Here is a 55,294-nt window from a genome sequence, read left to right as displayed (position 1 = left end):
AGGATTGCGTCGATGCCGATGACGATCATCGCGAAGCTCGTCTGGAGCGTGGACCAGCCGCGCAGCTCCTGGAGATAGAGCACCACCAGGAACTGGAAGGCGAAGAAGCCGGCGGAGAAGAGCAGCCCGACGAGGTTGGCGCGGACCAACGAACCGCGGCGGAGGATGCCGAGGCGGACGAGCGGGGTGGCGGCGCGGCGCTCGACGGCGGCGAAGACGGCGAGGAGGGCAAGGCCGGCGGCCAGCGTGGCGACGGTCCGGCCGAGGCCCGCGTGCGAGGCGCGCTCGACCCCCAGGACGAGCAGCATGATGGCCGTGGTGACGGTGATCGCGCCCGCCAGGTCGACGCCCTGCCCGGCCCGGTTCTCCCGCGGCGACTTCGGCAGGAGCGCGAGCGCGGCGACCAGGATGACGGCGGACAGCGCGACCGGGGCGAAGAACACCCAGCGCCAGTCGGCCGCGGTGAGCAGCCCGCCGACGACCAGGCCGATGGAGAACCCGCCGGCCGCGGTGCCGGAGTAGATGAGCAGGGCCCGGTCGCGCTGCGGCCCCTCCGCGAAGCTCGTGGTGATGATGGACAGGCCGGCCGGGGTCATGAAGGCGGCCGCGACGCCGGTGACGAACCGCGCGGCGAGCAGCATCCAGCCCTCGGTGGCGAAGCCGCCCAGGCCGGAGAAGACCAGGAAGACGAACAGCCAGAAGACGAACATCCGGCGGCGCCCGAAGAGGTCGGCCGCGCGGCCGCCGAGCAGCATGAAGCCGCCGTAGCCCAGGACGTACGCGCTCATGACCCACTGCAGCTCGCCGGTGGACATGCCGAGGTCCGCGCGGATCGACGGCAGGGCCACGTTGAGCATGGCCACGTCGATGCCCTCCAGGAAGATCGCCCCGCACAGGACGAACAACACGCCCCAGTTTCTCGCGCTCATCTGCATCTCTCGATCCCTCGGTTCCTCGGTGACGTGGGTGGATGGGGGCGGCTGACGGGGTTGTCGCCCGCCCCCTCACCCTCGGTCGGCCGGAGAGGGGGAACAACAGCGAAGATCGCAATGTTCGTTCAGACAGGCTTACTGATCCGGGGAGTTCAGGGCGTTCAGGGCGTTCAGGGTGTTCACGGCGTTCAAGGGAGCGGAGGGTGTCCATGGAGCGCGACGAACTGGAGTGCTTCCTGATCCTCGCCGAGGAGTTGCACTTCGGCCGCACGGCCGAGCGCATGCGGCTGTCCCGGGCCCGGGTGAGCCAGCTTGTGCAGCGGCTCGAACGCCGCGTCGGCGCACCGCTGTTCGTCCGTACGAGCCGCCGGGTCGCCCTCACCGGCCTCGGCCGGCAGCTCCGCGAGGACCTCGAACCCCACCATCGCGCGATCGACGCGGCCCTCGCCAGGGCTGCCGCTGCCGCGCGCGGTGTCAGCGGGGTACTGCACATCGGATTCTCCGGCCCGCCGGCCGGGGAGATCGTGCTGCGGGCGGCCGAGGCGCTGCGCGCGAGCCACCCGGAGCTCGACGTCGAGATCTGTGAGGTGCCGCTGTCCGATCCGTACGGGCCGCTGCGCAAGGGCGAGTTCGACGTCCAGCTCACCGAGCTCCCGGTGCGCGAGGAGGACCTGGGCGCGGGTCCCGCGCTGTTCACGGAGGAGCGGGTGCTGGCCATCGCCTCCGGGCATCCGCTCGCTGCCCGACGCCGCGTCTCGCTCGAAGACCTGGCCGAGGTGGTGCTGCTGACGATCGCCGGTGACATCCCCGATTACCGGCTGGAGTACCACGTCCCCGCGCACACCCCGGGCGGCCGCCCCATCGCGCGCGGTCCGGGCGTCACCAACATGCAGGAGGCACTGATGCTCGTCGCCGCCGGAAAGGGCGCGTTCCTCACCGCCGCACACACCGCCACCTACTCCGCCCGCCCCGGCGTCCGCTACCTCCCCTTCGACGACGCCGCCCCGGTCGGCTACGGGCTGGTCTGGCGCGCCGGCGACAGCACCGGCGCAGTACGCGCCTTCGCGCGGACCGCGCTGGAGGCGGTGGCGCGGGCCGACGAGCAGACGGGGGCCCCGGCCCCCGCATCCCCCGCATCTCCCATATCCCACACATCCCCTGCATCTCCCATATCCCCCACGTCCCGCGCCAGGAGGCAGGCGGTGGCCGGGACCGCGGTCTGAAACCCCGCCTTCCGACGACGTTCAGGGGTGCATCCGGGCCCCCTTGAGCACTTTGTCCACCGCGTTGCGCGGCCCATACACAGCGAGACCCACCAGATCCAGTTGGTCCCTCGGCGTGGCGGCTACCGCCGCACGGTTGTCCTGGTCGTTGCCGGTGGCGAAGAGATCGGAGGTGAACACCGACCGGGGGAGCGAGCGGGACAGGGCGCGACCGTGCGCGGCGGTCAGCGTCTCCTTCGCCCCCTCGAAGACGAGGACAGGCTGGCGGAACATCGGCAGGTAGGGGGTGCCGTCGGCGTCGGCGTACGGTTCGCCGATCACCTCGGGCAGCTCCGAGCCGAGGCCGCTGACCAGGAATGCGGTCACGTTCAGCCGCTGCCAGGGCTCCAGATCGTCGCGCAGCAGTACGGCGATCTTGGTGTCGAAACGTACGGGCGTGTTCTCGGTCGTCATGCATCGAGGCTGCCGGTCGGGCAACGGCACTGTCTTGTACGTTCTTTGCATGGTGGCCCGGCAGGAGGTTTCCGCGTGGCGCCCGCGGATCGCGGGTGTTGTGGAGGTCTTCCACGCCCACTTCACCGAGCATGCGTACCCGATGCACGTCCACGAGGCATGGACCCTGCTGATCGTCGACGACGGCGCGGTGCGCTATGACCTGAACCGCCACGAGCGCGGCACCCCGCACGACACGGTGTCCCTGCTCCCGCCGCAGGTGCCGCACAACGGCTCACCCGCCACCCCGCAGGGCTTCCGTAAGCGGGTGCTCTACCTGGACCTGAGCCAACTCGACGAGAGCTTCATCGGTCCGGCGGTGGATGGCCCCGACCTGGTCGACCCTCTCCTGCGCCGACGCGTCGGGCAGCTGCACACGGCCCTCGCGAGCCGGGGCGACGAACTGGAGGCGGAGAGCCGTCTCGCCCTGATCGGAGAACGGTTGCGCGGCCACTTGCGGCCCCGGCTCGCCGCCGGCCCGCCGGCGCCCGACCGCAGGGTAGCCGGCAGCATGCGGGAGCTCCTCGACGAACGGCTGCTCCATGGGGTGTCCCTGGCCGAGGCCGCGAAGCTGGTACATGCCCACCCCACGCACCTGGTGCGGGCGTTCAGCAGCGCCTTCGGCATCGCCCCGCACCAGTACCTGATGGCCCGCCGGGTCGACCGCGCCCGACGGCTGTTCCTCGACGGGCAGTCACCCGGCGAGGTGGCGGCCGCGACCGGCTTCTACGACCAGTCGCATCTGACCCGGCACTTCAAACGGCTCGTGGGCATCACCCCCGGACGTTACGCCCGTATGGCCACCGCCCTCGGGCGGTGAGCGCCCAGCCGATGAGGTCGAGGTCTGGCGAGTCCTGTCATGGCCCACGACGCGGGCTTGGTCGGCCCCGGGGCGTAGAGCCTGTAGCACCATGGCATCGAGGATCCACCTACAGCCGAGGAGGGGCATGACGGACGTGAATCCGCTGGTCTGGATCGCCGACGTGTACGAGACCCACTGCCTTGTCCTGGCCAAGGCCCTGACCGGCCGTGAGCTCATGTCGCGCCTGGGGGCCGGCACCGCCGAGATGTTCGTGCCGCGGGACGAGGACGAGGCGAACGCGTTCCTGTGGGCGGGCATGGCGGACTACTGGACCTGGGGTGCGGCGCGAGCCGGAGAGGCCGACGGCTGGGCCTTCTCGCTGGAGCCGGCCAGCCTCTGGGGCAGCGGCTCGGCCCGACTGGAGTGCGCCTCCCGGGGGACGGAGGTGATCTGCTGCTTCACGGCGGGTGGAGCGGAAAGCGTCGAATACTGGCAGGACGGCGCGCTGATCACCGGCTTCGACACTGCGGCTCCGCAGGAGCGAGCGGCACGGGGCGGGGCGAATCCGGACCGGCTTGTGGAGCAGATGCGGCGGGTCGGCCTCCTCGACGCGGACGGCTCCGCTCGGCGGCACGGGGGCTGGCGCTGCTGCACGAGGTGACGGGCGTGGTCGTGTCGCAGGAGCAGACCACGCTGGCGTTGACGGGCAGGCTCCCGGCGGACGGCCTGACTCCGGAGCCATCACGGGTGGACGGGTTCCGGGGGCCGGATCCGGGCACTCCCGTGACCGATCCGGGCACTCCCGTGATCGAGGGGGGAGCGGTTGGCGGCCCGGTGGGTGGGCGTTCCGCCCCGCGGCCGGCCGGGAGGGCGAAGACGACCGGTGGGCTGGGCGCGTCCACGGGGCAGTGAGCCCGACGTGCTCTGCCGGCCCCGGGACGTCCCGGGGCCGGCAGAGCACGGTGCGGTCAGCGGACGGCGAGCCAGAACTTCTCGTCGTCGAGGACCCGCTGGTTCTGGTAGAAGGCCGACAGGGATCCACCCACCGACCCGTTCTCCTTGTTGGGGACGTGGCCGATCGTGCAACGCCGTCCGGTGACGTCGTTCAACGGAGTGACGTTCCACCGCCCGTTCTGCGGCGTGTCGGGGCGGATCTGGGCGCAGTCCTTGCCCCTGAGGCCGAACTGGCCACCGCTCTGGTTCGTCGCGGCGAACGGGAACTCGTCGCAGCTGTCCTCGGGGACCGTCGGATCCGCCTTCCACGCCGAGTCGCAGACCTTGCCGCGATTGGAGTTGATGACCGACTCGTCCATCTCGCGGGTCAGCGGGCTGCCCTTGCCCTCCCAGCCCCAGTGGTCGGTGAGGTGCTGCATGGAAAAGGCGACGTTGACGTGCCCGCGGTTCTTCAGCGGCAGCGTCAGCGTGGGGGCGAACGACGGGAAGACGCAGCCGACACTCGCACCGCTGGCGATCTTGTCGCAGCGGATGGTCATCTTCCCCGGCGGCTCGAAGGTGGCCGGGTGCAGCAGGATCTGGCCGGATCCCGTGATGGTCACCGTGGTCTTCGTCGTGAACCCCTGGGTGTTCTGCCCGGCCTTCCACTTGTGGGTGGTGCCGCCGTGGAGGGTCTTGCCCACGGAGATCTTCTGAGCGCCGCCCCAGGCGGTGCCGGCTCCACAGGCCCCGCCACCGACGCACTCGGTCTTCCACACCGCGCGCAGCCCCTTGGCCGCGCCCCACGCCGAGTCCAGCTTCAGCGAGTCATCGGTCTTCCATTCGCCGCTCTTGGCCGCGAGCGTGATCTCCTGCTTGGCGGTGAAGGTCGCCCCGCCGATCTTCTTCTTCGTCCTGGTGTCGAACACGGTGTACGTGAGCTGAACCGAGCCGCAGGCGTCGAAGCGGGTGAAGTACCACTGCCCCATCGTGACGCTGCACTTCGGCGCGGCGCTGAGCGCTTCCCCCGCCGGCTTCGACGGAGCCGACCGCGCCGCCGTCTTCACCGCGGCGGGCTTCTGCTGCTCAAGGCAGGTGACCTTCCCCATGCCCGCCGCGGCGTAGCCCTCCAGCTTCGGCCGCACCGTGTCGCAGGTGCGCTCGTTCCTGAGCTCGACGGGGCCGGCTGCCTTGGGCTTCGGGATCTCGCCGGTCGGACCGACGCGCAGTCCTGTCGCCGTCCCCGTCCCAGGTGCCGACGCCGTTGCGGAGGCGGGAGCCAGCAAGGCGGTGGTCAGGGCCAGTCCCGCCCCGGCTGCGGCCAGGGATATTCGTCTGCTGATGTGCATGCGTGTCCTCGGTTGGGCGTCGTGCATCGGCGCGTCAGGGCGCCTCAACCGGCTCGGCGGGGCAGCCCGACGTCACCCACCTCACCCGCCACCGATTTGATTGACACCCCACCTGAGCTGCACTAATCAATTCGTCCTGCGTCCTCTTGCCGTTCCGGACGCCGTTTGCGGGCCTGGTTGCCTGGTCCTTAGGCTGGCGAAGCATTCAGGGGAGAAGAGCGGGGAGGGAGCGGCGCGTGGGCCGTCCGGAGAAGGCCATCGATCCGCTGGACGGTCCGGTGCAGCGCTTCGCGTACGCGTTGCGCAAGCTCCGCGACGAGGCCGGTAGACCGGCCTACCGGGCGATGGCGCGGCGGGCGGGGTACTCGGCGGCGACGCTGTCGCAGGCGGCGGCGGGCGAGCGCCTGCCGAGCCTGCCGGTGCTGCTGGCCTACGTGCGCGCCTGCCAGGGCGATACGGAGGAGTGGCGGCACCGCTGGGAGCAGGCTGACGAGGAGATCACGGCGCAGCCGCGCCCCGACGATGAGGACGGCGAGCCACCGTATCGGGGACTGGCGCGCTTCGAGCCGGGGGACGCGAAGCTGTTCTTCGGCCGCGATGCGATGACGGGGCGGCTGGAGGAGACGGCCCGTCGGCATCGCGTCAGCGCCGTGGTGGGTGCGTCGGGCAGCGGCAAGTCCTCTTTGCTGCGTGCCGGTCTCGTACCCCGGCTGCGGCGCCCCGATCAGGAGGCGGGGCGGATACCGGCTGCGGTGCGGTTGCTCACCCCCGGCGCACATCCGATGAGGCACGCCGCTCGGCTGACGCCGGCCGACGGCCCGGCAGACACCTGGCTGCTGGTGGACCAGTTCGAGGAGTTGTTCACCCTCTGCGCCGATCCCGACGAGCGCGAGGCATTCCTGGACCGGTTGCTCGCCGCCCGGGACGACGGCAGTCGGCTACGGGTGGTTCTTGCCGTACGTGCCGACTTCTTCGGCCGATGTGCCGATCACCACGCCCTGTCCGCCGCACTCGGCGACGCAACGCTCCTGGTCGGTCCCATGGGCTCGGACGAACTGCGGGCGGCCGTCGTGCGACCGGCCGGAGCCTGCGGGCTCACCGTTGAACGCGAGCTGACCGCCCGGGTCCTTGAGGAGGTCGCGGACGAGCCCGGCGCGCTGCCGCTGATGTCCCACGCCCTGATGGAGACCTGGCGCCGCCGGCGAGGACGCACCCTGACCGTGCAGGCGTACGAGGCGGCGGGCGGCCTGCGCGGCGCCATCGCCCGCACCGCCGAGGGCGCCTACCACCAGCTCACCCCTGCTCAGGCCGCCCTCGCCCGCCGTATCCTGTTGCGCCTGATCGCCCCCGGCAACGGCACCGAAGACACCCACCGCCCCACACTGCACGCGGAGTTCGGCACCACCGACGGCGCTGCCGAGGCCGACATCGAGGCCGTCATCGACCGCCTGGCCCGCAGCCGCCTGCTCACCCTCGACGACGGACACGTCTTCCTCGCCCATGAGGCACTGATCACCGCCTGGCCGCGGCTGCTCGGATGGATCAACGAGGAACGCGACCTCATCCGCCTGCACCGCCGGCTCACCCACGATGCCACCTCCTGGGACGACCTGGACCGCGACCCCGGTGCCCTCTACCGCGGCACCCGACTCACCCAGGCCGACGAAGCCTTCACCGGTCGGGAGCACAGCGTGCTCAACGCGCTGGAAGCGGCCTTTCTCCAGGCGGGGCGCGCCGCCCGCGACGCCGAACACGCGCAAGCGGTCCGGGCCAAGCGTCGTTCGCGCCGCGCCGCGGTGGGCTTGGCCGTGCTCTGCGCGCTGGTGTTGGTGGCAGGCACCGTCGCGTGGGAGCAGAAGCTCCACAGCGATCAGCAGCACGCCCAGGCCGAAGCGCGACGCCTCGCCACCGTCGCCGCAAGCCTCCGCACCACCGACCCCGTACTCGCCATGCGGCTGAGCCTCGCTGCCTGGAACCTCGCCCACACCCCCGAAACCCGCGGAGCGCTCCTCGCCGCGGCCCTCTCGCAGCGCGAGCTGGACGCCATGCCGCTGCCCGACGACATCGACGGCGACCCTCGAAGGATGCAGCTCAGCGGCGACGGGCACACACTCCTGTACTCGGAAGAGGACCGGATACGCCGCTGGGACGTCCGAACGCACCGTGAACTCGCTCCCCTGAGAGCCGTGAAATCCGATCCGTGGGAAAGCGCCTTGCTCGACGTCACCGCTGACGGGCGGACCGCACTGATCGACGGCCCGGAGGTCGCCCACGTCTATGAGACCGCCGACGGCAGGACGCGGATGCGAGAGTTCCCTTCGACCTTGGGGGAAGGGAAGTTCAGTCGCGACGGGCGAACCCTGCTGACGCTGGATGACCGCTCCGTACAGGTGTGGGACTGGCGGCGCCAGCGTCTCCTGTTCAGGGGAGCACGACCGGAAACCCTCGAAAGCGGACCGGACGTCGAATACACGGCGGTCAGTCCGGACGGCCGGTATGCAGCACTCTGTTCGGGCGGGCTCCCCCTGATGGTCTGGAACACCACAGGAAGCCGGGCGACCACCTTGCCCCTGTCCCCGGCTCGGAAGAACGCCGGGTGTCCCGCGGAGCCCTTGCAGTTCACTCCGGACGGTCGAGGTCTGCTGAGGGTGGATGCGGACCACGGGGCCGAGGTATGGGACCTGGAATCAGGCCGCACGCGGTGGTCGGTCAAACACTCCGGACTGACACAGGTGCGGCTGAGCGGCGACGGCGGACTCCTGGCCGGGCAGGACGGTGACGACATCCTGCTGTGGCACACCAGCCGGCCCCAGGCCCCCATCCTGCGCTACCCGATCCCCAACGAAGAGGTGTCGCAACTACAGATCGACACCGACCACCACGTGATCCGGTACGTGGGTGGCGGAGCAGTGCGCAGCGTCTCCTACTCGCCCGACGGAACCTGGCGCGCTGCTCCCGCAGAGGCGGCGCGGTTCAGTCCCGACGGACGGAAGCTGGCGATTGCGCTCGGTGCGCGGAACAGGAAGCGGTTTCAGCTGCTGAACGCCGACAGCGGCACTCTGTCGGCAGAGTTGCCGGCCCTGCCCTGCCTGCCGACAGCCGAAGAGAAGGATCGTTCCTGCCGCTCCACGTTTCCGGAGTTGGCCTTTCGGCCTGATGGCCAACGCTTGGCTTACGACGCCTTCGCCCCATTGAGCGAGGGAAATCCTGTGTACGTGTGGGATCTTCGGAAACGCGATCGAGTCCAGGTGCCCCGCGCATTTCAACACAACATGGGAAGACCTCTCTTCTCCGCGGATGGTGAGTTCTTGATGGCTGCGGGCATGGACCAAGACCATGTCAGGATCTGGGGTATACGCCGACACACCGTCCGAACTCTGCGGAACGTCGGCGACCCCGTGGCTGCGCACCCCGACGGCCGTTCGCTCGTCGTCTCCACGGACAACGACAAGACCATCGGCCGACTGGTCGACCTGCGCACCCGTCGGGTCATCCGCCAAGCCCTCACCGGCGAATCCACCACAGCAGTCGCCTTCAGCTCCGACGGGCGCCTCCTGGCCGCCGGGGATGCGGCAGGCCGAGTCACTCTCTGGGACGGGAGAGGCCGCCACCGCATGGCCCAACTTGCCGTCACCGAGGGGAGAACCTCCAAGGGCGGCACAGAAGCGGTAAGCGCCCTCGCCTTCTCTCCCGACGGGAGAACCCTCGCCACCGCGGGAGACAAGGGCACCGTGCGTCTGTGGGACACCACCTCCAACCAGCCGCTCGGCCAAGCCCTCCCCACCGCCCCCGACGACCCGGTTCTCGCCCTCTCGTTCGCCCCCGACGGCAGCACCCTGCGCGTCGCAGGTCGGCACACCCCCGTCCAGAGTTTCACCACGGCCCCGGAACCCGCCGCCCGCACCCTCTGCCGACGCGCCGCAGGCGGCCTCACCCCCGACGAGTGGCGCTCCTACCTGCCGGACGTCCCCTACCGCACCACTTGCTGAAGGCCGGAAGCCGGCTGTCGGCTCATTCCAGGACGGCGAGGTGGTCGGCGGCGCCCCCGTGCCACTCGATCAGGAAGAGGGTCGCGTCGTCACTGGTGCTCCCGCCCCGTTCCTCCTTCAGCGTGTGGGAGAGCGCGCGCACCACTGCCCGCACCCCCCTTTCTTTCTGCCCGATGCGGTTGACCCAGTGGATGAGCTGTTCCTCGCCGAACTGCTCTTGGCCGGCTTCGTGCTCCTCGATGAGGCCGTCGGTGAAGCACAGGACCCGATCGCCACGATGGAGTGTCAGCTCGCTGACCCGGGGTTCCTCACCTCCGAAGCCGACCGGCAAGGTGGTCGGGCTCTCCAGTCGCCGGAGGACCTGGTGGTTGCGGATCAGCATCGGTGGGGGGTGGCCCGCGTTGACCCACTGCAGGTGGCCCGTTGCGATGTTCAGGCGCATCATCTGCGCGGTCACGAAGTGTTCGGGGCCGAACTGCTCGGCGATGGCCCGATCCATGAACGCGTAGATCTCGGACAGACCGATGCCGGCCCGCCTGGAGTGCCGGTAGGCGCCGATGGCGACCGTGGCCATCGTGGCGGCGTCGAGGCCGTGGCCCATGGCATCAACCACGGCCATGTGCAGGATGTCGTCGTTGAGCGCGTAGTCGAAGCTGTCCCCCGCGACGCTGTAGGCGGGCTCCAGGATCCCGGCCACTGAGACCTGCGGCACGGACATCGCCAGCGGCGGTAGCAAGGACCACTGGATCTCCGCAGCCACGCTCATGGGTTCACGGCGCCGGGCGAGGAAGAACTGGTCGGTATAGCTGTGCTTGGTGACCAGCATGTCGGCGATCAAACCGGCGAGCCTGCGCAGCAGGCGCCGGTCGTCGTCATCGACGGTATCCAGAGTGAGGGCCAGCACACCCACCTGGTCACTGCCGTCCAGCAACGGTAGATACATGCGGAGACCGTCTGCCTGCGGTACTTCGACAGTGGTCGCCTCCAGGAAGGCCCTGCCGGCAGGGGAATCGGCGATCGGCTCGGGCTCGCCGACGACCAGCCGTCTGCCCGGCAGCGGCACCAGCAGCAGCTGTGCGTAGTCCTGCAAGAGGATCGAGATGTCCCGGCCACCGACCCTGGCCACCTCTTCCGCGATCAGCGGAGCGACCAGCTGAGGCGGCATCTCGTGTGCCCGGTCCAGCAGGACCCCCAGCAGTCGCTCACCGAACCCCTCCGACCGGTCCACCGTGTCCCTGCCCGGCTGCCGATCACCCTCCGTCATAGCCGTGCCCTTTCACTTCACCGGCCTGGTTTCGCCTGACCCCCGAGCCGGTGGTCTCCCGAGAGTGGGTCACTGGGCAGCTTCGTGTGGGGCTTCGGTGTTGCTCGGCCGCCACACTCTCGCCAGGACCCCGCTGGTTCCCTGCCGTCCGCCGACGGTGCGCAACGGCCCCGGCGTATACACACCGGGGCCGCCCTTCCGGGCCGGTTGCACGTGAGAGTGCACCGGTCCACTGACCATGTTATGCCTGTGTCGCATATCCGGCAGAATGCTCTTTTGGGCATTTCTGCCCCTGATTGGCAAGGGCCGTGCCGCGTCAGCCGCGTCCCTCCTCCTCGGCCTCCATAAGCCGAATTCCCTGGTGTGTCAGAGTGACCATCGCGGGTGTGTTGCCGGTTGCCCAGTCGACCGCGATCAGGCCCTCACCCACCAGATACGTGCAGGCTGCAGCCAGGTCCTCTTCGTGGATACCGAGGTCATCGCGCAGTCGGGCCCCGGCGACGCCCAGTAGGCGGTTGCCTTCGGTGGCCTCGTACAGGGCCTGAAGGACCTGGGTGCGGTACGTCTTGCGTTCGCGCAGTGTTGCCATCGCTGCCGCCCTCTCATGCTTGGTATCGGCGCGGGAAGTGGAACCGGGGCGGCGGGCGCCCCTGCCCAGCCGTCCGGTGCGGCGCCGCGCACCGTTGCGGTCGGTGCCTCAGACCTCGTCCGGCTGCGTTCGGTCGTCGTCCGACGACTTGCTGGACAGCAGCCAGGAGCGGGCGGGCTCGGCGGCGTGGGCGGTGTCAACGGTGAGGTGGAGACGGGTTCCGCCGTCGTGGCCTACGGGGTAGCTGCGTTGCTCTGTGGAGGCGAAGCAGCGCCGGAGAACCTCCGCGACCTGGCGTGCCGTCTCCGGGGACGCGGCGACGATGCGAACTTCGGCGTGTCCGGCCGAGGGCACTGGTTCCGCTGGTTTCATGGTGTCCTCATTCAGTCAGGTGGCGTGGGAAGCACCCCGGTGACGTGCCGGTGGGCGCGCCGCCTCGGCGTCGCACCCACCGCCCCCGGCCAGAGAAGCGTCGGTGTCATCCGCGGTCCCCGTCGTGGTGTCCTGCGGCCCCGCCCTCGGTGTCCCACTCCGATTCCCGGCCCCGGTCCTCGGCCGCGTCGCGGATCGCGTCCTCGTCGTCCATCAGCCTGCTGGCGGTGAGGAGGCTGCCGGGGATGGTTGCGGCGGACATCAGCCGGGCGGCGGAGGCCGCGCCGGTTTCCGGTGGGATCACCAGGAGGTCCCAGCGTCCTGCGTTGTAGGAGAGCAGTATCAGCTTGTGCGGGTCCTGCTCATCCGTGAACCAGCCCACGTGCACCGTGTGCCCGGTGACGGGCACCTTCGGGGGGATCACCGGCCAGTGGGTCGGGTTCACCGTGACGTGGGTGATCCGGCCCCAGCACCTGTCCAGCCTGTCTGTCAGAGCGGGCAGCTCGCGGAAGAGGTCCCGGGACCGGGGCCACCAGGCGCCGTCCAGAAGCCCTGGAGGCGCGCCCGCGGGCGTCAGAGCCAAGCGGGCCGGTGGCGAGGAGACGCGCTCATCGATCATCGTGCGTTCGGTAGTCATGGTCATGGCGCGAACCCGCCTCCGGGCCGGTCTTCGACTGCCCGGTGTTGTTGCTCGCCGGGAACGGCACCGGCACAGGGAGCCGGTGTGCGACGTACTCCCGGTGTCTTCACACTACTCCGGCCCACGGCCCGTATGCCTCCGCGACCAGCGCTTTCGCAGGAATGCGAGCCGCGCTGAGCCTCGCGGACGAGCCTGCGGGCCGGCATGCGGAGTACGGTGAAGCCCTGGAACCCTTCACTGTGGCGACCACGGCGGGTCCGCCACGGGCCATCCAGTGAAGATGCCGGTCCCCGTCGAGGGGAGCTCACCATGGCCGACTCCGACACCCCGCGTCCCCCCAGGCTCCTGCCGGACGGGATCCACGAGGCAGTGAAGCCCGGGACAGCACTTGTGAGGCTGGAGACGACACGGCTGCGCGAGGGAATCCTCGATGGCGCGTGGTGGCCGCGATCCCGTGACATCGCCGCCGAACTACCGAATCTGATCACCGCGTTGAGCCGGCATCTCGGCCCGATCACCCGCGTGGGACTGGACGCGAGTGCCTGGGAGGAACTGCCGACGCGACTGATCATCGACGACCGGGTCGTCCACCTCGACTCCTTCCCGGTCGGTGACGACACCGTCCTCATCACCCGAGGCGACACGGATCATTTCTCCCTGCTGGTCGTGCCTCCGCAGGCGACGCTCGACGCGGCACGCGCCGCGATGGCCCAGGCCGTACGAGCCGACAACATCACCCCAGCCGAGCAGATCCTCATCGACACCGGGACCCATCCCGCACACCCGAGTCCCGCGGAACGCACACAGACAGACGAGCGACGCGGCGATTCGACCTGACGCTCCGCCCATGGCCCCCCCCTTTCGGCCGGTCACGAGCGCTCGCACACGGCCCTCCCGACCGTCCCTCGCGCCGGTGGTCGCCCGGCGCTCAGTCCTCACCCGCGGCGCCGGGCGCGGGTCCGCCGCCCGTGCCGCGCTTGTAGACGTCGGGGATGCCGTCGGCGTCCTCGTCGCGGTTCTCCGCCTCCCACAGCCCGCGGTAGATGCGGTTACGGCGTTTGACCAGCAGCGCGGCCATTGCCGCGGCGAGCAGTGAGCCGAGCAGGACGGCGGCCTTGACGCGCCCGGTATCGGCCGGGTCGGGGAAGGCCACCTCACCGATCAGCAGGGCGACGGTGAAGCCGATACCGGCCAGCACTGCGAGGGCGAAGACATCGGCCCAGGCCAGGTCGGGGTTGAGCCGGGCCCGGGTGAACCGGGCGGCGAGGTAGGTTCCGGCGAAGATCCCCACCGTCTTGCCGACGACCAGGCCCAGTACCACGCCCAGCGGCTCCGGGCGGGTGAACACCGCGCCCAGCACGGGGGCCGAGACGCTCACTCCGGCGGCGAACAGGGCGAACAGCGGCACGGCGACACCGGCGGACACCGGTCGCAGCAGGTACTCGGTGCGCTCCCCGGGCGAGGCGTCCTCCCCCGCGTCCTGGTCACGGGCACAGCGCAGGAGCAGGCCCATCGCCACCCCGGACACGGTGGCGTGCACCCCGCCGTTGTACGTCAGGGCCCAGATGGCCACGCCCAGCGGCGCGTACCACCACCAGCCGCGCACCCGGAACCGCTGCAACAGGGAGAACACCACCAGCCCGGCGAGGGCACCCCCGAGGGCGGCCGGCTTCAGACCGCTGGAGAAGAACACCGCCACGACCAGGATCGCGCCCAGGTCGTCGACGACCGCCAGGGTCAGCAGGAAGGCCCGCAGAGCGGTGGGCATGTGGGTGCTGAGCACGGCCAGCACCGCCAGCGCAAAGGCGATGTCGGTGGCCATCGGCACCGCCCACCCCCCGGCACGCCCGCCGCCGACCGTGACCGTGGCCAGGTAGATCGCCGCGGGCACCGCCATGCCGCACACCGCGGCGACCACCGGCAGCACCGCCGTGGCCGGGGTGCTCAGCCCGCCGACCACCAGTTCGCGCTTGAGCTCGATCCCGGCGACCAGGAAGAAGACGGTGAGCAGCCCGTCGGCACTCCAGTGCTCCACCGACAGATCCAGCCCGAGCGCGGGAACGCCGAAGTGGAGATCGCGCAGTGCCTCGTAGCTTCCGTTCCACGGGGTGTTCGCCCACACCAGCGCCACCGCGGCGGCGCCCAGCAGCACCAGCCCGCCGACCGTCTCCGTCCGCAGGGCCCGGGCCACCTGCACGCGCTCCGGCCAGGGCAGCAGCCCGAGGAAGACCGAACGCTCACGCGGAGCAGCACACATGGGAGGCACCTCCGGGGCATTGCCGGGCGGGCACAAGGGCCCCTTCGACACCGACCGGACTTCCCGCACCCCGCGTCTCTCGACGCGTTCCTCCCACGCTATCCGCCGCAGCCTTCCACGCCCGTGCCCCTGCTGACCAAGCCGCCCGGCGCGTCAGCCAACCGCGACGAGAACCGCCGCCAGGCAACGACGCGGGCCCGGTCGAACAGGTCGACGCGCGGGACACGATGGGCACATGGCGTCACTATCCCGGGGCCGCATCTCATCCTCGCCTTTTCAGTGCCCGTGCCATGCGTGGGATCTCCTCGTGGACCAGACGGCCGACCACCGCACCGCCGAAGACGACGACCCCGACGCCGACCAGCCAGGACTGGAGGACCAGCACGGTACCGAAGGGCCCGTAGGAGACCGCGTTGGATGCGATCAACGGCGAGAAGACGACCTGGGAGAAGACCCTGAGACCGAGCAGTCCGATCACGGTGGCCACCGCGCCGGGCAACAGAGCGCGCCAGGCGACCCGCCCGCCGAGCAGCAGGCGCTGCGACCACCAGAAGAACACGACGGCGCTCAGCGCGGCGGCGAAAGCGCCCGCCGGGGACTCCCGCCGCAGTGTGGTGGTCGCGGAGACGAAGAGGTAGCCGGTGAGGACGCCGAGCCACACCACATGCCGCCACCTGGCCCACCAGCGAGCCGGCGGCAGATCCCAGACCTTCTCGTAGCCGGTCTGCACCGCCGCACTGAAGGACAGACCGAAGACGGCGAGGGCGGCAATGCCGAACACGGTCGTGGTCCGCAGTGCCTGGCTGGGGCGGATGAACAGCCGCTCGACCTCTTCCCTGGCAGCCGTCGAGACTCCGAGTCCTTCCCCCAGCCACTGCGCGAACCCCCGCCCATGCTCCGGATCGCCCGAGGACACAATGATCAGGAGCGGCACCAGCGTGAGGAGCCCCAGCGCCGCGAAGCCCAGGGACCGCTGCCACAGTTCGAGATCGATGCTCCGCCGCCATCCGCGGCCCACTGGTGAATGGCTGATCGCGTCGCGTAGTCGTCCGATCAGAGATGGACGGCCTGCTGCGCTGGAAGGCTTCATCGGCATGCCCGTCGACTACCACGGTCGCTGCCACCGCGCGAACGCGCGACGCGCAGATTCCCGGATAACCTGGAAGGGGCAAGCACTGCCGGTCTCGGCGGGCTGTGACTACCCGTGTTGACGGCTCGCACCGGCTGGGTGAACGGCTCAGGAGGGCACGCCATGATCCAGGCAGCCGATATCCGTGAGTGGCGCAACCACAACGTCGTCGACCCGAGGGGCCACAAGATCGGGGTGCTCGAAGCGATCTATGTGGACACCACCACCGACGAACCGGCCGTGGCCACGGTCCGGACCGGACTCCCCACCCGTCACCGCCTGGCCTTCGTCCCCCTGGACGACGCGATCCTCGGGCCGGACTACCTCAAGGTCTCCTACGCCAGGGCGCTGGTGAAGAAGGCGCCCTCGGTCGGCATGGACGACATCCTGCCCGCCGAGGCAGAGGAAGCGGTCTTCCGGCACTACGACATGACCTACCAGCCGGGAGCGGGCGGCGAACGGCAACTCGCACGTCGCTGACCGCCGCCCGCGCCCAGTCCCAAGGAGGCGTTCGCATCATGGCTCTCTTCCTGTTCCTCGCACTGGTGGCCGTCGTGCTGGGGATCATCGGCGCGGTGGCAGAAGGTCTGGGCTACCTGCTGATCATCGGCATCGTGCTGCTGGTGGTCGACGTGGTCTTCATCGCCGTGCGCTGGTCCCGACGGACGGGGCGGCGCCCCATCCGGTGATACGGGCCGCTTCGGGGCACCCGGGGCCTCAAGCGCCAAGCGCCGCCGCAGTACGTGCTGATCCACTCATCCGGCACAGGGAGGCAGCGCGGCCAGCCGGGGCCGTCGTCTGCGTCCCCGGTTGCCCGTGGCTGACCGCCTCTACTGGTCCGGTAGCGGGTCGAGCGGAGTCGGCAGACGGTCACCGTCGTCCTTGGGCTCCGCCGATAATTAACGGCATGATCGACCGTCAGCTGCGTGTGGTACTGGCCGAGGACTCCGTCATTCTTCGGGAGGGGATGGTGGAGCTGCTGGGTGCCCGGGGGTGTGAGGTGGTGGCTACTGCGGGGACGGCCGGGGAGCTCTTGGCAGCGGTCGAGGAGCAGGGGCCGGATGTGGCGGTGGTGGACGTTCGGATGCCGCCCACGCACACGGACGAGGGCATCCGGGCCTCGGTCGAGATCCGGCGGCGCCGGCCGGAGGTGGGCGTCCTGGTGTTCTCGCAGCATGTCGAGACGGCTTGGGTGGAGCGGTTGATGGCGGCCGGTGCGGCGGGGGTCGGGTATCTGTTGAAGGAGCGCGTCGCCCGGACGTCGGAGTTCGTGGAGGCGCTGCACCGGGTCGCCGAGGGCGGTACGGCGCTCGATCCCGAGGTGGTGACGCGGCTGATGCGGCGCGGGCAGCGGAGCCGGATCGACGCGCTGACGCCGCGGGAGCGCGAGGTGGTGGAGCTGATGGCGCAGGGGCACTCCAACCGGTCGATCGCGGCGCGGTTGGTGGTGTCCGAGCGCGCCGTGGAGAAGTACGTGGCGGCGGTCTTCAGCAAGTTCGACCTGCCGGCGTCGGACGCCGACAACCGCCGCGTCAAGGCGGTGCTCGCCTACCTGTCCGAGGCGGGCGCAGGCGGCTGAGCCGCGCTCAGAGCCGCGTGGGGAGTTCGGCGGTGATGGTGGTGGGTCCGCCGGTCGGGCTGGTGATCCGCAGGGTGCCGTCGACGGCTGCCAGCCGTTCGCTCAGGCCGGACAGTCCGCTGCCGGCGCCGAGGACGGCGCCGCCGCGTCCGTCGTCGTGCACGGTGAGCCGTACCCGGCCCGCTGCCGAGGTGACCTCGAGCGCGGCCGCGCTGGCGGCGCTGTGCTTGGCGATGTTGGTGAGCAGTTCGGCGACGCAGAAGTAGACGGCCCGTTCGATCGCCGGTTCGGGACGTTCCTGGAGGTCCAGGCTGATGGCGACGGGGACGGGGGAGGCGGCGGTGAGGGGCGGTAGGGCTTCGCCGAGGCCGGAGTCGAGGGCGACAGGGTGGATGCCCTGGGTGAGTCGGCGCAGTTCGGCGATGGTGTCGTCGGTCTGGCCACGGGCCCGGCCGACGAGGGTGCGCAACCGCGCGAGGTCCGGGCGGTCGTCGTCCGCGAGGGCGTCGTCGGCCAGGGACAGCGTGATGGCGATGGCGACGAGCTGGGCCTGGGTGCCGTCGTGCAGGTCGCGCTCGAGCCGGCGGAGGTGGTCGGTGTTCTCGGCGAGCAGAGTGCTGCGGGCGGATTCGAGTTGGCGCAGTCGTCGCTGGGTGCGGGCGGGGCCCAGTAGGAGCCGGGCCAGGCCCCGGTTCAGCGAGCTCAGCGCGCGGATCGCGCTGGGTACGGTGGCGAGCAGGGCGAGGCCGAGGAGGACGGCTGCCGGGTCGGGCCATCCGAGGGGGTGTTCGCCCGGTTCGAGTAGTCGGGCCCAGAGCGGGTAGCCGATCAGCCAGCCGCAGGCGAGCGGCAGGGCGACCGCCGTGGCGAAGCCGAGTACGCCGAGCGGCAGCCGCAGCAGCAGGTAGAGCAGGGTCCGCCAGGCCACCGGATCGGTCAGCACGGCGCGTCCTCGGGCGATCACGCCGTCCACAGGAGGAAGCGGCTCGGGCGCCGTGATGTGCTCCGCGAGCAGTCGGTGGACGAGCCACCGGTGGAGGTCGCCCAGCCGCCGTGCGCCCCGCAGGGCCGCGACCACGAACGGCAGCCCCAGCACGGTGAGGGAGAGCAGCCCACCGGCGTACAGCACCGCCAGCGCGTACCCGCCGCCAAGCACGGTCAGGGGGAGACCGACGATGTCGAAGGCGAGGTCGCCCCCGCGGACGGCGAAACGCCGCAGGCCGCCGCGCTCGCCGACGCGGTCGGCCGTGCTGTCGCGCTCAGCCACGCTGCCCGCCCACCCTTTCCGTCGCGGGCCCGGAGGCCGCCCGGGCGCCGGTGCCGAGGATGCCCGGCACGGTGAGCGCGGCCGCGCCGACGACGATCCAGCCGCAGGTGGCCGCCGGGACGGACGGTACCGCCGAGCCGGTCAGCGCCACGCTGAACGACGAGGAGGCAGCCGCGGCCACGAGCCCACCGAGCACCACGCCCACCGCGGTGGTCAGCACGGCCTCGATACCCAGCATGCTCAACAGCCGGCGGCGTGTCGCGCCCACCAGGGTGAGCAGCGCGAATTCACGGCGTCGGTCGGCGGTCAGGGCGACCAGGGTGTTGACCGTCGAGACGGCGGCGAAGCAGACCAGCAAGGCCAGTTCGACCTGCCGCAACCAGGTGTCGGTGTCCGATGTCACGGTGGTCAGTCCGGGGTCGGCCGCCCGGCCGAGCGCGTTCTCGGCGGTGCTCGTCATGATCGACATGGTGCCCGACAGCCCGACCAGCAGCGCCACTGGCACCACGGCGGCCGAAAGCCGGTGCGCGTACCCGCGCAGGTTGGCGTCGGCGAGCCAGCCCGAGCATCCGGCCACGGCGCGTACGGGTGCGCCCAGGACGGCGACCATGCCGCGGGCCGCGAGGGGGCCGAGCAGGGCGACGGCGATCAGTAGGACCAGTGAGGCCAGCAGGGCCGCTTGGCCCGCCTTGTCCCCCTCGTCCGGAGGCCGGGTGGCGGCGAGGCGGCAGAGCAGGCCGCCGCCCACAAGTGCGGCCGCGCCGACGAGCACCCGCATGAGGCCGCCGCGGCCGTGCTCGGTCGAGCTCGCCGCCATGGCGGCGGCCGGCGCGATCCGCGCGATGCGGCGCGCGGCAACCGCTGCCGCCGCCGTACCCACGACCAGGGCCGCCGCCGTGGCCACCAGCATCGGTACGGGCGTCGCAGGCACGCGCACCGCGGGCGAGGCCATGCCGCGGCGCGTCAGCTCGGTGAGGAAGCGCCGGGCGGCCACCGCGCCGGCCACCGACCCCGGAACGGCCACCAGCACGACGACGGCCACGACCTGGTGGCGCACCAGCCGCCGGACCTGCCGGGGCGTGGCGGCGATGGTCCGCAGCAGCGCCAGCTCCCGGTGCTGCTGCCGGACGGCGAAGCCCAGTGCGTTGACCACCACGAAGAAGGCCACCAGCACGGCGATTTCGCCGAACGCGGCCGCGATCACCGTCAGCCCGGGCCCCGTCGGAGCGGTGCGCGCACGGGCGGGGGCATCGAGTTGCGCGGCCAGCAGCGAGCCGAACAGCGTCATTGTGGCAACGGCCAGGAAGAGCGCGGCCGCCAGGCCGAGGAAGGTGGCGGGACGCTGCCGCATCTGTCCGAGCGCGAGACGCGTCACGGCCGGCTCACCCGCCCAGCCGGCTGAGCCGGTCGGTGATGCTCTGCGGCCCGGGCCGGTCGAGGTCGTCGACCACCCGGCCGTCGGCCAGCAGGACCACCCGGTCCGCATACGCCGCGGCCACCGGGTCGTGGGTGACCATCACGCAGGTCTGCCCCTCCCGGTCCACGCCGGCGCGCAGCAGCGCCAGGATCTCGTGGCCGGTGGTGCGGTCCAGGGCGCCGGTGGGCTCGTCCGCGAACAGCACCGCGGGACGGGACACCAGGGCTCGGGCGATCGCCACCCGCTGCTGCTGGCCGCCGGACAGCTGCCCGGGCCGGTGCCGCTCGCGGCCGGTCAGGCCGACCCGGGCGAGCGCGTCCAGCACCTCGGCCCGGCCCACTCGCTCACCGGCGAGGCGGCCGGGCAGTTCGACGTTCTCGGCGACCGTCATCGCCGGCATCAGGTTGAACGCCTGGAACACGAACCCGACCTGGCTCCGGCGCAGTTGCGCGAGCCGCCGCTCGGGCAGTCGCGACACCTCCGTACCGCCCCACCAGACCGCACCGCGCGTGGGCCGGTCCATCCCTGCGAGGCAGTGCAGCAGCGTGGTCTTTCCCGAGCCCGAGGGGCCCATCACCGCGGTGAACGTCCCTGGCCCGAACGCCAGATTCACCCCTCGCAGCGCGTGTACGGCGGCGGCGCCCCGACCGTACTCGCGGTGCAGTTCCTCCGCCCGAGCGGCGGGTTCCGTCATCAACAAGGTCATGACGTCATCCTCGGCAGCGCGGGCCCGCCGATCGATCGTGCTCCCACCCGAATCGGGGGTTCGGATAACCGAACCCCGGCCGCGCCCACAGAAACGGCCCTGCATGCAGCAACGGCCCGGGAGCGGCGACGACGCGTGCTCCCGGGCCGGGTTGCTCCCGGGCCGCCGCCGGGTGATGCTCCTTGCCTGCGCCTTGTGATCTGCAGCCACGTGGCCTGTTGTCGGCGGCGGCAGGAGACGTGCCCAGCAAGAAAATGCGTGGAACCACGTGCCCAGCCATGCCAGGCTGAGCGGCGTCGAAGGGGTGTAGCTCAGAGGCCAGAGCGCCGGTCTCCAAAACCGGATGTCGCAGGTTCGACTCCTGTCACCCCTGCCATGTGTCACCGGCAACGGTACGGACTGATGCGCGGGTGGCCCCGTGCGCAAGTGGTGCGGGAGCCCAGAAGAGGTCTAGACAATCAACAAGGCCCAGGTCGCTGACCTGGGCCTTCACCATGGAGCGGGTGACGAGAATCGAACTCGCGCTCTGAGCTTGGGAATCACAGGGGCTTTCGATGCGTCGCCGCAGGTCAGCGGCCCGTTGTGCAGCAAGCTGCGGCCCGCCGAGGCTGTCGTCTGCACTCCTGGTTGCCCGTGGCTGACCGCCTCTACTGGTGCGGCAGTGGTGCGAGGCGGGCCAATGCCGCCGTGACCCGCCGCCCCGCCAGAGGGATCGCCGTGCGCCCCATCGCCCCAGCTACCTCGGTGGCACCGTTCGTGTGGCATTGTCTGAACCGCACTTTCTACTGCACTCCTTCCCGCCTCCCTCGTGGCATTGGCGTCACGTTGCGCCTCGCACACAATCCCTGTTGTTCGCGGTTTAAGAGAGCTGCAGACGCCCCTCACGTTCACTTTCGTCTGAAACGCGTACTAGTCGAGGAGGCACATCGTGGTGCGGCATTCGATACATCTGCACAGGCGCGCTGTCCTGGGAATGCGGGCCGGTGCGGGTGTGGCGGCGCTGGTCGGCGGACTGCTTCCACCGATGGTGGTCGCTGACAGCGCGGCTGCGCAGGGCACGCAGCAGCACTTCGAGTTCGAGGACCCTGGCCAACACAGCTTCCCGGTTCCTGGCGACCCTGATGAGACCCCCGTGGTGCTTCTGACCATCCGCCTCTGGGGTGCAGGGGCTGGCGGGGGCGGCGGCGCGGGCGGCGCCGGTGGCGGCGGTGGCGGCGGCGGTGGCGGCGGCAGCGCCGCTACAACGGTGGGCGGCGGAGGAGGGGGCGGCGGCGGTGGCGGTGGCGTCGGAGCCGGGGGCGGTGGCGGCGGCTCCGGCGGCTTCGTGGAATGTACCGATGTGCCCGCTCGCCCCGGCACCATATTGACCGTCGTGGTAGGGGCAGGCGGGGACGCCGGCAACGAAGGGGCCGGCGGTGGCGCCGGCCCCGGCGGGGCGGCGGCGCGGTCTCCTCCCCCGGAGCCAGCGGCAGTTCCGGCACTGGAGGCGGCCAGGGCGGCCTCGGTGAAGATGGTGAGGACAGCGAGGTGTCCCTCGCCTTGGTCGACTTGGCCTCTGCTCAAGGCGGCAGCGCCGGTGGGTCGGCGGGCGGCGGGGCAGGTGGCGGGGGCGGCAGAGGCGGCTCTTCCGGCCTGCTCGGCGGTGGTGCCGGTGGTGCTGGCGGCGGTGGTGGTGCTGGCGGTACCAGCGGGGCCGGCGGTGACGGTGGCCAAGTATCAGTTGAATGTGTCGGCATCCTCACCGGCACGATCGGTGGAGACGACGGTAGCGCCGGTGGCGGAGGCGGCTCCGGTACGACCGGCAGTGCGGGGTCAAACCAATCGGGCGGTTCGGGCGGGTCCGGCGGAGGCGGTGGCGCCGGCGGCAGCAGTGGCGGCTCCGGCGGGGGCGGTGGCACTGCCATCGTCGTCGACGGCGACGCCTTCGGCGCTGGCGCCAGTGGTGGCGACGGGGGCTCCGGCGGCTCCGGCGGCAGTGGTGGCGCCGGCGGCCCAGGCGGGCTCTTCGGTGGTGCCGGCCCCGGCTCTGCCGGGTCTGCCGGTGGTTCCGGGGGAAGCGGCGAGGACGGTGGGGCTGGCGGCGACGGGGCTGTCATCATCGACGTGGAGCCAATTCCCGAACCTTGAAACCGGGGCGTCCGCAGAACCCACCGCCACTGGGTCACCAGCGAATGCGTGGTGAAAAGGCAGCAGATGTACGGGTGTTGAACCGTCTCAGGTTCGGCCGGAGCCCCGACCGAATCCGAAACGTGCTGGTGCTGCGACCGGGAGCGTTTGCCGGGTTCGTGGTCAAGCCGTTGTATCCGGTGCACTGTTGGGTGTCACCGCGTGCCCGGCCGGATGTTCGCGTTCAAGCGGAAGAAGTTTGCGGGGTCGTACGTGTTCTTGAGGGACACCAGCCGCTCGTAGTTCCCGCCGTAGGCCGCCCGCACGCGCTCCTCGCCCTCTTCTCCCAGGTTGTTCGCATACTCGGCTTCCAGGGAGAAGGGGCTCATGATGTCCCACCACCGCTGGACCCACTGCCTCTGTGTCTGGAGTTCCCCGGGGCCGGTCCAGATGGACGCGGCGAAGTTGTCGTACTGCGCGTTCCGGGGCGGAAGGCCGTGGCGGATGGGTCGACGCGGCTGACGGCACCACCGTATTGCTGGAAGACGATGAGGGACCTGGGGGACGGGACGCGGGCGAAGTGGTCCACCGTGGCCTCCACGGCGTCGTCGGCGATCCGCTCCAGGAAATGGGACTTCCAGTAGTAGCGGAGGCCGGTGGGGAAGAAGGCGTCGGCCGCGGCCTGTAGTTCCGTGTACGCGACCGGGCCGATCTCGTCGACCAGCGGCGGGCCGAACCGCCGGAGTGGCTGCAGTACGCGCTCGCCTTCCTCCACCGACCCGACGTAACACACGGAGATGGCGAGCATCGGGTCGCCATCGGGCGAAGTCAGGAAGATCGCGTCGGCCGACAGCTCGTCGGGAGCCGACAGGGAGTACTCGCCGTAGAACCTCAAGGCGGCCTTCGCCTTCCCCAGGGGGTGGACGACGACGCCTCCGAGCACTTCGGGGCCCACGCGGTGGAGCTGGAACTCGAAGGAGGTCGTGACCCCGAAGTTGGCTCCGGCGCCCCGCAGACCCCAGAAGAGGTCGGCGTTGTCGGACCCGTCTGCCCTCACCATCCGGCCGTCGGCGGTGACGACCTCCGCGGCCCGCAGATTGTCGCAGGCCAGGCCGTACCTCCGGGCCAGCCGGCCGACGCCGCCGCCCAGAGTGAGCCCGGCGACGCCCGTGTGCGTCACGACGCCCGCCGTCGTGGCCAGGCCCGATGCCTGCGTGGCTCGGTCCAGTTCCTTGAGGGTCGCACCTCCCTCGACTCGGGCGGTGCAGCGCTCCGGATCGACCGCGACACCTCGCATGGGCGAGAGGTCGATCATCAGGCCGCCAGTGCACACCGCTTTGCCCGCGATGTTGTGCCCGCCTCCTCGTACGGACACCAGCAGGTCGTGCTCGCGTGCGAAGGTGACCGCCTGAACGACGTCGGCTGCTCCGGAGCAGCGGGCGATCAGTGCGGGCCGGTGGTCGATCAGGCCGTTCCAGACTGCGCGCGCCTGGTCGTATGCCTGATCATCCGGGCGGAGCAGCTCGCCGCGCAGCTCCGCACCCAAGCGCTCGGCAGCCGATTCGTCCAGGAGTACCAGGTCGCCGGTTCGCGATTTCACCTGCAGGGACGCCATCGCGCCTCCCCGGAGTCTCTCGGGGCTCTGTGTCGGATGCTACGCCGCCGCCCGTCCGACCGCAGTGTGGAGCTGTGGGCCTGGTCCCGCCGCAACAAACAAGGCCCAGGTCGCTGACCTGGGCCTTCGCTATGGAGCGGGTGACGAGAATCGAACTCGCGCTCTGAGCTTGGGAATCACCCAGCACTTGAGCGCTCAGACGGCCTCTGGCCTGCGGAAAAGACCACCAGCTGCAGGGCTCACAACCATCTTCCCGTGCCTGCTGTTGACCGCTGTTCACCGTCCCTACTGGCACGTTGTGGCACGGCTCGTGTCTGTCTTCGGTCGCCGGGAACCTCAGCCTGGTCTTGTGAACGCGGCGCAGCGGCAACGATCGAGACGGAACATGGAGCCGCTCGTGCTCGCCAGGTGGTCCGGCCGCGCAGGTGGCCCAGTCAGCTCGCATGGAATTGGCCCCTGTGATGGGGCAATTGCGCAGTACCGTAGGCGCAATGACAACACGATCTACGTCGGCCGACCAGCCCACGTCCGTAGCCTTGGCCGAGGCGCCGATGCGTCAGGCCCGTAACTCCGCCGCCTTGTGGACCGCGACCGGCCGATGCCGGGGGCATGAGGTCATCCGGCGCCGCGGATTCGTCGCGGTCGACGGCGACGTGCGCGCCGGCCTGCGGATCCTGATCCAAGAGCCGGTCCTCGACCCGCGCGAACTGACCGAGTTGAGCGAGCTGGTACGCCGAGCCGCAGGCCCGGTGAACGCCGAGGATCCGTTCAGCTCGACCGACCTGAGCCACCTGGGCATGCGCAGCTGGCAGATGCCGGTCATGCTGCGCCCGCCCGGGCCCGTCGGCGAACCGATGCTGGACGTGATCCGGGTACGGCGGCCCGAGGACCTCCAGGCGGCCGAGCGGATCGTGATCGAGGGCTTCGAGCTGGCCGGATTCAAGCCCTACCGCCCCGGCGAGCTGTTCCCGACGGCGCTGATCGAGCAGCCGGGCGTGGACGTGTTCGTCGCCACGCACGACGGCGTGCCCGCGGGAGCCGGCGTCAGCGTCGTGGACGACGGCGTCGGCGGCCATCACTGGGTCGGCACTTCGTCGGCTTTCCGGTCGCGTGGCGTGGGGCGGGCCGTCATGCTCGGCTCCCTCGCCCACCTGGCGGACCTGCCGGTCACGCTCACCGCTTCGAAGCTGGGCAGGCCGCTGTACGAGTCGCTGGGTTACACCGCCGCGGCGCCCTCGACCTGGTGGGCCTCTCAGTGACGCCACCGCGGTAAAGCCCGCCGGTTTCGAAACGACGGGCCAACGACGAAGCCCCAGGTCGCTGACCTGGGGCTTCGTCATGGAGCGGGTGACGAGAATCGAACTCGCGCTCTGAGCTTGGGAATCAACGGTGTCTGCGGGGTCAAGATGCCATTTGACCTGCGAAAACATCGCTGTGGTGTGCTATCGGTGGTGCTTCTTGGCACCTCTCTTGACCGGTGTTTACCGCTCTGGAGGGCACGGATAGGGCACGAGTGCGGATGCATCGGCCCCCCCTGGATCCTTCCGCACGGGAGGAGGCTGGCCGTTGTAGGCAGTCGGGATGCTGCTGAGCAGGGGGTTGCTGGTGCAAGCGTGCCAAGAGCGGCAGCGTCTTGTTCACACGTTCTCTCCGGTCTTCTTCGGCCAGCCGGGCTGCGACGTCGCCTCGGGCCTACGCTTGATGGGGGGAGGCCGAAGGGCGAGAAGGAGCCTCTGGTGAGCAGGGAGTACCCCTACGGCGCCAAGCAGAAGACCGAGGCGTTGATCAAGGCGCTTGAAGAGCTGACCGGGAGAGATCCTGAACAAGAGGTCCAAGGTATCGCGCTGCCTGTGCTGGATGCCGTGATCGAGGCCGTTCGCGCCGCACTACCGGATGACCCAGTGATTGCCGCCGTTCGAGGCGTCATCTCGGCGGAGCAGATTGCATCCGGCGAACCCGTGAGAGCAGCAGATGCCCTGCTGGTCGCGAGGCAGCTTGATGCGGCGATTGGGCCACGTCCGCCCCTCGTTGCCTGGGCATAGGCCGCTCGCCGCTCCGACGGCACGGTCTGACTTCGGAGTGTCACTCCGACTGGCGTTCCGGGCCTCCGAAGTCCGGACTCGTGTAGTCGGGGCTGGTGAAGCTCGGGCGAGGGGCCGGAGCGCGACCGGGGCTGTCGTCGGGGGTGGTGAAGCCTGGGCGGTTGTAGCCGAGGTGCGGTAGGCGGCTGGTGGGAGCGGACGAGGTGTTCCAGCGCGGAGGAGCCGAGGCGGGGTCGACGAGGGCTTCCCGCAGGAAGGGCTTGATGCCGCGTTCCAACACTGCTTCCCGCCAGGCATCTCTGGCCCGTGCCACTTCCTCTCTCAGTGCGTGGTTGTCCGCGGCCTCCCCGGGGGCTGGCCGGGGCTACGCACAGCGGTGACCAGCAGGAGGACCGCGCAGACGACGATCGTGACCATAGCCACGGCTCCGGCGAGCCACCCGGCGTTGATCAAGGCTCGGGCGAGAGCCGGCTCGGCTTCGAACGTCTTGAGGATGAGTCCAATGAGGAAGAAGAGCGCGGCGGCGGTTCCGGAGAGGGTGGGGGCGAGCACGGCGAAGACGGCGAGTCCACCGGCTCCGGCGGCCTCGGTCGTCTCCGCAGCCGGTGTCTTGCTCCTGGCCGTGCGCGTGCGAGCGGGCATGCGGACGGCCGCGGGCTGCTCGGACGGTCGCGGTGATCGCAACCCGGCCGCTCTCGCCGCCGTCGGCACCTCGGGGCGTACGTGCAGGCCGAGCAGCGCTGCCCGCAGGCGGCGGCTATAGGACATCCCGGCCCAGCGGCGCGAAGCGATTCCGTCGCTGATGCGGCGGCCGCCCGGTTGCCCGGCGCCCAGGACAGCTGCGCCCAACCGATGGCCCAGACCTCCTGGGGCGTGGTGGCGGGTGGCCGCTGCGCGGCTGCCGGAGCGGTGGAAGGCAGACGAGGCAGGGGCGGCGGTCACCGAGCCCATCGACGAGTACGCGGACGCCGAACCACGGAGTTCTTCGCGGACCCGTACGTAGTGCTGGTACTCGGCCGCCGCGGCCGCCGTGATGACGGCGGTGGCATTCAGCGCAAGGGTGCGCAGTTGCTCCGGGCTGAGCAGTTGGCCCTCGGCGGCCAGTTCCGGGCGGTGGGCGGCGCGCAATGCCTCGTCCAGCATCTGCTCGTACTCCCGGCGGTCTTCGCTCAGCAGGTGCTGTGGAGAACTGATCACAGCCCCTCCTCCCCGATCGCCGGCCCATGCCGCCATCGTGGCGCGCCTCGACTGTCGAAGCCAGATCCCCTTCCGTCGGCCGGGTCCGGGGGCAGGGAGCGTCCCCGGGGCTCGTGGGATCCGGGGGCTGGGTTCGGTCCGCCGGGAGCTCGCCGGGTGCGGGCTCCGGCGTGCGAACGTCCGCGACCCCTGCAGGTGGCGTGGACGCAGGCATCGCCCTCCTGGTGGACGGCGGCCACTCGGCAAGGGCGGCGGGAGGCACCAGGTCCGCGGGGGACTGCGAGCGCGCGGGCGGGGACTCCGTTCGGGGCGGAGGAGCAGACGGCGCTACGGCGTCTGCGGCGCCCGGGGCCTCTACCGCACCGGAGCCGTCCGCGCCCCCCACGCCCACGGCCCTGGCATCCGGAGGCGCGCCGGCCTCCGCGGCCGCAGCCTCCACCGCACCAGCCGACTGCCGGTCGCCCGTCATCACCTCGTTCACCGTCTGAATGCGGCCGAGTTGGGTGAGCAGCATAGGTGCCGATATGCCGACGACGAGGGCGGCGTACTCACCGCTGATCTGTCCCGTGGTGCCGAACAGCACCGCGGCCCCGGCGCCCATAGCGCTGTGCACGACGGCCGCGACGATGTCGACGGCGGGGTCGAAGTACGCCTGGAACCGGAGGGCTTCCCCCTGTACCGTTCCTGCCGCGCTCAGCCGATGGGCGCGGCGATCGGCCTGCCAGGACACGAACCGGGTGTACAGGTCCAGGGCCCCACGCAGCAGACCACCCGCCGCCCCCAACAGGATCAACGTCGGGACGTCCACGGTCTCCCCCGGGTGACGGCGCTGACGCCTGGCTGTGAGCTTCCGGACACCGGACGAGCGTAGAGCCCCACGCAAGCCGTAGGGAAGGGCCCGAGCCGGCATGCGATGCGGTCAACCACCCGTCCTCTCCGCATCCTTGTGAGGAGGGGAGAGCGCGGGTTCCTCCCGCGTTCAGCCTTCGAAGCCCGTCGCTGCAGTCGCCCCCTCTGGCTGATCAGCCCTTGGCGATGGGCCAGCGCGCCGATCGGCTTCGGATGCCGACGGCGATTCTTGCGGCCAGGAAGACGAGACCGATCCGGTCGGCTGGGGCCTGGCAGCGGCGCATGCCGCCCGGGTGCGAAGCGCACCTTCGCCTGGCTCCATGGCTTCAGACGGCCTCCACGTCCGCGGGGAACGCCGCACATGCTCAGCCACCCGAAGATCCCATCTCTTAGGCCGCACGCCGGTGGACTCGCTACAACTCGTCCAGTCCTGTCAGGACCTGCCTGAGCAGCACGGGGCTGACCTCTAGCCCATGGGGCCGTGATGCGCTGTCTCGGGCGCCGGAAGCTGCTGATGGCTGGGTGGGGACCTCCGCCCAGACGACCTTCCCGCCACGTGTCTGCGAGGGGTAGTAGCCCCAGCGGCTGGCCATGATTTCGGTTAGGAGCAATCCCCGCCCGCCCGTGGCGCTGCTGTTTGCCTTTCTGCGCATTGGTGGGCGGGGGGCGCCATCGGTAACGAAGACGAACACGCTGGAACTGGTCAGGTGGAGCCTGAAGGAGATCGTTCCGGTGCCAGAGGGCGTATGCGAGGGGATGGCTGTCGTTGCCCCGGGCCTGGCATGCCGGATGGCGTTGGTTGTGAGCTCGGAGACGAGGAGCCGCACCGTCTCGATGGTGTCGCTCGTCAGCCTCCATCGCTGCAGCACGTCGACTGTGTGCCGTCGTGCCCACGAGACCGCGTTCGGCGTAATGGCGAGAGTGAGATCGCTGAAGGGCTGGTGTCCCTGGCTCACGGGACCGGCGCTGCGGTGTGTTGCCCGGTGCTTCGGTCCGTTACGAGGCGACCGTCCAGCTCGCCCTGATAGGCAGTCTCTGTAAACCCCGTCGGACACCGTCTCGCCGTCCATCATCTGCGGGTGCCCTGACCTGGTCGCCGACGTGGGCAGCATGATGTGCAGCATGGATCAGGGGGATGCAGCCGTCTGGGCTGCTGCGCTGGGGATCGCCGGAACGCTGACGGGGGCTCTTGGGGGTGCGCTCGTCCAAGGCTGGGCAATCCGGCGGCAGGTACGGGATCAAGAAGCCGTTGATGTCAGGCATCGGTTGCGGGAAGAGCGACAAGCTGCATTCGCGGCCGTTCTCGACCAGTGCGGCGAAGTCGAGGCTACCTTCGGCCCGATCGTCGCCGCTCGCGCTCGGCCGGACTGGGACGAGGATGCCGACCACCAGGAACTGTGGGCTCCCACCAACGCCGCCCTGGACGCACTTCAGCGATCTGTCACGACGGTGACTATCACCGGCCCGGACCGCATGGCCGACTTGGCCTCCACCATCCACGAAGAGGCCCTGGCAAAGGCAAACACAATGCGCCTTCCCGCAGCGGATTTCGCTCAGCGTCTACGCATGTTCGTTGAGCGCAGTCAGGCCCTGGAAACGGCACAGCACGGCTTCATCCGGGAAGCCAGGGCTGAGCTCGACGCGCCGGTGCGGTAGCGCGGCGCATGAGCGAAGCCCAACAACGCTTTGATCAACATTTCAAACGCTGCCTAGCTCCGACACCAGCCCCAAAGTAGCTGTGCGTGAGCGCCGACGCTGATGCGGCGCAGGACCTGCTGTCCATGCTCCGCGCTGGTCCCGGCGCGCGGATGCTCGCCTGGACCAGCGCGGGCGGGGTGGTCACTCCCGGAACAACTGCACCGTGGTGAGCATGATGTCCTGGTTCGGGCGGTCGCGGGTGGTGGCCACGTTGGCGATACAGGCGACGACGTCCTGGCCGCGCACGATCCGGCCGAAGACGGAGTGTTTCCCGTTCAGATGCGGGGTCGGTCCGTCGGTGATGAACCACTGGGATCCGTTGCTGTTCGGCCCGCTGTTGGCCATCGACAAGACGCCTGATCCGTCGTGACGAAGCTCGGGGTGAAACTCGTCGGTGAACTTGTAACCCGGCCCACCGGTGCCCCACCGCAGGGCCTGGTCGGTATGGCGGGAGAGGGGATCACCGCACTGGATCATGAAACCAGGGATGACGCGGTGGAACCGTACCCCGTCGTAGAGGGGCGTGCCCTTCATGGAGGCCCCGGTGGCAGGGTCTTTCCAGTCGATCCTGCCGGTGGCCAGCCCGACGAAGTTCTTCACGGTCTTCGGAGCGCGCTCTTCTTCGAGACGTACCACGATCTCGCCGAGCGAGGTGCTCAGGCGGGCGAAGAGCGCGCCGCTGCCTGGGACATCGATCTCTGGAAAGTCCACAGGGGTTCCCTTCCCTTCGTGAGGTGTCCATCGAAGTATGGCGAGGCCAGCGGCGCGGGGAGGGACAACATGCAGGTTGAGCCGCGAAACAGCGTTCGCCTGCTCGTGTTGGTGACGACCATGGCCGGCCTGCTGTTGTCCCGTCGCATCGAAGGTTGAGCAGTCTCACTGAACGTTGAGCGCCGGTGAGGCTCGTCCACGGCACCCAAAGTTATGGTGTGCATACGGAATGTGATACTGCGTGGGCGACCAGGAAGGACGAGGCAATGGCTGATGCGGCGTCGACGGGAAATGTCTACTTCGTTAGAGCTAGCGAGGAGGTCAAGACACTGTCGTACACGCCCAGCAACGAGAACATGCTTGAGCTCTATGGCCTGTTCAAGCAGGGCATTCTCGGCGACAACGAGACGGACGCGCCGGGAGTGTTCAGCCTCACCGCCAAAGCGAAGTGGAACGCGTGGAAGGAGAAGGCGGGCATGTCACAGGTGGAAGCACAGGCGCAGTACATCGCACTCGTCGAGAAGCTCAAGGCTGCCCAATAGCGTTGCCTAGCGCTCAACGTTCAGTGAGACTGCTCAACCTTCGATGCGACGGGACAGCAGGACGCGTAGAGCTGCACGGATCAATGTGCATGAACAAGGGCCACCGACGGAATTGACTGACCTGCAGGAACGTGGCTTCCGCCAGGCGTCGATCCCGCGCAGCTGTGTCCGCGATCCCGGGTGATGACCGCTAACGGGAGCCAGCTGCGGTGCGAGCGCAGGCAGAGCCGTGATGCCCGGCCGACCGTCGACCGCGTTTCGTCACCTGGGCAGGCCCATTCCGTCGGTGGCACCCTTCTCCCACGTGGGCACGAGACGGCTTCGACACCTCACCGCGAGCGGGAATCGGATCGCCACGACCGGAGTTGGTGAGGGAAGTTAGCCGTTTCAGGAGGGGTCATGCGAGCGATTCAGGTTTCCGAAGTGGGCGGTCCCGAGGTGCTGCGACTGGTCGACATTGATCAACCGATGCCGGGCCCGGGCCAGGCGGTCGTGGAGGTCGCCGCGTCCGGCGTCAACTTCCTCGACGTATACCACCGCCAGGGCCGGTACACCCTCCCGCTGCCCTTCACCCCGGGCACTGAGGGCGCGGGCACGGTCCTCGAGGTTGGACCCGGCGTCACCCACGTCGCTGTGGGAGACCGGGTCGGCTGGGTGGAGATTCCCGGCACCTATGCAGAGCAGGCCGTCGTGGACTCCTCCCGGCTCGTGCCCCTGCCCGACGGCGTCGACTTCGAGGCCGCCGCCGCCGTGCTGCTGCAGGGCATGACGGCGCACTACCTCGTCAAGGACGCCTACCCGGTCCAGCCAGGCGACACGGTGCTCGTGCACGCTGCTGCCGGCGGCATGGGGCTTGTGCTGACCCAGCTCATCACCCATCTCGGCGGCAGAGTGATCGGCACAACCTCGACACCGGAGAAGGCCCAGCTGGCGCGGCGCGCCGGGGCCGCCGAGGTGATCCTCTACTCTGCAGTGGACGATCTCGCGGCCGAGGTGAAGCGGCTCCATGGCGGCCAGGGCCTGCCTGTCGTCTTCGACGGCGTCGGCAGGGACACCTTCGATGCGAGCCTCGCCAGCCTGCGAACCCGCGGCCACCTGGTGCTCTTCGGCGCCGCGAGTGGTGCAGTGCCGCCCTTCGACCCCATCCGGCTCGCCCAGGGCGGTTCGCTGACCCTGATCCGGCCAAGCCTCGGGCACTTCATCGCCGATCGGTCCGAGCTGCTCCGGCGCGCCGCCGACGTGCTTGAATTGGTGCGCACCAAGGCGCTTGAGACCACCGTGACGGCCCGCTACCCGCTCGCCGAGGTCGCCCAAGCTCACCGCGATCTGGAGGCTCGGCGTACCACCGGCAAGCTACTCGTCATCCCCTAGGGCAACCGACGGAATTGACTGACCTGCAGGAACGTGGCTTCCGCCAGGCGTCGATCCCGCGCAGCTGTGTCCGCGATCCCGGGTGATGACCGCTAACGGGAGCCAGCTGCGGTGCGAGCGCAGGCAGAGCCGTGATGCCCGGCCGACCGTCGACCGCGTTTCGTCACACACGATCCGCAGCCTCCCACCGCCCGACCCGCCCGGACAGTCCGCTGTCAAGCACAGTGGACCCGGGCGGCCGGATCAAGCCGGCCCGGCCTGTCGGCAAACGATCGTTTGACGACACGGAGGCGTCGTGTCCAATGAACCCGTGCAATCCGGGGGTTCGAGGCGGTGCTGTCCCGTCGCATCGAAGGTTGAGCAGTCTCACTGAACGTTGAGCGCTAGGCAACGCTATTGGGCAGCCTTGAGCTTCTCGACGAGTGCGATGTACTGCGCCTGTGCTTCCACCTGTGACATGCCCGCCTTCTCCTTCCACGCGTTCCACTTCGCTTTGGCGGTGAGGCTGAACACTCCCGGCGCGTCCGTCTCGTTGTCGCCGAGAATGCCCTGCTTGAACAGGCCATAGAGCTCAAGCATGTTCTCGTTGCTGGGCGTGTACGACAGTGTCTTGACCTCCTCGCTAGCTCTAACGAAGTAGACATTTCCCGTCGACGCCGCATCAGCCATTGCCTCGTCCTTCCTGGTCGCCCACGCAGTATCACATTCCGTATGCACACCATAACTTTGGGTGCCGTGGACGAGCCTCACCGGCGCTCAACGTTCAGTGAGACTGCTCAACCTTCGATGCGACGGGACAGCTGTCCACGGTCGCCGTGATCGTCCTGGCGCTGACCGGGGCCAACCGACGGAATGCGTTGAGCTGGCGTCATACGGCGCTGCACGGTTGATCGTTCCCGGGCGCCTCAAGATCACTTCCCGCTGTGCTGGTCAGCGCGTGTCGCTCTGCCTGGCTGACCAGCGCCTTCCGCGGCTGCGCCGTCCACTCGGCTCCTTGTTGCTGCTGGCTCTGGCGGCTGGCCGCCGCGCAGCCGCACTTGGCAGCGTTGTCTTTCGGTCGAATCACCTTGATCCCCGCGCCCCGACCAGTCGCTCCGTCAGATCGTCCGAAGGGCGACGAGCTGGTCGAACTCGTGCGACAGCGAGGACCGAGCGCGTGCGGGCCGGGGCTGGTCAGGTGAATGACGGGCCCGTGGTGTGCCCGTTCATAGCGGATGGGCAGGCATACGGGCATGGGTTCCTGCAAGGAAAGGATTGAGCTGTGCGCCGTGCTCTGATCGTCGTCGATGTGCAGAAGGACTTCTGCGAGGGCGGCAGTATTCCGGTGAAGGGCGGCGCGGACAGGGCCGTCGCCATCGCCGACCTGGTGCGGCGCGCCGACGGGGGTTACGCGTATATCGTCGCCACCCGTGACCACCACGTCGACCCGGGGGCCCACTTCTCCGAGCACCCCGACTTCGAGAACTCCTTCCCCGCGCACTGCGTCGTCGGCGGTGAGGGAGGCGAATTCCATCCGGACTTCGCGCCTGCCGTCGCTTCCGGGGCCGTCGACGAGGTCTTCTACAAGGGTGCCTACTCCGCCTCGAAGAGCGGTTTCGAGGGCTCGGCCCAGGACGGCACGTCCCTGGCCGACTGGCTGCGTGCCCGCGACGTCAGCGATCTCGACGTCGTCGGCATCGCCACCGACCACTGCGTGAAGGCCACCGCGCTGGACGGCGTACGAGCGGGCTTCGCGGTACGGGTCCTGCTCGACTACACCGCCGGCGTTGCCGCCGACACCACCAGCACCGCGATCAGCGAGCTACGCCGCGCAGGTGTGGCGCTGAACGGCGAGCCAGTCGTCCTCGCCTGAAGCAGGTGCCGTCGCTGGTAGGGCAGCCTGTCAGGAGGGCCCGCAACTGTTGGCGGGGGCCAGGACGCCGACCAGTCCGGTGCACAGGTTTCCGCCGGTGGCGATGTTGGCCAGGCCGTTTTGGCTCTGCACGTTGGACCTCCAATTCCAGCTCCAGTCACCTGATGCCGGCACCCCCGCCATCCCCAGGGAACCTTGCACGGACCCTTGCGCAGAACCGTACACATTGGGGCCGAAGGGGTCATCGGCGCTGGCAGGTGTAGCGAGCACAGCGACAAGTGCGGCGGCTCCGAGTGTTGCGGCGGCACTGCGGCGCATACGGGTTTCCCTTCGTTCACGCGATGCGTGCTCCGATTTCGGAGCCTTGCCAGGCTCGCAGCGATGTCACCCAGGCCACCACGTGATCATGTGCTGATCACTCGAATGAGTGGGGGCGGCCACTGTGAGGCGTTGAGACGCCCGTACGGACCCTGACCTGCCTGCTGGTCCGTCTCGGCGAGCCGTGTCGGGAACCGGCCACCAGTCCGGTTGCCCCGGTCGAGGCCGCTGTCCGGCGCGTACTCCTCTCAGGCGGGTTTGCGGGCTTCGATCAGGAAGCGTGTGGTGTGCGCGACGAAGGGGCCGTCGGCCTGGATGTGGTCGTGCAGATGCCTGAGCCTGTCTTGGTACTGGTCGACGGTGAACCCCGGGACCATCCAGATCACCTTCCGCAGGAAGTAGATCACCGCGCCGATGTCGAAGAACTCGGTGCGCAGGGATTCCGAGCGCAGGTCGACGACCTCCAGGCCGGCGGCCTCGGCGGTGGCGCGGGCGTCGTCGGGATGGCGCTTGCGTCGTACCTCGGGCGGCTGCGGTCCCAGGAAGTACTCGACGAGTTCGAAGACGCTGGCCGGGCCGACCTGCTGGGAGAAGTAGGTGCCGCCGGGTTGCAGGACCCGGGCGATCTCCTCCCACCAGGTGTTGACGGGGTGGCGGCTGACCACCAGGTCGAAGGCTTCGTCGGCGAACGGGAGGGGCGGCTCGTCCTCGTCGGCGACGACCGCCACTCCGCGTGGATGCAGCAGTCTGGTCGCCTCGGCGAGGTTCGGCGGCCAGGATTCCGTGGCCACTGTCAGGGCCGGGAGTTTCGGAACCCCGGCGAGGACCTCGCCGCCGCCGGTCTGGATGTCCAGCGCCGCGCGGGCACGTGCCATCCGCTCTCCCATCGAGCGCTGGTAGCCCCACGAGGGGCGCTCCTCACTGGCCCGCCCGTCGAGCCAGGAGAAGTCCCAGCCCTCCACCGATACAGCGTCGGCCTCGGCCACCAGTTCCTCGAATGCGCGCGACATGGCTTGATCGTCGCAGCTCAGCCCATGGATGGGCCATCGCATACCTCGTACACCGTGGCTGTGTCGCGGATCGGCCATCGGTCCGCCGACCAGAGGCGCCCAGTACCAGCGCCATGTCGAGAGGCGCGGCCGCCGAAGGGCTCAGGTGCGCAAACGCATCAGCACTAGCCGGGGACACCGGCACCGTGTCGACGTGGTCCAGCGCCGGAGGCGTCAACTGTGCAGGCTCCCGCCCGAAGGCCCCGGTCGTCGGCAAGGTGCCGCCGCCCACGAACCGTTCCACCAACCGAATCCGTCGGCACGCACAACACCTCATTCACGCCTGCGACATTGGCAGCGTGAATGCCGCCCAACATGCGGTGTGTGTGTCGACTGCGCGGGCTCAGAGGGGCTTCGCACCCGTGCACATGCACCACCCCCACCCCGAGAGTGGCGCAGGTCATGCAAAATGCGTCTCGCGATTCGAGACAACTCGATGGCGCGCCTCTGGATCGGGGCTTGCGCTGCCCCATTCGGCGCGGTAATCGGTCCCTTATGGCACGCGAATGGCACGCGCCCCGTAAATGGTCTAGATAACCAACAAGGCCCAGGTCTCTGACCTGGGCCTTCGCTATGGAGCGGGTGACGAGAATCGAACTCGCGCTCTGAGCTTGGGAAGCTCATGTTCTACCATTAAACTACACCCGCGAAGCGGGGCGCTGATCTCTCAGTGCCGCATCGTCGCACACTGTACCCCATTCCTGACCCCAGCCGCATCGGCCCGGGGTCTTCGTGCTGTTGAGGGGGGTGAGGGAGGGGTGTCGACGGTGGTGATGCGGGTGGCGATGTGACTGCGGGCGGGTCGGGTTGGGCGTACGGTGGGGGGTCGGAGTGCCGCGTGGAACAGCGGCCTGTTCATCCCCTAATGTGGCTTTTGTCTTTCACGTTCTCGGGGAAGGGACTCGATGGAGCGCACCGTCGTCCGTTGTGCCGAAGGGCACGTGTTCAGCACCGCTTCGTTCCCGATGCAGAACCTCGGCGCCGATCGGATCGGGCCCGGGCGGCTGCTGCGTTGTCCGCAGTGCGCGCGGTTGCGCCATGCGGTGCCGGTGCAGCTTCAGAAGCGATAGATCGAAGCGGTAGATCGAAAGCGGTGGCCGCGTAGATCATCGGGGCGCGGTGAAGCGGTGGGAATCGCGCGGGACGCGGTGTCCGCGTTGGGGCGGGCCCGCGGTGTCCGCGTCGTTTGCGTATCCTCGTCCCGTGCTTCTCTCTGACAAGGACATCCGCGCCCAGATCGACGCCGGGCGGGTGCGGATCGATCCGTACGACCCGGACATGGTTCAGCCGTCGAGCATCGATGTGCGGCTCGACCGCTTCTTCCGGGTGTTCGAGAACCACCGCTATCCGCACATCGACCCCGCCGTCGAGCAGGCCGACCTGACGCGGCTGGTCGAGCCGGAGGGCGATGAGCCGTTCATCCTGCACCCCGGGGAGTTCGTGCTCGCCTCGACCTACGAGGTCATCACCCTGCCCGACGACATCGCCTCCCGGCTGGAGGGCAAGTCCAGCCTGGGGCGGCTGGGGCTGCTGACGCACTCGACCGCCGGGTTCATCGACCCGGGGTTCTCCGGGCACGTCACCCTGGAGCTGTCGAACGTCGCGACGCTGCCCATCAAGCTGTGGCCGGGGATGAAGATCGGGCAGCTGTGCATGTTCCAGCTGACCTCGCCCGCCGAGCACCCCTACGGCTCCACGCGGTACGGCTCCCGGTACCAGGGGCAGCGTGGCCCCACGCCCTCGCGCTCGTTTCTGAAATTCCACCGGACGCAGGTGTGACTGGCATGAGTGACGTACGAGAGAACCTCACCTACGAGCGCTTCGGCGGCGCCATCCGCGAGCTGGCGCAGACGATCGCCGACGACGGGTTCGAGCCCGACATCGTGCTGTCCATCGCGCGGGGCGGTGTCTTCGTCGCCGGCGGGCTGGCCTACGCGCTGGACTGCAAGAACATCCACCTGGTGAACGTGGAGTTCTACACGGGCGTGGGGACGACCCTGGAGATGCCCGTCATGCTGGCGCCCGTCCCGAATGCGATCGACTTCTCCGACAAGAAGGTCCTGATCGCCGACGACGTCGCCGACACCGGCAAGACGCTCAAGCTCGTCCACGACTTCTGCGTCGGCACCGTCGCCGACGTACGCAGCGCCGTGATCTACGAGAAGTCGCACTCCCTCGTGAAGTGCGAGTACGTGTGGAAGCGGACCGACGACTGGATCAACTTCCCGTGGAGCGTCGAGCCCCCCGTCGTCCGGCGCCCGGGGCAGATCCTCGACGCCTGAGGGGCAGCGGCGCCTAAGGGCAGCGGCAGCGAGCACAAACGCATAACGCGAAAGGACCCCGGCTTCCCGCCGGGGTCCTTTCGCGTTCGGCTGCGTTCGCCCGCTACAGCGTGCCCAGCTTGAGCAGGCTCAGCAGCCCTATCAGCTGGATCGACGACGCCCCCAGCGCCTTCGGCCACGGCAGGTCGTGCGACTTGCTCACCATCGAGGTGAACAGCGCACCCGCCGCCACCCACGTCGCCCAGCCCAGCGCCTGCACGAACAGGCTGTCGCCGCCCAGGAACATCGCGAACAGCAGTCGCGGCGCGTCCGTGACCGACATGATCAGCATCGACAGGCCGATCGTCGGCGCCCACATGCCGTCGCCGCCGAGCTGGCGGGCCAGGGTGTGGGTGACCGCGCCCAGCACGAGGCCGCCGAGCACCATCGCCACACCGGTGCAGGCCATCGCCGGGATGCTGTTCGACATCGACGCGTTCAGCACGTCCTCGCGGGCCTTGTCGAAGCCGAAGACCGCGAGCAGGCCGTAGACGAACGTGACGATCAGCGCCGGACCCCACATCGCGTGGTCCCGCATCCGCCAGAAGGTGTCCGCCGGGCGCAGCACGATGCCGCGCAGCAGGTCCTTCCAGTGCAGGCGGGGGCCGGGCGGCGGGCCCGCGGGCCCGCCCGTGCCGTAGTCGTCGCCGTACGGGTCGGGGGCGTATCCCGGGCCCGGGTCCTGGCGGCCGTACGGGTCGTAGTCGGGCGCCTCGCCCAGGCTGAACTGCTGGGTCTGTCCGGGGTCACCGCCGGGGTGGCCGCCGGGGGCGCCGTGCGCGCGGTACGGGTCGTGGCCGTCGCGGTACGGGTCCTGGCCGTCCTGGCCGTCGAAGTACTCCGGCCCGTCGTCCTGCGGCGACCACTGCGGCTGTCCGCCGTACGGAGGCCGCGGTCCGCCCTGCTGCCGACCGTACGGAGCCTGACCGCCGCGCGGGGCCTGGGGTGCGCCGCCGTACGGGGCCTGACCGCCGCCGCCGTACGGAGCGCCGCCGCGCGGGGCCTGCGGTCCGCCGTACGGAGCGCCGGGCGGGGTCTGCTGCCCGTACGGCGCTCGCGGTGGTTGCTGCCCGGGGTAGTGCCCCGGCTGGCCCTGCGGCCCCTGTTGCGTGGAGCGGGAGTCCCGTCCACGTCCCATCCTGAATCCAGCCACGATTCGAACGTACCTGGTCGCCGGGTCCGCTATGCCGGGCCTGCGGTAACAGGCCCGGCATTGCGGCCGAGCTGTGACATCCCTTAGGGGAACCCTGGGGGGTTCGCACCAACCGTTGTGCCGACTACCGGTGGTGCCGGCTACCGGTGGTGCCGGGTGGTGTCAGCCCGAGATGACGCTGCCGAACTGCGGGTAGCCCGCCGTGCTCACGCCGACCGCTGACGGTGCGTAAGAGCGCGCTCCGGCCGTGACGATCCGCGTGCCGTCCGAACGGAGCGCGACGACCGCGCCGTTGCCGTCGTTCTCGCCGTTCGCACCGATCGTCAGATCCGCCTTGCCGTCACCGGTGACGTCGGAGAGGAAGACCTCCCCGCCGAAGTGGTCGTAACCCTCGTTGGAGCCCGGCACGCCCTCGGTGTCCTGCTGGAAGTACTGCACGCCGGTGGTGGTGTCCAGGCCGCCGGTCGAGCCGTAGACGACGGTGACGGCGCCGGTCTCGGTGGCGCTCCCGAGGTCCTCGGCGGGGGCGCCGATGGCCAGGTCCTGGATGGAGTCGCCGTTGACGTCCCCGAGCGTGACCTCCCAGCCGAAGGAGTCGCCCGTCTCCGAGCTGCCGGGGATGGCGCCGGAGTCCTGGGTGATGGCGGCGGTGTCGCCGGACGGGCCGCTCGCCGAGCCGTACCGGACGGTCACCTTGCCGCCCTTCGTGGTGCCGGGCACGGTGTCGTCCCAGTGCAGGCCGGTGACCAGGTCGCCGTAGCCGTCGCCGTTGACGTCGCCGATGGCGGTGATGACGCCGGCGGGCAGCTTCATCGCGTCGCCCGAGCCGAGGCCGGAGGCGGTGCCGGGCAGGTAGTAGTTGGCGTTGTAGAGGTACTCGCCGGAGTTGGTGCCCTCGACGCCGTTGACCACGAGGTCCGTCCTGCCGTCGGCGTTCACGTCACCGGGGGTGAGGCTGATCGCGCCCGCGTCGCCGCCGCCGAGGATCGGCGTGCTGACGGCCGCCTTGGAGCCCGCCGTACCGGACTTGGCGATGCCGCCCTTGAAGAGGCGGAGGGTGGCGGAGGAGTCGCCGACGACCAGGTCGGTCTTCGCGTCGCCGTCGAAGTCGCCCGCGGCGACGGCCGTGCCGAAGCGGTCGTGGTCGTGCGGCGCCGGGTCGGCGATGGTGGTGCCGCCGGACAGGCCGGTGGCCGAGCCCCAGATGATCTCGGTGGTGCCGCCGTCGGTGTCGCCGGCGACGTCCTCGCCGGGCGCGCCGACGGCGAGGTCGGCGTAGCCGTCGCCGTTGAAGTCGCCGGCGTGGGTGGTGGCGCCGAAGGAGTCGCCCTTCTCGGCGGTGCCGGGGACGCCCGCCGAGTTCTGGGTGATGGTGGCGCGGCGGGTGGCCCCGGCGCCGTCCTGCGACCCGTACAGGATCGTGATCTGCCCGGCCTGGGCCTGTCCGGCGACGCTCGCGTACGGGGAGGAGACCGCGAGGTCGCGGAATCCGTCGTGGTCGAAGTCGCCCTGGACGCCGGTCGGGGCGGCGGCGGCCTGGCCCGCGACGGCCGTGAGCAGCCCGCCGGTGAGGGCGGCCACGGCGGCGGCAGCGAGGGCGATGCGGTGGTGCTTGTGCACGCGGAGTTCTCCTGCGGCATGCGGGGATGCGTGGGGGACATCCACAGTTGACGGGGGTGCCGGAGCGCCGCGGTTCGCCGGGGGTTCAGGCCGGGTAGGGCGGCGGTCGGCGAAGAGGAGACCCATGGTGATGGCCGAAGGTTGTATGTCGGTGGCTGGATTTCGCCCCTGGGTGCGAGAAGGGCGGTTTACGTGGCGCTGAGCCGCCCTGCTGTACGGTCCGGGTGGGGAACTTCGGGCATGAAGCTGCCGAGATCGCCGATCCTGTTGTGATCCGGGGTACTTCGCCGCCAGGATCGGATGTCCGGTACGACATCGTTGAACGGGGGAACGTCATGGTCGAGCGGGACCGCCCACACGAACCTGGCCGCATGGCGCGACGGGACGCGGCCGCGGCGTAGCGGGATGTTAGACGGACGCGTGCGCCCGGGCCGTCGGCGCCCCCGCACACAGATGAGCCGAGGCCACGGACCTGAAGTGCGACGCCGCGTGCGGACCGTCGCGGGCCAGGTCTTCGTCCTCCAGGTGTCGGTCGTCCTGCTGGTCGTCGTCGCCGCCGTCGTCGCCCTCGTACTCCAGTCGCGGCACGACAGCACGCAGGAGGCCCGGCACCGCTCCCTCGCCGTCGCCGCCACCTTCGCGCGCTCCCCGGGGCTGGTCGACGCGCTGCACGGCACCGACCCGACCGCCGCTCTGCAGGGGCGCGCCGAGGCGGCGCGCGAGGCGTCCGGTGTCGACTTCGTCGTCGTCATGTCGCCGAAGGGCATCCGCTGGACCCACCCGAACCCCGAACACATCGGCCGGCGCTTCATGGGCACGATCGAGCCCGCCGAGCACGGCCGGACGGTCGTGGAGACCTTCACCGGCACCCTCGGCCCCTCCGTACGGGCCGTCGTCCCGGTCACCGACGAGCGCGGCACGGTCGTCGGCCTGGTCGCCGCCGGGATCACCGTCGAGCGGGTCGGCGACGTGGTCGACCGCCAGCTGCCGCTGGTGATCGGCGCCGCGGTCGCCGCGCTCGCGCTGGCCACCGCCGGGACCGCGCTGGTCAGCAGGCGGCTGCGGCGGCAGACCCACGGCCTGGACCCGGGCGAGATGACGCGGATGTACGAGCACCACGACGCGGTGCTCCACTCCGTGCGCGAAGGGGTGCTGATCGTCGACGGCGACGGCCGGCTGGTGCTCGCCAACGACGAGGCGCGCCGGCTGCTGGACCTGCCGCCGGACGCCGAGGGGCGGCGGGTGGCCGAGCTGGGCCTGGCCCCGTACTCCGCCGCGCTGCTGGTCTCGGGGCGCGCCACCACCGACGAGGTGCACGTCGCGGGGGACCGGCTGCTGTCGGTCAGCCACCGGCCCACCGACCGGCACGGCGGCCCGCCCGGCAGCGTCGCCACCCTGCGCGACACCACCGAGCTCCAGCAGCTGTCCGACTCCGTCGACCTGGCCCGCAAGCGGCTCAAGACCCTCTACGACGCGAGCGTGCGGATCGGCACCGGGCTCGATGTGGCGCGCACGGCCGAGGAGCTGGCCGCGTACGCGGTGCGGCGCGTCGCCGACTACGTCACCGTCGACCTGTCCGACGCCGTGCTGCATGGCGAGGAGCCGGAGGAGCGGGCGGCGCTGCGCCGTACGGCCGTGTGCGGTGTGCGCGACGACGCCCCGCTCTTCCCGCTCGGCAAGCTGATCGACTTCGTACCGACCACCCCGCAGGGCTGGAGCTACGACAACGGCACGGCGGCCATCGAGCCCGATCTGGCCGCGTATGGCGGGTGGCAGTCGCAGGACCCCGGCAAGGCCCGCGAGATCGTCGCGTTCGGCATCCACTCGATGATCGCCGTGCCGCTCCGCGCGCGTGGTGTGGTGCTGGGCGTGGCGAGCTTCTGGCGGTCCCAGAAGCCGGACCCGTTCGACGACGAGGACCTGTCGCTGGCCGAGGAACTGGTGGCGCGCGCGGCGGTCAGCATCGACAACGCCCGCCGCTACACGCGCGAGCACACCATGGCGGTGACGCTCCAGCGCAGCCTGCTGCCCCGGGTGCTGCCCCAGCAGAGCGCGCTCGACGTCGCCTACCGCTATCTGCCCGCCCAGTCGGGCGTCGGCGGCGACTGGTTCGACGTCATTCCGCTGCCGGGCGCGCGGGTGGCCCTCGTCGTCGGGGACGTCGTCGGCCACGGCCTGCACGCCGCCGCGACCATGGGCCGGCTCCGCACCGCCGTGCACAACTTCTCCGCCCTCGACATGCCGCCGGACGAACTGCTGTCCCATCTGGACGAGCTGATCGCCCGGATCGACCGGGAGGACGCGGAGCAGGAGGGCTCCGCCAAGGCGGTCACCGGTGCGACCTGCCTGTACGCGATCTACGACCCGGTGTCCCGGCGCTGCACGATGGCGCGGGCCGGGCATCTGCCGCCCGCGCTGGTGCACCCGGACGGGAAGGTGGAGTTCGTGGACCTGCCCAGCGGGCCGCCGCTGGGCCTCGGCGGGCTGCCCTTCGAGACGGCCGAGTTCGAACTGCCCGAGGGCAGCAGCCTGGTGCTGTACACCGACGGGCTCGTCGAGAAGCGCGACCGGGACATCGACGAGGGCCTGGAGCTGCTGCGCGCGTCCCTGGCGGAGCCGGATGCCGCGGCCTCGGCGGGGGCGGTGGGGACCGCGCACTCGGCGGGGGCCGCGGAGTCGGCGGAGCCGGTGGGTCGCGACCCGGAGGAGACGTGCCAGGCGGTGCTCGGCGAGCTGCTCCCCGACCGGCCCGGCGACGACGTCGCTCTGATCGTGGCCCGTACGCGGGCGCTTCCGGCCGAGCGGATCGCCCAGTGGCAGGTGGCGTCGGATCCGGCGGAGGTCGCGGCCATGCGGGCGGCGGTGGCCGGCACCCTCGCCGGGTGGGGGCTGGCGGAGCTCGCGTTCACCACCGGGCTGATCCTCAGCGAGCTGATCACCAACGCCATCCGGCACGCGGCGGGTCCGATCCGGGTACGGCTGCTGTACGACCGGACCCTGATCTGCGAGGTGTCGGACGCCGGCAGCACCTCGCCGCATCTGCGGTACGCGGCGACCACGGATGAGGGCGGGCGAGGGCTGTTCCTGGTCTCGCAGTACGCGGAGCGATGGGGCACCCGGTACACGCCGGAAGGCAAGATCATCTGGGCGGAGCAGCCGCTGCCGGGCGCCAAGCACGCGTACGCGTAAGGGGCGGACGTAAGGGCCTACGCGTAAGGGGCTGGTGCCCATGGCACCAGCCCCTTACCTACAGCCCAACAGGCGTTACTTCACCGGTTCGGGCGCCGGCTCCTCCGCCGTCTCTCCGTCGCCCTCCGGCTCCACCGGGGTCTTCACCGACTCCAGCAGCAGCTGCGCGACGTCCACGACCTGGATCGACTCCTTGGCCTTGCCGTCGCCCGCGGCGGAGCCGCTATTAGATGCTGTCTTGGCGTTGACCGAGTCGGTCAGCATGACGAGGCAGAACGGGCACGCAGTCGAAATGATGTCCGGATTCAACGACAGCGCCTCATCAACACGCTCGTTGTTGATGCGCTTGCCGATCCGCTCCTCCATCCACATCCGCGCACCGCCCGCGCCGCAGCAGAAGCCCCGCTCCTTGTGGCGGTGCATCTCCTCGTTCCGCAGGCCCGGCACCTTGGCGATGATCTCGCGCGGCGGCGTGTAGACCTTGTTGTGGCGGCCCAGGTAGCACGGGTCGTGGTAGGTGATGAGCCCCTCGACCGGGGTCACCGGGATCAGCTTGCCCTCGTCGATGAGGTGCTGGAGCAGCTGGGTGTGGTGGATGACCTCGTACTCGCCGCCCAGCTGCGGGTACTCGTTGGCGATCGTGTTGAAGCAGTGCGGGCAGGTCGCGACGATCTTCTTCTTCGACTTCTCGACCGTGACGCCCTCGTCGGCATCCTCACCGAACGCCATGTTCAGCATCTCGACGTTCTGCTGGCCGAGCTGCTGGAAGAGGAACTCGTTGCCCAGGCGGCGGGCCGAGTCACCGGTGCACGCCTCGTCGCCGCCCATGATCGCGAACTTCACGCCCGCCATGTGCAGCAGCTCCGCGAAGGCCTTGGTGGTCTTCTTGGCCCGGTCCTCCAGGGCCCCGGCGCAGCCGACCCAGTACAGGTAGTCGACCTCGGTGAGGTCCTCGATGTCCTTGCCGACGACCGGGACCTCGAAGTCGACCTCCTTGGTCCACGCCAGGCGCTGCTTCTTGGCCAGGCCCCAGGGGTTGCCCTTCTTCTCCAGGTTCTTGAGCATCGTGCCCGCCTCGGACGGGAAGGAGCTCTCGATCATCACCTGGTAGCGGCGCATGTCGACGATGTGGTCGACGTGCTCGATGTCGACCGGGCACTGCTCGACGCAGGCGCCGCAGGTGGTGCAGGACCACAGCACGTCCGGGTCGATGACGCCGTTCTCTTCGAGGGTGCCGATCAGCGGCCGCTCGGCCTCGGCCAGCGCCGCGGCGGGCACGTCGGCGAGCTGCTCCTCGGTCGCCTTCTCCGTGCCCTCCATGTCCTTGCCGCCGCCGGCGAGCAGGTACGGGGCCTTGGCGTGCGCGTGGTCGCGCAGCGCCATGATCAGCAGCTTCGGCGACAGCGGCTTGCCGGTGTTCCAGGCCGGGCACTGCGACTGGCAGCGGCCGCACTCGGTGCAGGTGGAGAAGTCGAGCAGGCCCTTCCAGGAGAACTCCTCGATCTTCGACACACCGAAGACGTCGTCCTCGCCCGGGTCCTCGAAGTCGATCGGCTTGCCGCCGGAGGTCATCGGCTGGAGCGCGCCGAGCGCCACGTCGCCGCTGGACTCGCGCTTGAACCAGATGTTCGGGAAGCCGAGGAAGCGGTGCCAGGCGACACCCATGTCGGTCCTGAGGGAGACCGTGATCATCCAGATGAAGGACGTCGCGATCTTGATCATCGCGAAGAGGTAGGTGAGGTTCTGGAGCGTGCTGACGCTCAGTCCCTTGAAGGCCGCGACCAGGGGGTACGAGGCGAAGAAGCCGGGCTCGTAGCTGTCGACGTGGTGCTGGGCGCCCTCCAGGGCGTGCAGCGTCATGATCGAGATGCCGACGATGAGGATGACGGACTCGACGAAGTACGCCTGGCCGGTGTTGGAGCCCGCGAAGCGGGACTTGCGGCCCGCCCCGCCCGGCCGGTTCAGCTGCCGGATGACGATCAGGGTCACGATGCCCACCGTCGTCATCAGGCCCATGAACTCGACGAACATCTCCCACGGCAGCCAGCCGCCGATGACCGGCAGCAGCCAGTCGGACTGGAAGAGCTGGCCGATGGCGTTGGCGATCGTCAGCAGCAGGGAGAAGAAGCCCACCGCCACGAACCAGTGCGCGATGCCGACGATGCCCCACTTGTTCATGCGGGTGTGGCCGAGGAACTCCTTGACCACCGTGATCGTGCGCTGCTTGGGGTCGTTGGTCCGGGAGCCGGCGGGGACGGGCTGGCCGAGCTGCATGAAGCGGTAGATCTGCAGGATGGCGCGGCCGAACAGCGCGACGCCGATCGCGATGAGGACCAGCGACACAATGATCGCGGCGAGTTGCATGGGTGGCTCCTCGGACCTGCGAGAGCGGTGATGATGAGTGATTACTAAGCAGTAACTTATCCGGTCTCTGCCGAGATTACCGAGGTTTCACGGACCCATGCAGTCGACCGGCCGGTGATCTGTGTCGCTCAGGCTGCCCTGACCTCCCCATCTTCCTTGTCGCCCACGGCGCTTCCCTTCGTTGCTGCTCATAAGCTCGACATAAAAGTTGAGCGGGGCCGACTCATGTCTGTTGACACGAAAAAGTTGATCATGCAGGCTTGAGCCTGTTCCACTCAATGCTGTAGCTGGAGGATTCCGAAATGGCACGTGCGGTCGGCATCGACCTGGGTACGACGAACTCCGTCGTCAGTGTGCTCGAAGGCGGTGAGCCCACCGTCATCACCAACGCCGAGGGCGCCAGGACCACGCCGTCCGTTGTGGCCTTCGCGAAGAACGGTGAGGTGCTCGTCGGCGAGGTCGCCAAGCGCCAGGCGGTCACCAACGTCGACCGGACGATCCGCTCGGTCAAGCGCCACATGGGCACCGACTGGAAGATCGGCCTGGACGGCAAGGACTTCAACCCGCAGCAGATCAGCGCCTTCATCCTGCAGAAGCTGAAGCGGGACGCCGAGGCGTACCTGGGTGAGAAGGTCACGGACGCGGTCATCACGGTTCCTGCGTACTTCAACGACTCCGAGCGTCAGGCCACCAAGGAGGCCGGTGAGATCGCCGGGCTGAACGTCCTGCGTATCGTCAACGAGCCTACTGCGGCCGCCCTCGCCTACGGGCTGGACAAGGACGACCAGACGATCCTCGTCTTCGACCTCGGCGGCGGCACCTTCGACGTCTCGCTGCTGGAGATCGGCGACGGCGTGGTCGAGGTGAAGGCCACCAACGGTGACAACCACCTCGGTGGTGACGACTGGGACCAGCGCGTCGTCGACTACCTGGTCAAGCAGTTCCACGCCGGCCACGGCGTGGACCTTTCCAAGGACAAGATGGCCCTCCAGCGCCTCCGCGAGGCCGCCGAGAAGGCCAAGATCGAGCTGTCCTCCTCCACCGAGACCTCGATCAACCTGCCGTACATCACGGCGTCCGCCGAGGGCCCGCTGCACCTGGACGAGAAGCTCACCCGCGCCCAGTTCCAGCAGCTGACCGCGGACCTTCTGGAGCGCTGCAAGACCCCGTTCCACAACGTGATCAAGGACGCGGGCATCAGCCTCTCCGAGATCGACCACGTGGTGCTGGTCGGCGGCTCCACCCGCATGCCGGCCGTCGCCGAGCTCGTCAAGGAGCTGACCGGCGGCAAGGAGGCCAACAAGGGTGTGAACCCGGACGAGGTCGTCGCCATCGGCGCCTCGCTCCAGGCCGGTGTCCTCAAGGGCGAGGTCAAGGACGTCCTGCTGCTCGACGTCACCCCGCTGTCCCTCGGTATCGAGACCAAGGGCGGCATCATGACCAAGCTGATCGAGCGCAACACGACCATCCCGACCAAGCGCTCGGAGATCTTCACCACGGCCGAGGACAACCAGCCGTCGGTGCAGATCCAGGTCTACCAGGGCGAGCGCGAGATCGCCGCGTACAACAAGAAGCTCGGCATGTTCGAGCTGACCGGTCTGCCGCCGGCCCCGCGCGGCGTCCCGCAGATCGAGGTCGCCTTCGACATCGACGCCAACGGCATCATGCACGTGGCCGCGAAGGACCTGGGCACGGGCAAGGAGCAGAAGATGACCGTCACCGGTGGCTCCGCGCTGCCGAAGGACGACATCGACCGCATGATGCGCGAGGCCGAGCAGTACGCGGAGGAGGACCACAAGCGCCGCGAGGCCGCCGAGACCCGCAACCAGGCCGAGCAGCTCGTCTACCAGACGGAGAAGTTCCTCAAGGACAACGAGGACAAGGTGCCGGCCGAGGTGAAGACCGAGGTCGAGACCGCCGTCGGCGAGCTCAAGGAGAAGCTCGCGGGCGAGGACACCGCCGAGATCCGCACCGCCACCGAGAAGGTCGCGGCCGTCAGCCAGAAGCTCGGCCAGGCGCTGTACGCCGACGCCCAGGCCCAGCAGGCCGCGGGCGGCGCCGGTGCCCCGGGTCCTGACGGCTCCGCCCCGAAGGCCGACGACGACGTCGTCGACGCCGAGATCGTCGACGACGAGAAGGCCGCCGGCGGGCAGGGTGGTGCCGCATGACGGAGGAGACTCCGGGCTTCGAGGAGCAGCCCGAGGTCCCCTCCTCCGCCCCCGAGAAGGAGGGGGACGCCTCCACCGCGAAGTCCCCTGACGACAAGGCCAAGGGCGCCGGGCCGGCCGACAAGGCCGGCCCGGAGGCCCCGGGCGGGGACGGGCTGTCCACCGTCGGCGTCCAGGCGCAGCTGGACCAGGTCCGCACCGCGCTCAACGAGCGCACGGCCGACCTCCAGCGGCTCCAGGCGGAGTACCAGAACTACCGCCGCCGCGTGGAGCGGGACCGGGTGACGGTCAAGGAGATCGCCGTCGCGAACCTGCTGTCCGAACTGCTGCCGGTGCTCGACGACATCGGCCGCGCCCGGGAGCACGGCGAGCTGGTCGGCGGCTTCAAGTCGGTCGCCGAGTCGCTGGAGACCGTCGCCGCCAAGATGGGACTGCAGCAGTTCGGCAAGGAGGGCGAGCCCTTCGACCCGCTGGTGCACGAGGCGCTGATGCACAGCTACGCGCCGGACGTCACCGAGACCACGTGCGTGCAGATTCTGCAGCCGGGGTATCGGATCGGCGAGCGTACGATCCGCCCGGCGCGGGTCGCGGTGGCCGAGCCCCAGCCGGGGGCCCAGCCCAAGTCCGATGAGACGCCCGACGAGGAGAGCGGTGGCCCGGAAGAGGGCTGACGCAGTGGTGACGAGGAAGGAGGGACGCCGGGGATGAGCCTGAGCAGGGATGTGCTGGAGAAGGACCTGTACAAGGTCCTCGGCGTCCCGAAGGACGCCACCGAGGCGGAGATCAAGAAGGCGTACCGGAAGCTCGCCCGCGAGTTCCACCCGGACGCCAACAAGGGCGACGCCAAGGCCGAGGAGCGCTTCAAGGAGATCTCCGAGGCCAACGACGTGCTCGCGGACGCCAAGCGCCGCAAGGAGTACGACGAGGCCCGCGCGCTGTTCGGGAACGGCGGCTTCCGCCCCGGTCCCGGCGGCCCGGGCGGCGGCAGCTTCAACTTCGACCTCGGCGACCTCTTCGGCGGCGCGGGCCAGCCCGGTGGTGGCGCGGGCGGCTTCGGCGGCGGGCTCGGCGACGTCTTCGGCGGCCTGTTCGGCGGCCGGGGCACGGCCCGCACCCAGCCGCGCCGCGGCCAGGACATCGAGTCCGAGGTGACGCTGAGCTTCACCGAGGCCGTGGAGGGGGCCACCGTCCCGCTGCGGATGTCCAGCCAGGCCCCGTGCAAGACGTGTTCGGGCACGGGCGACAAGAACGGCACGCCGCGGGTCTGCCCCACCTGCGTCGGCACCGGCCAGGTCAGCCGGGGCGCGGGCGGGGGCTTCTCGCTCACCGACCCGTGCGCGGACTGCCGGGGCCGGGGTCTGATCGCCGAGAACCCCTGCGACGTGTGCAAGGGCAGCGGGCGCGCCCGCTCCGCGCGCACCATGCAGGTCCGTATCCCCGCGGGCGTCAGCGACGGGCAGCGGATCCGGCTGCGCGGCAAGGGCGCACCGGGCGAGACCGGCGGCCCGGCCGGCGACCTCTATGTCGTCGTCCACGTCGACCCGCACCCGGTCTTCGGCCGCAAGGACGACAACCTCACGGTCACCGTGCCGGTCTCCTTCGTGGAGGCCGCGCTCGGCGGCGAGGTGAAGGTGCCGACCCTCGGCGGCCCGCCGGTCACGCTCAAGCTGCCCGCGGGCACGCCCAACGGCCGTACGATGCGCGCCCGCGGCAAGGGCGCGGTGCGCAAGGACGGCAGCCGCGGTGACCTGCTGGTCACGGTGGAGGTCGCCGTACCCAAGGAGCTCGACGACAAGGCGCGCGAGGCGCTGGAGTCGTACCGGGAGGCCACCGCGGGCCAGGACCCGCGGGCGGAGCTGTTCCAGGCCGCGAAGGGAGCATGACCCATGGTGGTGGACGGGCGAGGCGGAATGCAGGGCGCCGGTGGCGGACGCGGCGGCGGCCGGGCTCCCCGCAATCCGTACCAACTGACCGACGAGACACCGGTGTACGTCATCTCGGTGGCGGCACAGCTCTCGGGCCTGCACCCGCAGACCCTGCGGCAGTACGACCGGCTCGGCCTGGTCTCCCCCGACCGCACCGCGGGCCGCGGCCGCCGCTACTCGGCCCGCGACATCGAACTGCTCCGCCAGGTACAGCAGTTGTCGCAGGAGGAGGGCATCAACCTGGCCGGCATCAAGCGCATCATCGAACTGGAGAACCAGGTCGCGGCGCTCCAGGCCCGCGTCGCGGAACTGACCGCGGCGGTCGAGGGCGCGGCGGCGGCGATGCAGCAGCGCGAGGCGCAGGTGCACGCGTCGTACCGGCGGGACCTCGTCCCGTACGACCAGGTGCAGCAGACGAGCGCGCTGGTGGTGTGGCGGCCTAAGCGGCCGGAGTAGCCGCGGAGCCGCGGAGCGGCTGCGTCAGACATCGAAGGGGCCGGGAGAGCGGATGCTCTCCCGGCCCCTTCGATGTGCGGGGTGACTGCCCGAGGTCAGACGAAATCCGCGGTGTCCAGTTCGAAGGCGAACGGCTCGGGCAGCGTGATCGTCTTGCCGAAGGCGGCGGAGTGGACCTCGGTGTAGTCCTCGGACGCGGGCTCGCTGAGCAGCGTGACCATGCCTTCCTCCCGGTCCACCAGCAGGTAGAGCGGGATCCCGCCGCGTGCGTAGCAGTGCCGCTTGGCGATGCGATCACGTTCGGGCTTGCTGCTGGTCACTTCGGCCACCATGGCGACTCCGTCGCAGGGCATCCAGGACGGCGCTCCTCGAAAGAGGCGCAGGTCGCGCGGGGCGAAGGTGATATCGGGGATAGCGTGGTTCTTCGGGCACAGGCCGCCTCGTGGGAGAAGGAGCCCTTTGGTACCCGAGGCATCCATGTCTGTTGCTGAATTTCGCAGCACTTGTCGGGTGATGGTGCTGATGTGGTCCTCGTGGTCGCCGTCGGGCGTCGGTGACACGACGATTTCCCCCTCGATGAGCTCGGCCTTGAAGCCTTCGGGGGTCTCCAGAGCCAGAAAGTCCTCCAGGAGGATCTGCTCCGGGGTAGGAGTCGGCTCGTGTGTCATAGCAGTCATGCTGCCCCCCTTAATGGATGTGGTCCAGTGTCGGCCGCGCGCGGCGCCGATGGTGGGTTCAGCGGAGAGGTTCACTCTCAGGAGTGGCAGCCTTATGCACCGCGCCCTCACAACGCCCACAGACCTCGGGGCTTCCTGCCGATCTCGCAGCAGACGACCTTGGCGGCCGTGCCCCACAGCTCGCCCTTGAGCGGGAACGTGCTCCACGTGTCGGCGACCACCGTGAGCAGGAGCAGCCCGCGCCCGCTCTCGCCGTCGCCGTCGGGGTCGTCGGGGTCCTTGATGACGAGTGGTGCGGGGCCGTTGTCCCAGACCATGAGTCGGAGCTTCTCGTCGGCGGTCCAGCTGATCCGGATGTCGGCCTCGCCGCCGGAGTGCACGATGGCGTTGGTCAGTAATTCGGTGGCCAACAGCTCGGCACGGTCGATGAGTTCGGGCAGCCCGTGCGCGAGGAGCATCTTGTGGAGGCTGGCTCTGGCGACGGATACGGCCCGGGGGTCGTTGGGGACGTGGATGCAGTATTCGAAGGGGGCGACGTCCTGTTGGGTGTGGGGCATGGGCATACGGGCCTCCTGTGGGCACGCTTGAGCCGTGGCGCATGCTGCGGTGTGTGAGCGGCGCAACACTCAACGTAGGAGCTATTTATGGCTCCCCGCAACCTCGTCTTGGCTTCTTCGCCCGATCGGGTCGTGCCGTGGCACAGTGGCGTCGCGAGCCCCTGAGGAGGAAGTGAAGTCCATGCCGCGGAGAAGCAACCCCACTGCGCGACAAGCGCGGTTGGGCGCGGAGCTGAGGAAGTTGCGCGAGCGTGCGGGCATCCCCGCAGGGCAGGCTGCCCGCGTAGCCGATATGAAGCAGGGCGACCTGTCGCACCTGGAGGCGGGCCGTCGTGCGGTGAGTGGCGAGCGCGTGCGCGCCCTGGCCGCCCAGTACGGCGTGACGGACACGGCGTTGGTTGACGCGCTCGCGGCGATGACGGGGCGGCAGAAGCGCGGTTGGTGGGAGCAGTACCGGAGCACGGTCGGTGCCGCACTGCTTGATCTCGCGGAGCTGGAACACCATGCCCGTTCCATCAAGCTGTTCCAGATGGTGCATGTTCCGGGCCTCTTTCAAACGGAGGAGCACAGCCGTGCCCTCTTCGCCAACGCGCCGTACGAGGTGTCCCGCGAGCTCTCCGACACTCTGTCGGACTTCCGCCAGGCGCGCCGTCAGATTCTCGACCGAGAGGATCCGCCTGAAATCAGGATGGTCGTTCACGAAGCAGCGCTGCGCATCAAGGCGGGGGACCGCAAGGTCGCGCGTGGCCAGCTGGAACTGCTGCTACGTGAGTCGCACCGACCTGCCGTGAACCTGCAAGTGATCCCTTTCGCTCGCGAGCGCTTCTCAGCAGCGTTCTCGATGCTCTACGTAGAGGGCCCGGTGCGGCAGCTCGACACGGCCCAATTCGACGTCGTGAACGGGAGCATCTTCGTCGATGACGAGAGGCAACTGTGCGGCTATCGAGAAGTATTCAGTACGCTGGAGGCTACGGCGCTGTCCGCGTCGGAATCGCGGGATCTCATCGACCGCATCGTCCAGGAACTGTGATGCAAATGCCCTCACGGGAAGCGCCCTGGCGGAAGAGCTCGTTCTCCGGCGGATTCCAGAACAACGAATGCGTGGAGCTCGGCGCAGCCGGCGGCTCCGTACGGCTCCGCGAGAGCGACGACCCCACCGTCGTCCTCACCACCACCCCCGCCACCCTCGCCGCCTTCCTCCGCGCCGCGAAGGCCGGCCGGTTCGACGGCGAGCCGCGGGGGCGGGGGTTACCTCCACCCCTAAGCGGTGGCTGGCCGGATGGGCAACGGCATCCGCGTGCGGCGATCCTGTCCTCACAGGTCTTCCGATCAGCGGGGGGGGGCGACGGCACCGCACGCGGTGCCCGCGAGCCGACGTCCCCGTCCAGCGCTCCGGAAGGCCACGTGACCGACCACGAAGGGGGAACGGTGAAGCGTCCCATGGAGGACACGCTCGCGCGCCGTACGCTGCTGGCCGGCGCCGCGGCAGTCGGTGTGGGAACGGTGTGGGGAACGGCGGGGAGGGCCGTCGCCGGTGGGTGGCGAGGGCCGGTGGCGCAAGGCGCGGTGGACGCCGAGGTGGCGCGGCTGGAGCGCGGGCTGATCGAGCTGCGGCGGGATATCCATCGGCACCCCGAGATGCCGGGGCAGGAGCGGCGCACCGCCGGTGTGGTGGCCCGAGAGCTGCGAGCGGCCGGGCTGACCGTCGCCACCGGGGTGGGCGGCCACGGCGTCGTCGGCGTCCTGCGCGGCTCACGTCCGGGCCGGACCGTCGCGTACCGGGCCGACATGGACGCGGTGCCGCCCAAGGACATCGTGGGGGGCGGTCCGGCGGCGGCTCACCTCTGCGGGCATGACGTCCACACCGCGGTGGCCCTCGGCGTCGCGCGGGTCCTGGCGCGGCTGCGGCGGCAACTGAGTGGAACAGTGGTCTTCCTCTTCCAGCCCGCCGAGGAGAGCCTGACCGGGGCCCGCGCGCTGATCGACGCGGGCGTGCTGGAGCGCACCGGCGTCGAGGAGATCCACGCCCTGCACTGCGGGCCGTTCCCTGTCGGCCAGTTCGCCGTGACGCCGGGCTATGGGATGCCGGGCCAGGACAAGGCGGAGGTGACTCTCCCGGGGCCGGACGCGCCCGACGCCGCGCGCCGACTGGCCGCCGAGATCGGCGCGCTCGCCACGGTGGCACCGCCGCAGACGCCCGCGGACATTGAGCGGATGGTTGCCGACGCCCAGACGCCCGACGGGCCGCTGGCCCGGTTCCTGGTCGTCCGGGCCAGGGCACAGGAGGCCAAGGTGAGTGTGTCCTACCGCTGCTGGCCGCAGGAGCGGTACACGGAGATACGCGAGGACATTCGCCGACTGGCCAGGTCGTACGCGGGGCCGGGGTGAGCTTCCCCGCCGAGCCGTTCCCGGCCATGGTCTGTCCGGAGCGCGACGCCCGCGTGCTCGCCAACCACCTGCGCCGCACACTGGGCCGCGACGCGGTCACCGTGCTCCATGCCGCGTTCCCTCCGTTCAGCGGCGAGGACTTCGCCCTCTACCTGGACCGCGTCCCCGGCACGTACACCTTCCTCG

General features: G+C 69.9%; 48 protein-coding genes, 2 tRNA genes and 2 pseudogenes (2 of these 52 only partly in view). 26 read left to right on the top strand and 26 right to left on the bottom strand.

From position 1 onward, the window contains the following. Window positions 1-929 carry the 5' portion of an MFS transporter gene (locus Q3Y56_RS16650; protein WP_304462697.1) on the bottom strand. It extends 493 nt beyond the left edge of the window, so only the first 929 of its 1,422 coding nucleotides appear in the window; the start codon lies at window positions 927-929; the stop codon falls past the left edge of the window. Window positions 930-1,141: 212 nt separating this feature from the next. Here Q3Y56_RS16650 and Q3Y56_RS16645 point away from each other — a divergent pair, with 212 nt between their 5' ends. After that, the gene (locus Q3Y56_RS16645; RefSeq protein WP_304462696.1) at window positions 1,142-2,155 is read left to right on the top strand and encodes a LysR family transcriptional regulator; all 1,014 of its coding nucleotides are present in this window, start codon (window positions 1,142-1,144) and stop codon (window positions 2,153-2,155) included. A gap of 21 nt (window positions 2,156-2,176) precedes the next feature. On the opposite strand, the gene Q3Y56_RS16640 is transcribed toward Q3Y56_RS16645, so the two are convergent. Further along, entirely contained in the window at window positions 2,177-2,608 is a 432-nt protein-coding gene (locus Q3Y56_RS16640; RefSeq protein ID WP_304462695.1) for a DUF2000 domain-containing protein, read from the bottom strand. A 49-nt stretch (window positions 2,609-2,657) separates the two neighbouring features. Between Q3Y56_RS16640 and Q3Y56_RS16635 the strand changes: the two genes are divergently transcribed. Then, window positions 2,658-3,467, top strand: a complete 810-nt coding sequence (locus Q3Y56_RS16635) for an AraC family transcriptional regulator (RefSeq protein ID WP_304462694.1) — start codon at window positions 2,658-2,660, stop codon at window positions 3,465-3,467. A 127-nt stretch (window positions 3,468-3,594) separates the two neighbouring features. Continuing rightward, window positions 3,595-4,110, top strand: coding sequence for a DUF6461 domain-containing protein (locus Q3Y56_RS16630; protein WP_304462693.1), 516 nt, complete (start codon window positions 3,595-3,597; stop codon window positions 4,108-4,110). 307 nt (window positions 4,111-4,417) lie between these two features. Here the strand turns inward: Q3Y56_RS16630 and Q3Y56_RS16625 are convergent, their stop codons facing one another. Further along, window positions 4,418-5,731: a hypothetical protein gene (locus Q3Y56_RS16625; protein WP_304462692.1), complete on the bottom strand. Its 1,314-nt coding sequence runs from the start codon at window positions 5,729-5,731 to the stop codon at window positions 4,418-4,420. Between the two features lie 236 nt (window positions 5,732-5,967). Between Q3Y56_RS16625 and Q3Y56_RS16620 the strand changes: the two genes are divergently transcribed. Then, complete coding sequence (locus Q3Y56_RS16620; RefSeq protein ID WP_304462691.1) at window positions 5,968-9,720, top strand: hypothetical protein; 3,753 nt, start codon at window positions 5,968-5,970, stop codon at window positions 9,718-9,720. Between the two features lie 22 nt (window positions 9,721-9,742). Here the strand turns inward: Q3Y56_RS16620 and Q3Y56_RS16615 are convergent, their stop codons facing one another. From Q3Y56_RS16615 to Q3Y56_RS16600, 4 genes are all read right to left on the bottom strand, one after another. After that, a complete protein-coding gene (locus Q3Y56_RS16615; RefSeq protein WP_304462690.1) occupies window positions 9,743-10,984 on the bottom strand; it encodes a PP2C family protein-serine/threonine phosphatase in 1,242 nt (413 codons plus the stop codon). A gap of 316 nt (window positions 10,985-11,300) precedes the next feature. Beyond that, complete coding sequence (locus Q3Y56_RS16610) at window positions 11,301-11,573, bottom strand: hypothetical protein (RefSeq protein WP_304462689.1); 273 nt, start codon at window positions 11,571-11,573, stop codon at window positions 11,301-11,303. Between the two features lie 108 nt (window positions 11,574-11,681). After that, window positions 11,682-11,945: a hypothetical protein gene (locus Q3Y56_RS16605; protein ID WP_304462688.1), complete on the bottom strand. Its 264-nt coding sequence runs from the start codon at window positions 11,943-11,945 to the stop codon at window positions 11,682-11,684. 106 nt (window positions 11,946-12,051) lie between these two features. Then, a complete protein-coding gene (locus Q3Y56_RS16600) occupies window positions 12,052-12,588 on the bottom strand; it encodes a DUF5994 family protein (protein WP_304462687.1) in 537 nt (178 codons plus the stop codon). Between the two features lie 306 nt (window positions 12,589-12,894). On the opposite strand from Q3Y56_RS16600, the gene Q3Y56_RS16595 reads away from it, so the two are divergent. Beyond that, the gene (locus Q3Y56_RS16595) at window positions 12,895-13,422 is read left to right on the top strand and encodes a DUF5994 family protein (protein ID WP_304462686.1); all 528 of its coding nucleotides are present in this window, start codon (window positions 12,895-12,897) and stop codon (window positions 13,420-13,422) included. A gap of 91 nt (window positions 13,423-13,513) precedes the next feature. Here Q3Y56_RS16595 and nhaA read toward each other — a convergent pair whose 3' ends face one another. Both nhaA and Q3Y56_RS16585 read right to left on the bottom strand, forming a co-directional pair. After that, window positions 13,514-14,842 (bottom strand): Na+/H+ antiporter NhaA, encoded by a 1,329-nt coding sequence (nhaA, locus tag Q3Y56_RS16590; protein WP_304462685.1) that lies wholly within the window; start codon window positions 14,840-14,842, stop codon window positions 13,514-13,516. Between the two features lie 262 nt (window positions 14,843-15,104). Beyond that, window positions 15,105-15,938, bottom strand: coding sequence for a YhjD/YihY/BrkB family envelope integrity protein (locus Q3Y56_RS16585; protein WP_304462684.1), 834 nt, complete (start codon window positions 15,936-15,938; stop codon window positions 15,105-15,107). A gap of 156 nt (window positions 15,939-16,094) precedes the next feature. Between Q3Y56_RS16585 and Q3Y56_RS16580 the strand changes: the two genes are divergently transcribed. The 3 genes from Q3Y56_RS16580 (at window position 16,095) to Q3Y56_RS16570 (ending at window position 17,550) form a co-directional block, all read left to right on the top strand. After that, window positions 16,095-16,451, top strand: a complete 357-nt coding sequence (locus tag Q3Y56_RS16580) for a PRC-barrel domain-containing protein (RefSeq protein WP_304462683.1) — start codon at window positions 16,095-16,097, stop codon at window positions 16,449-16,451. Between the two features lie 38 nt (window positions 16,452-16,489). Continuing rightward, complete coding sequence (locus Q3Y56_RS16575; RefSeq protein ID WP_304462682.1) at window positions 16,490-16,660, top strand: hypothetical protein; 171 nt, start codon at window positions 16,490-16,492, stop codon at window positions 16,658-16,660. 218 nt (window positions 16,661-16,878) lie between these two features. Continuing rightward, window positions 16,879-17,550: a response regulator transcription factor gene (locus Q3Y56_RS16570; protein WP_304462681.1), complete on the top strand. Its 672-nt coding sequence runs from the start codon at window positions 16,879-16,881 to the stop codon at window positions 17,548-17,550. Between the two features lie 7 nt (window positions 17,551-17,557). On the opposite strand, the gene Q3Y56_RS16565 is transcribed toward Q3Y56_RS16570, so the two are convergent. Genes Q3Y56_RS16565 through Q3Y56_RS16555 form a run of 3 tightly spaced genes read right to left on the bottom strand, consistent with a single transcriptional unit; the run spans window position 17,558 to window position 20,940 of the window. Beyond that, complete coding sequence (locus Q3Y56_RS16565) at window positions 17,558-18,817, bottom strand: sensor histidine kinase (protein WP_304462680.1); 1,260 nt, start codon at window positions 18,815-18,817, stop codon at window positions 17,558-17,560. After that, window positions 18,810-20,192: an ABC transporter permease gene (locus tag Q3Y56_RS16560; protein ID WP_304462679.1), complete on the bottom strand. Its 1,383-nt coding sequence runs from the start codon at window positions 20,190-20,192 to the stop codon at window positions 18,810-18,812. Before Q3Y56_RS16560 ends, Q3Y56_RS16565 begins: the two co-directional genes overlap by 8 nt. Before the next feature lie 7 nt (window positions 20,193-20,199). Further along, the gene (locus Q3Y56_RS16555) at window positions 20,200-20,940 is read right to left on the bottom strand and encodes an ABC transporter ATP-binding protein (protein WP_304462678.1); all 741 of its coding nucleotides are present in this window, start codon (window positions 20,938-20,940) and stop codon (window positions 20,200-20,202) included. A gap of 300 nt (window positions 20,941-21,240) precedes the next feature. Here Q3Y56_RS16555 and Q3Y56_RS16550 point away from each other — a divergent pair. Further along, window positions 21,241-21,316 (top strand) — tRNA-Trp (locus tag Q3Y56_RS16550). A 1,945-nt stretch (window positions 21,317-23,261) separates the two neighbouring features. Here the strand turns inward: Q3Y56_RS16550 and Q3Y56_RS16545 are convergent. Beyond that, window positions 23,262-23,435: a BBE domain-containing protein gene (locus Q3Y56_RS16545; RefSeq protein WP_304462677.1), complete on the bottom strand. Its 174-nt coding sequence runs from the start codon at window positions 23,433-23,435 to the stop codon at window positions 23,262-23,264. After that, a complete protein-coding gene (locus tag Q3Y56_RS16540) occupies window positions 23,432-24,661 on the bottom strand; it encodes an FAD-binding oxidoreductase (protein WP_304462676.1) in 1,230 nt (409 codons plus the stop codon). Before Q3Y56_RS16540 ends, Q3Y56_RS16545 begins: the two co-directional genes overlap by 4 nt. Before the next feature lie 491 nt (window positions 24,662-25,152). On the opposite strand from Q3Y56_RS16540, the gene Q3Y56_RS16535 reads away from it, so the two are divergent. Continuing rightward, the gene (locus Q3Y56_RS16535; RefSeq protein WP_304462675.1) at window positions 25,153-25,920 is read left to right on the top strand and encodes a GNAT family N-acetyltransferase; all 768 of its coding nucleotides are present in this window, start codon (window positions 25,153-25,155) and stop codon (window positions 25,918-25,920) included. 477 nt (window positions 25,921-26,397) lie between these two features. Further along, window positions 26,398-26,703 carry a hypothetical protein gene (locus Q3Y56_RS16530; RefSeq protein ID WP_304462674.1) on the top strand — a complete coding sequence of 102 codons (306 nt, stop codon included), beginning with the start codon at window positions 26,398-26,400 and terminating at the stop codon, window positions 26,701-26,703. Window positions 26,704-26,743: 40 nt separating this feature from the next. Here Q3Y56_RS16530 and Q3Y56_RS16525 read toward each other — a convergent pair whose 3' ends face one another. The 3 genes from Q3Y56_RS16525 to Q3Y56_RS16515 form a co-directional block, all read right to left on the bottom strand. Continuing rightward, window positions 26,744-26,980 carry a hypothetical protein gene (locus tag Q3Y56_RS16525; RefSeq protein WP_304462673.1) on the bottom strand — a complete coding sequence of 79 codons (237 nt, stop codon included), beginning with the start codon at window positions 26,978-26,980 and terminating at the stop codon, window positions 26,744-26,746. 44 nt (window positions 26,981-27,024) lie between these two features. Continuing rightward, entirely contained in the window at window positions 27,025-27,846 is an 822-nt protein-coding gene (locus tag Q3Y56_RS16520) for a hypothetical protein (protein ID WP_304465646.1), read from the bottom strand. A gap of 1,316 nt (window positions 27,847-29,162) precedes the next feature. Continuing rightward, window positions 29,163-29,819 carry an ATP-binding protein gene (locus tag Q3Y56_RS16515; RefSeq protein ID WP_304465645.1) on the bottom strand — a complete coding sequence of 219 codons (657 nt, stop codon included), beginning with the start codon at window positions 29,817-29,819 and terminating at the stop codon, window positions 29,163-29,165. A gap of 52 nt (window positions 29,820-29,871) precedes the next feature. On the opposite strand from Q3Y56_RS16515, the gene Q3Y56_RS16510 reads away from it, so the two are divergent. Further along, window positions 29,872-30,405 (top strand): hypothetical protein, encoded by a 534-nt coding sequence (locus tag Q3Y56_RS16510; protein ID WP_304462672.1) that lies wholly within the window; start codon window positions 29,872-29,874, stop codon window positions 30,403-30,405. Window positions 30,406-30,588: 183 nt separating this feature from the next. On the opposite strand, the gene Q3Y56_RS16505 is transcribed toward Q3Y56_RS16510, so the two are convergent. Next, the gene (locus tag Q3Y56_RS16505) at window positions 30,589-31,158 is read right to left on the bottom strand and encodes a peptidylprolyl isomerase (protein ID WP_304462671.1); all 570 of its coding nucleotides are present in this window, start codon (window positions 31,156-31,158) and stop codon (window positions 30,589-30,591) included. Window positions 31,159-31,424: 266 nt separating this feature from the next. On the opposite strand from Q3Y56_RS16505, the gene Q3Y56_RS16500 reads away from it, so the two are divergent. Beyond that, complete coding sequence (locus Q3Y56_RS16500; RefSeq protein WP_304462670.1) at window positions 31,425-31,700, top strand: acyl-CoA-binding protein; 276 nt, start codon at window positions 31,425-31,427, stop codon at window positions 31,698-31,700. Window positions 31,701-32,099: 399 nt separating this feature from the next. Next, a complete protein-coding gene (locus tag Q3Y56_RS16495) occupies window positions 32,100-33,071 on the top strand; it encodes a quinone oxidoreductase (RefSeq protein WP_189735549.1) in 972 nt (323 codons plus the stop codon). A 393-nt stretch (window positions 33,072-33,464) separates the two neighbouring features. On the opposite strand, the gene Q3Y56_RS16490 is transcribed toward Q3Y56_RS16495, so the two are convergent. After that, complete coding sequence (locus Q3Y56_RS16490) at window positions 33,465-33,740, bottom strand: acyl-CoA-binding protein (protein WP_304462670.1); 276 nt, start codon at window positions 33,738-33,740, stop codon at window positions 33,465-33,467. Window positions 33,741-34,332: 592 nt separating this feature from the next. Between Q3Y56_RS16490 and Q3Y56_RS16485 the strand changes: the two genes are divergently transcribed. Next, the gene (locus tag Q3Y56_RS16485; protein ID WP_304462669.1) at window positions 34,333-34,923 is read left to right on the top strand and encodes an isochorismatase family protein; all 591 of its coding nucleotides are present in this window, start codon (window positions 34,333-34,335) and stop codon (window positions 34,921-34,923) included. Between the two features lie 566 nt (window positions 34,924-35,489). Here the strand turns inward: Q3Y56_RS16485 and Q3Y56_RS16480 are convergent. After that, entirely contained in the window at window positions 35,490-36,251 is a 762-nt protein-coding gene (locus tag Q3Y56_RS16480) for a class I SAM-dependent methyltransferase (RefSeq protein WP_304462668.1), read from the bottom strand. Between the two features lie 613 nt (window positions 36,252-36,864). Beyond that, window positions 36,865-36,938: transfer RNA gene (locus Q3Y56_RS16475), tRNA-Gly, on the bottom strand. A gap of 257 nt (window positions 36,939-37,195) precedes the next feature. Between Q3Y56_RS16475 and Q3Y56_RS16470 the strand changes: the two genes are divergently transcribed. From Q3Y56_RS16470 to Q3Y56_RS16460, 3 genes are all read left to right on the top strand, one after another. Continuing rightward, window positions 37,196-37,360, top strand: coding sequence for a hypothetical protein (locus Q3Y56_RS16470; RefSeq protein ID WP_304462667.1), 165 nt, complete (start codon window positions 37,196-37,198; stop codon window positions 37,358-37,360). Between the two features lie 133 nt (window positions 37,361-37,493). Beyond that, entirely contained in the window at window positions 37,494-38,069 is a 576-nt protein-coding gene (dcd, locus tag Q3Y56_RS16465; protein WP_304462666.1) for a dCTP deaminase, read from the top strand. 5 nt (window positions 38,070-38,074) lie between these two features. After that, window positions 38,075-38,572: a phosphoribosyltransferase gene (locus tag Q3Y56_RS16460; protein WP_304462665.1), complete on the top strand. Its 498-nt coding sequence runs from the start codon at window positions 38,075-38,077 to the stop codon at window positions 38,570-38,572. 103 nt (window positions 38,573-38,675) lie between these two features. Here the strand turns inward: Q3Y56_RS16460 and Q3Y56_RS16455 are convergent, their stop codons facing one another. Together Q3Y56_RS16455 and Q3Y56_RS16450 are read right to left on the bottom strand one after the other, a co-directional pair. After that, entirely contained in the window at window positions 38,676-39,767 is a 1,092-nt protein-coding gene (locus Q3Y56_RS16455) for a YIP1 family protein (RefSeq protein ID WP_304465644.1), read from the bottom strand. Between the two features lie 159 nt (window positions 39,768-39,926). Beyond that, window positions 39,927-41,384 carry an FG-GAP-like repeat-containing protein gene (locus Q3Y56_RS16450; RefSeq protein ID WP_304462664.1) on the bottom strand — a complete coding sequence of 486 codons (1,458 nt, stop codon included), beginning with the start codon at window positions 41,382-41,384 and terminating at the stop codon, window positions 39,927-39,929. 477 nt (window positions 41,385-41,861) lie between these two features. On the opposite strand from Q3Y56_RS16450, the gene Q3Y56_RS16445 reads away from it, so the two are divergent. Beyond that, on the top strand, window positions 41,862-44,573 hold the full coding sequence (locus Q3Y56_RS16445; protein ID WP_304462663.1) for a SpoIIE family protein phosphatase: 2,712 nt from the start codon (window positions 41,862-41,864) through the stop codon (window positions 44,571-44,573). A gap of 75 nt (window positions 44,574-44,648) precedes the next feature. Here the strand turns inward: Q3Y56_RS16445 and Q3Y56_RS16440 are convergent, their stop codons facing one another. Then, window positions 44,649-46,937, bottom strand: coding sequence for a (Fe-S)-binding protein (locus Q3Y56_RS16440; protein ID WP_304462662.1), 2,289 nt, complete (start codon window positions 46,935-46,937; stop codon window positions 44,649-44,651). A gap of 302 nt (window positions 46,938-47,239) precedes the next feature. Here Q3Y56_RS16440 and dnaK point away from each other — a divergent pair, with 302 nt between their 5' ends. The 4 genes from dnaK to Q3Y56_RS16420 are packed head-to-tail and all read left to right on the top strand — an operon-like array spanning window position 47,240 to window position 51,486. Then, a complete protein-coding gene (gene dnaK / locus Q3Y56_RS16435; RefSeq protein WP_304462661.1) occupies window positions 47,240-49,105 on the top strand; it encodes a molecular chaperone DnaK in 1,866 nt (621 codons plus the stop codon). Further along, a complete protein-coding gene (gene grpE / locus Q3Y56_RS16430) occupies window positions 49,102-49,776 on the top strand; it encodes a nucleotide exchange factor GrpE (protein ID WP_304462660.1) in 675 nt (224 codons plus the stop codon). Before dnaK ends, grpE begins: the two co-directional genes overlap by 4 nt. Before the next feature lie 33 nt (window positions 49,777-49,809). Beyond that, complete coding sequence (gene dnaJ / locus Q3Y56_RS16425; protein WP_304462659.1) at window positions 49,810-50,988, top strand: molecular chaperone DnaJ; 1,179 nt, start codon at window positions 49,810-49,812, stop codon at window positions 50,986-50,988. A gap of 27 nt (window positions 50,989-51,015) precedes the next feature. Continuing rightward, window positions 51,016-51,486 carry a heat shock protein transcriptional repressor HspR gene (locus tag Q3Y56_RS16420; RefSeq protein WP_304465643.1) on the top strand — a complete coding sequence of 157 codons (471 nt, stop codon included), beginning with the start codon at window positions 51,016-51,018 and terminating at the stop codon, window positions 51,484-51,486. A 95-nt stretch (window positions 51,487-51,581) separates the two neighbouring features. Here Q3Y56_RS16420 and Q3Y56_RS16415 read toward each other — a convergent pair whose 3' ends face one another. Both Q3Y56_RS16415 and Q3Y56_RS16410 read right to left on the bottom strand, forming a co-directional pair. Further along, window positions 51,582-52,154, bottom strand: a complete 573-nt coding sequence (locus Q3Y56_RS16415; RefSeq protein ID WP_304462658.1) for a Uma2 family endonuclease — start codon at window positions 52,152-52,154, stop codon at window positions 51,582-51,584. Window positions 52,155-52,270: 116 nt separating this feature from the next. Further along, a complete protein-coding gene (locus Q3Y56_RS16410) occupies window positions 52,271-52,726 on the bottom strand; it encodes an ATP-binding protein (RefSeq protein ID WP_304462657.1) in 456 nt (151 codons plus the stop codon). 175 nt (window positions 52,727-52,901) lie between these two features. Between Q3Y56_RS16410 and Q3Y56_RS16405 the strand changes: the two genes are divergently transcribed. The 3 genes and pseudogenes from Q3Y56_RS16405 to Q3Y56_RS16395 all read left to right on the top strand — a co-directional run. Beyond that, window positions 52,902-53,750, top strand: a complete 849-nt coding sequence (locus Q3Y56_RS16405; RefSeq protein WP_304465642.1) for a helix-turn-helix transcriptional regulator — start codon at window positions 52,902-52,904, stop codon at window positions 53,748-53,750. Next, window positions 53,750-53,920 (top strand): annotated as a pseudogene (locus tag Q3Y56_RS16400) (DUF397 domain-containing protein); the annotation flags it as partial. The gene Q3Y56_RS16405 and the pseudogene Q3Y56_RS16400, both read left to right, overlap by 1 nt. Window positions 53,921-54,160: 240 nt before the next feature. Then, window positions 54,161-55,294: pseudogene (locus Q3Y56_RS16395) on the top strand (M20 family metallopeptidase); it runs 137 nt beyond the window's last position.

Source organism: Streptomyces sp. XD-27 (genome assembly GCF_030553055.1).
GTDB lineage: Bacteria > Actinomycetota > Actinomycetes > Streptomycetales > Streptomycetaceae > Streptomyces.
This window is presented reverse-complemented; position numbering and strand designations above follow the sequence as displayed.

What these genes read in the sequence shown, in the direction of transcription:
- Q3Y56_RS16645 (WP_304462696.1), top strand. Translation starts at nt 1,142, where the DNA reads ATGGAGCGCGACGAACTGGAGTGCTTCCTGATCCTCGCCGAGGAGTTG.
- Q3Y56_RS16640 (WP_304462695.1), bottom strand. Translation starts at nt 2,608, where the DNA reads ATGACGACCGAGAACACGCCCGTACGTTTCGACACCAAGATCGCCGTA.
- Q3Y56_RS16635 (WP_304462694.1), top strand. Translation starts at nt 2,658, where the DNA reads ATGGTGGCCCGGCAGGAGGTTTCCGCGTGGCGCCCGCGGATCGCGGGT.
- Q3Y56_RS16630 (WP_304462693.1), top strand. Translation starts at nt 3,595, where the DNA reads ATGACGGACGTGAATCCGCTGGTCTGGATCGCCGACGTGTACGAGACC.
- Q3Y56_RS16625 (WP_304462692.1), bottom strand. Translation starts at nt 5,731, where the DNA reads ATGCACATCAGCAGACGAATATCCCTGGCCGCAGCCGGGGCGGGACTG.
- Q3Y56_RS16615 (WP_304462690.1), bottom strand. Translation starts at nt 10,984, where the DNA reads ATGACGGAGGGTGATCGGCAGCCGGGCAGGGACACGGTGGACCGGTCG.
- Q3Y56_RS16610 (WP_304462689.1), bottom strand. Translation starts at nt 11,573, where the DNA reads ATGGCAACACTGCGCGAACGCAAGACGTACCGCACCCAGGTCCTTCAG.
- Q3Y56_RS16605 (WP_304462688.1), bottom strand. Translation starts at nt 11,945, where the DNA reads ATGAAACCAGCGGAACCAGTGCCCTCGGCCGGACACGCCGAAGTTCGC.
- Q3Y56_RS16600 (WP_304462687.1), bottom strand. Translation starts at nt 12,588, where the DNA reads ATGACCATGACTACCGAACGCACGATGATCGATGAGCGCGTCTCCTCG.
- Q3Y56_RS16595 (WP_304462686.1), top strand. Translation starts at nt 12,895, where the DNA reads ATGGCCGACTCCGACACCCCGCGTCCCCCCAGGCTCCTGCCGGACGGG.
- nhaA (WP_304462685.1), bottom strand. Translation starts at nt 14,842, where the DNA reads ATGTGTGCTGCTCCGCGTGAGCGTTCGGTCTTCCTCGGGCTGCTGCCC.
- Q3Y56_RS16585 (WP_304462684.1), bottom strand. Translation starts at nt 15,938, where the DNA reads ATGCCGATGAAGCCTTCCAGCGCAGCAGGCCGTCCATCTCTGATCGGA.
- Q3Y56_RS16580 (WP_304462683.1), top strand. Translation starts at nt 16,095, where the DNA reads ATGATCCAGGCAGCCGATATCCGTGAGTGGCGCAACCACAACGTCGTC.
- Q3Y56_RS16575 (WP_304462682.1), top strand. Translation starts at nt 16,490, where the DNA reads ATGGCTCTCTTCCTGTTCCTCGCACTGGTGGCCGTCGTGCTGGGGATC.
- Q3Y56_RS16570 (WP_304462681.1), top strand. Translation starts at nt 16,879, where the DNA reads ATGATCGACCGTCAGCTGCGTGTGGTACTGGCCGAGGACTCCGTCATT.
- Q3Y56_RS16555 (WP_304462678.1), bottom strand. Translation starts at nt 20,940, where the DNA reads ATGACCTTGTTGATGACGGAACCCGCCGCTCGGGCGGAGGAACTGCAC.
- Q3Y56_RS16545 (WP_304462677.1), bottom strand. Translation starts at nt 23,435, where the DNA reads ATGAGCCCCTTCTCCCTGGAAGCCGAGTATGCGAACAACCTGGGAGAA.
- Q3Y56_RS16540 (WP_304462676.1), bottom strand. Translation starts at nt 24,661, where the DNA reads ATGGCGTCCCTGCAGGTGAAATCGCGAACCGGCGACCTGGTACTCCTG.
- Q3Y56_RS16535 (WP_304462675.1), top strand. Translation starts at nt 25,153, where the DNA reads ATGACAACACGATCTACGTCGGCCGACCAGCCCACGTCCGTAGCCTTG.
- Q3Y56_RS16520 (WP_304465646.1), bottom strand. Translation starts at nt 27,846, where the DNA reads ATGCTGGACGAGGCATTGCGCGCCGCCCACCGCCCGGAACTGGCCGCC.
- Q3Y56_RS16515 (WP_304465645.1), bottom strand. Translation starts at nt 29,819, where the DNA reads ATGGACGGCGAGACGGTGTCCGACGGGGTTTACAGAGACTGCCTATCA.
- Q3Y56_RS16510 (WP_304462672.1), top strand. Translation starts at nt 29,872, where the DNA reads ATGGATCAGGGGGATGCAGCCGTCTGGGCTGCTGCGCTGGGGATCGCC.
- Q3Y56_RS16500 (WP_304462670.1), top strand. Translation starts at nt 31,425, where the DNA reads ATGGCTGATGCGGCGTCGACGGGAAATGTCTACTTCGTTAGAGCTAGC.
- Q3Y56_RS16495 (WP_189735549.1), top strand. Translation starts at nt 32,100, where the DNA reads ATGCGAGCGATTCAGGTTTCCGAAGTGGGCGGTCCCGAGGTGCTGCGA.
- Q3Y56_RS16490 (WP_304462670.1), bottom strand. Translation starts at nt 33,740, where the DNA reads ATGGCTGATGCGGCGTCGACGGGAAATGTCTACTTCGTTAGAGCTAGC.
- Q3Y56_RS16480 (WP_304462668.1), bottom strand. Translation starts at nt 36,251, where the DNA reads ATGTCGCGCGCATTCGAGGAACTGGTGGCCGAGGCCGACGCTGTATCG.
- Q3Y56_RS16470 (WP_304462667.1), top strand. Translation starts at nt 37,196, where the DNA reads ATGGAGCGCACCGTCGTCCGTTGTGCCGAAGGGCACGTGTTCAGCACC.
- Q3Y56_RS16460 (WP_304462665.1), top strand. Translation starts at nt 38,075, where the DNA reads ATGAGTGACGTACGAGAGAACCTCACCTACGAGCGCTTCGGCGGCGCC.
- Q3Y56_RS16440 (WP_304462662.1), bottom strand. Translation starts at nt 46,937, where the DNA reads ATGCAACTCGCCGCGATCATTGTGTCGCTGGTCCTCATCGCGATCGGC.
- dnaK (WP_304462661.1), top strand. Translation starts at nt 47,240, where the DNA reads ATGGCACGTGCGGTCGGCATCGACCTGGGTACGACGAACTCCGTCGTC.
- grpE (WP_304462660.1), top strand. Translation starts at nt 49,102, where the DNA reads ATGACGGAGGAGACTCCGGGCTTCGAGGAGCAGCCCGAGGTCCCCTCC.
- dnaJ (WP_304462659.1), top strand. Translation starts at nt 49,810, where the DNA reads ATGAGCCTGAGCAGGGATGTGCTGGAGAAGGACCTGTACAAGGTCCTC.
- Q3Y56_RS16420 (WP_304465643.1), top strand. Translation starts at nt 51,016, where the DNA reads ATGCAGGGCGCCGGTGGCGGACGCGGCGGCGGCCGGGCTCCCCGCAAT.
- Q3Y56_RS16415 (WP_304462658.1), bottom strand. Translation starts at nt 52,154, where the DNA reads ATGACACACGAGCCGACTCCTACCCCGGAGCAGATCCTCCTGGAGGAC.
- Q3Y56_RS16410 (WP_304462657.1), bottom strand. Translation starts at nt 52,726, where the DNA reads ATGCCCATGCCCCACACCCAACAGGACGTCGCCCCCTTCGAATACTGC.
- Q3Y56_RS16405 (WP_304465642.1), top strand. Translation starts at nt 52,902, where the DNA reads ATGCCGCGGAGAAGCAACCCCACTGCGCGACAAGCGCGGTTGGGCGCG.